The organism is Sphingomonas sp. Ag1, from assembly GCF_000980895.1.
GTDB lineage: Bacteria > Pseudomonadota > Alphaproteobacteria > Sphingomonadales > Sphingomonadaceae > Sphingomonas > Sphingomonas panaciterrae.
Genome location: NZ_LAZX01000092.1, coordinates 55,947 through 111,687, shown reverse-complemented (window position 1 = coordinate 111,687; position 55,741 = coordinate 55,947). Strand labels below are relative to the sequence as shown.

57 protein-coding genes (2 of these 57 only partly in view) are annotated in these 55,741 nt (G+C 67.1%); 22 read left to right on the top strand and 35 right to left on the bottom strand.

The window, feature by feature from the left end; genetic code table 11:
• The 3 genes from XM50_RS11285 to XM50_RS11275 all read left to right on the top strand — a co-directional run.
• Positions 1–1,191, top strand: partial view of an alkaline phosphatase D family protein gene (locus XM50_RS11285; protein WP_046409489.1) — the 3' portion only. Its footprint begins 444 nt before the window's first position; only the last 1,191 of its 1,635 coding nucleotides appear in the window; its start codon lies beyond the left edge, outside the window; its stop codon occupies positions 1,189–1,191.
• A gap of 113 nt (positions 1,192–1,304) precedes the next feature.
• A complete protein-coding gene (gene infC / locus XM50_RS11280; RefSeq protein ID WP_046409487.1) occupies positions 1,305–1,838 on the top strand; it encodes a translation initiation factor IF-3 in 534 nt (177 codons plus the stop codon).
• Between the two features lie 239 nt (positions 1,839–2,077).
• Entirely contained in the window at positions 2,078–4,834 is a 2,757-nt protein-coding gene (locus tag XM50_RS11275) for a TonB-dependent receptor (RefSeq protein WP_046409486.1), read from the top strand.
• A 119-nt stretch (positions 4,835–4,953) separates the two neighbouring features.
• Here XM50_RS11275 and XM50_RS11270 read toward each other — a convergent pair whose 3' ends face one another.
• The 21 genes from XM50_RS11270 to XM50_RS11170 all read right to left on the bottom strand — a co-directional run bounded on the left by XM50_RS11270 (position 4,954) and on the right by XM50_RS11170 (position 25,522).
• A complete protein-coding gene (locus tag XM50_RS11270) occupies positions 4,954–7,701 on the bottom strand; it encodes a [protein-PII] uridylyltransferase (RefSeq protein ID WP_046409484.1) in 2,748 nt (915 codons plus the stop codon).
• A gap of 58 nt (positions 7,702–7,759) precedes the next feature.
• Positions 7,760–8,968 carry an ABC transporter permease gene (locus tag XM50_RS11265; protein ID WP_046409482.1) on the bottom strand — a complete coding sequence of 403 codons (1,209 nt, stop codon included), beginning with the start codon at positions 8,966–8,968 and terminating at the stop codon, positions 7,760–7,762.
• A gap of 36 nt (positions 8,969–9,004) precedes the next feature.
• A complete protein-coding gene (locus tag XM50_RS11260; RefSeq protein WP_046409667.1) occupies positions 9,005–9,718 on the bottom strand; it encodes an ABC transporter ATP-binding protein in 714 nt (237 codons plus the stop codon).
• Between the two features lie 52 nt (positions 9,719–9,770).
• Entirely contained in the window at positions 9,771–11,156 is a 1,386-nt protein-coding gene (locus XM50_RS11255) for an efflux RND transporter periplasmic adaptor subunit (RefSeq protein WP_046409480.1), read from the bottom strand.
• Positions 11,156–12,643 carry an efflux transporter outer membrane subunit gene (locus XM50_RS11250; protein WP_046409665.1) on the bottom strand — a complete coding sequence of 496 codons (1,488 nt, stop codon included), beginning with the start codon at positions 12,641–12,643 and terminating at the stop codon, positions 11,156–11,158. Before XM50_RS11250 ends, XM50_RS11255 begins: the two co-directional genes overlap by 1 nt.
• 102 nt (positions 12,644–12,745) lie before the next feature.
• Positions 12,746–14,707, bottom strand: coding sequence for an acetyl-CoA carboxylase biotin carboxylase subunit (locus XM50_RS11245; protein ID WP_046409478.1), 1,962 nt, complete (start codon positions 14,705–14,707; stop codon positions 12,746–12,748).
• A 19-nt stretch (positions 14,708–14,726) separates the two neighbouring features.
• Positions 14,727–15,761, bottom strand: coding sequence for a biotin synthase BioB (gene bioB, locus XM50_RS11240; protein ID WP_231621950.1), 1,035 nt, complete (start codon positions 15,759–15,761; stop codon positions 14,727–14,729).
• Complete coding sequence (locus XM50_RS11235; protein ID WP_231621949.1) at positions 15,749–16,126, bottom strand: lysozyme inhibitor LprI family protein; 378 nt, start codon at positions 16,124–16,126, stop codon at positions 15,749–15,751. The genes bioB and XM50_RS11235 overlap by 13 nt, the downstream gene beginning before the upstream one ends.
• A gap of 81 nt (positions 16,127–16,207) precedes the next feature.
• The gene (locus XM50_RS11230) at positions 16,208–16,999 is read right to left on the bottom strand and encodes an enoyl-CoA hydratase-related protein (RefSeq protein WP_046409474.1); all 792 of its coding nucleotides are present in this window, start codon (positions 16,997–16,999) and stop codon (positions 16,208–16,210) included.
• A complete protein-coding gene (locus XM50_RS11225; RefSeq protein ID WP_052742550.1) occupies positions 16,992–18,473 on the bottom strand; it encodes a carboxyl transferase domain-containing protein in 1,482 nt (493 codons plus the stop codon). Before XM50_RS11225 ends, XM50_RS11230 begins: the two co-directional genes overlap by 8 nt.
• A gap of 149 nt (positions 18,474–18,622) precedes the next feature.
• Positions 18,623–19,132 (bottom strand): MmcB family DNA repair protein, encoded by a 510-nt coding sequence (locus XM50_RS11220; protein WP_046409472.1) that lies wholly within the window; start codon positions 19,130–19,132, stop codon positions 18,623–18,625.
• A gap of 49 nt (positions 19,133–19,181) precedes the next feature.
• Positions 19,182–19,823, bottom strand: coding sequence for a cell wall hydrolase (locus XM50_RS11215; protein WP_046409470.1), 642 nt, complete (start codon positions 19,821–19,823; stop codon positions 19,182–19,184).
• 166 nt (positions 19,824–19,989) lie between these two features.
• Positions 19,990–20,316: a DUF1491 family protein gene (locus tag XM50_RS11210; protein ID WP_046409468.1), complete on the bottom strand. Its 327-nt coding sequence runs from the start codon at positions 20,314–20,316 to the stop codon at positions 19,990–19,992.
• A 4-nt stretch (positions 20,317–20,320) separates the two neighbouring features.
• Complete coding sequence (locus tag XM50_RS11205) at positions 20,321–20,773, bottom strand: PaaI family thioesterase (RefSeq protein ID WP_046409466.1); 453 nt, start codon at positions 20,771–20,773, stop codon at positions 20,321–20,323.
• Positions 20,763–21,242 (bottom strand): PTS sugar transporter subunit IIA, encoded by a 480-nt coding sequence (locus XM50_RS11200; protein WP_046409464.1) that lies wholly within the window; start codon positions 21,240–21,242, stop codon positions 20,763–20,765. The genes XM50_RS11205 and XM50_RS11200 overlap by 11 nt, the downstream gene beginning before the upstream one ends.
• A gap of 11 nt (positions 21,243–21,253) precedes the next feature.
• Positions 21,254–21,844, bottom strand: a complete 591-nt coding sequence (gene hpf / locus XM50_RS11195) for a ribosome hibernation-promoting factor, HPF/YfiA family (RefSeq protein ID WP_046409660.1) — start codon at positions 21,842–21,844, stop codon at positions 21,254–21,256.
• A gap of 51 nt (positions 21,845–21,895) precedes the next feature.
• Positions 21,896–22,582 carry a DNA polymerase III subunit epsilon gene (gene dnaQ / locus XM50_RS11190; RefSeq protein WP_046409462.1) on the bottom strand — a complete coding sequence of 229 codons (687 nt, stop codon included), beginning with the start codon at positions 22,580–22,582 and terminating at the stop codon, positions 21,896–21,898.
• Between the two features lie 7 nt (positions 22,583–22,589).
• A complete protein-coding gene (gene coaE / locus XM50_RS11185; protein ID WP_046409460.1) occupies positions 22,590–23,183 on the bottom strand; it encodes a dephospho-CoA kinase in 594 nt (197 codons plus the stop codon).
• A 51-nt stretch (positions 23,184–23,234) separates the two neighbouring features.
• On the bottom strand, positions 23,235–24,056 hold the full coding sequence (aroE, locus tag XM50_RS11180; protein WP_046409458.1) for a shikimate dehydrogenase: 822 nt from the start codon (positions 24,054–24,056) through the stop codon (positions 23,235–23,237).
• Positions 24,053–24,643: a Maf family protein gene (locus tag XM50_RS11175; RefSeq protein WP_082103015.1), complete on the bottom strand. Its 591-nt coding sequence runs from the start codon at positions 24,641–24,643 to the stop codon at positions 24,053–24,055. Before XM50_RS11175 ends, aroE begins: the two co-directional genes overlap by 4 nt.
• Positions 24,644–24,688: 45 nt before the next feature.
• On the bottom strand, positions 24,689–25,522 hold the full coding sequence (locus XM50_RS11170) for a pyruvate, water dikinase regulatory protein (RefSeq protein ID WP_046409657.1): 834 nt from the start codon (positions 25,520–25,522) through the stop codon (positions 24,689–24,691).
• A 286-nt stretch (positions 25,523–25,808) separates the two neighbouring features.
• Here XM50_RS11170 and hemE point away from each other — a divergent pair, with 286 nt between their 5' ends.
• From hemE to ribA, 12 genes are all read left to right on the top strand, one after another.
• A complete protein-coding gene (gene hemE / locus XM50_RS11165; protein ID WP_046409456.1) occupies positions 25,809–26,870 on the top strand; it encodes a uroporphyrinogen decarboxylase in 1,062 nt (353 codons plus the stop codon).
• Positions 26,870–27,328, top strand: coding sequence for a CopD family protein (locus XM50_RS11160; protein WP_046409455.1), 459 nt, complete (start codon positions 26,870–26,872; stop codon positions 27,326–27,328). Before hemE ends, XM50_RS11160 begins: the two co-directional genes overlap by 1 nt.
• Before the next feature lie 240 nt (positions 27,329–27,568).
• Entirely contained in the window at positions 27,569–28,825 is a 1,257-nt protein-coding gene (gene rho, locus XM50_RS11155; RefSeq protein ID WP_046409453.1) for a transcription termination factor Rho, read from the top strand.
• Positions 28,826–29,132: 307 nt separating this feature from the next.
• Positions 29,133–30,767: an ATP-binding protein gene (locus XM50_RS11150; protein ID WP_052742549.1), complete on the top strand. Its 1,635-nt coding sequence runs from the start codon at positions 29,133–29,135 to the stop codon at positions 30,765–30,767.
• On the top strand, positions 30,764–31,339 hold the full coding sequence (locus XM50_RS11145) for a response regulator transcription factor (protein ID WP_046409452.1): 576 nt from the start codon (positions 30,764–30,766) through the stop codon (positions 31,337–31,339). The genes XM50_RS11150 and XM50_RS11145 overlap by 4 nt, the downstream gene beginning before the upstream one ends.
• A 35-nt stretch (positions 31,340–31,374) precedes the next feature.
• Entirely contained in the window at positions 31,375–31,722 is a 348-nt protein-coding gene (locus XM50_RS11140; RefSeq protein ID WP_125945326.1) for a hypothetical protein, read from the top strand.
• A 77-nt stretch (positions 31,723–31,799) separates the two neighbouring features.
• Positions 31,800–32,150, top strand: a complete 351-nt coding sequence (locus XM50_RS11135) for a hypothetical protein (RefSeq protein WP_046409449.1) — start codon at positions 31,800–31,802, stop codon at positions 32,148–32,150.
• A 26-nt stretch (positions 32,151–32,176) separates the two neighbouring features.
• Positions 32,177–32,671 carry an RES family NAD+ phosphorylase gene (locus XM50_RS11130; RefSeq protein WP_231621948.1) on the top strand — a complete coding sequence of 165 codons (495 nt, stop codon included), beginning with the start codon at positions 32,177–32,179 and terminating at the stop codon, positions 32,669–32,671.
• A 157-nt stretch (positions 32,672–32,828) separates the two neighbouring features.
• A complete protein-coding gene (locus XM50_RS11125; RefSeq protein WP_417158988.1) occupies positions 32,829–33,560 on the top strand; it encodes a TerC family protein in 732 nt (243 codons plus the stop codon).
• Positions 33,561–33,654: 94 nt separating this feature from the next.
• The gene (locus XM50_RS11120) at positions 33,655–34,263 is read left to right on the top strand and encodes a LolA family protein (protein WP_046409447.1); all 609 of its coding nucleotides are present in this window, start codon (positions 33,655–33,657) and stop codon (positions 34,261–34,263) included.
• Between the two features lie 264 nt (positions 34,264–34,527).
• On the top strand, positions 34,528–35,310 hold the full coding sequence (locus tag XM50_RS11115) for an exodeoxyribonuclease III (RefSeq protein ID WP_046409446.1): 783 nt from the start codon (positions 34,528–34,530) through the stop codon (positions 35,308–35,310).
• Positions 35,307–36,371, top strand: coding sequence for a GTP cyclohydrolase II (gene ribA, locus XM50_RS11110; protein ID WP_046409443.1), 1,065 nt, complete (start codon positions 35,307–35,309; stop codon positions 36,369–36,371). The genes XM50_RS11115 and ribA overlap by 4 nt, the downstream gene beginning before the upstream one ends.
• 36 nt (positions 36,372–36,407) lie before the next feature.
• Here ribA and XM50_RS11105 read toward each other — a convergent pair whose 3' ends face one another.
• The gene (locus tag XM50_RS11105; protein WP_082102992.1) at positions 36,408–37,088 is read right to left on the bottom strand and encodes an HAD family hydrolase; all 681 of its coding nucleotides are present in this window, start codon (positions 37,086–37,088) and stop codon (positions 36,408–36,410) included.
• Entirely contained in the window at positions 37,085–37,762 is a 678-nt protein-coding gene (locus XM50_RS11100) for a YggS family pyridoxal phosphate-dependent enzyme (protein ID WP_046409442.1), read from the bottom strand. The genes XM50_RS11105 and XM50_RS11100 overlap by 4 nt, the downstream gene beginning before the upstream one ends.
• Positions 37,763–37,838: 76 nt before the next feature.
• On the opposite strand from XM50_RS11100, the gene XM50_RS11095 reads away from it, so the two are divergent.
• Complete coding sequence (locus tag XM50_RS11095) at positions 37,839–38,315, top strand: thiamine phosphate synthase (RefSeq protein WP_156167240.1); 477 nt, start codon at positions 37,839–37,841, stop codon at positions 38,313–38,315.
• 39 nt (positions 38,316–38,354) lie between these two features.
• Here the strand turns inward: XM50_RS11095 and XM50_RS11090 are convergent, their stop codons facing one another.
• Positions 38,355–39,062 carry a porin gene (locus tag XM50_RS11090; RefSeq protein ID WP_231621947.1) on the bottom strand — a complete coding sequence of 236 codons (708 nt, stop codon included), beginning with the start codon at positions 39,060–39,062 and terminating at the stop codon, positions 38,355–38,357.
• 204 nt (positions 39,063–39,266) lie between these two features.
• Here XM50_RS11090 and XM50_RS11085 point away from each other — a divergent pair, with 204 nt between their 5' ends.
• From XM50_RS11085 to holA, 4 genes are read left to right on the top strand one after another with little or no spacing between them, the layout of a single operon-like run.
• The gene (locus XM50_RS11085) at positions 39,267–39,701 is read left to right on the top strand and encodes a DUF3576 domain-containing protein (protein ID WP_046409438.1); all 435 of its coding nucleotides are present in this window, start codon (positions 39,267–39,269) and stop codon (positions 39,699–39,701) included.
• Between the two features lie 10 nt (positions 39,702–39,711).
• Entirely contained in the window at positions 39,712–42,234 is a 2,523-nt protein-coding gene (gene leuS, locus XM50_RS11080) for a leucine--tRNA ligase (protein WP_046409436.1), read from the top strand.
• Positions 42,231–42,734, top strand: coding sequence for an LPS assembly lipoprotein LptE (gene lptE / locus XM50_RS11075; RefSeq protein ID WP_046409434.1), 504 nt, complete (start codon positions 42,231–42,233; stop codon positions 42,732–42,734). Before leuS ends, lptE begins: the two co-directional genes overlap by 4 nt.
• Positions 42,731–43,747: a DNA polymerase III subunit delta gene (holA, locus tag XM50_RS11070; protein WP_046409432.1), complete on the top strand. Its 1,017-nt coding sequence runs from the start codon at positions 42,731–42,733 to the stop codon at positions 43,745–43,747. Before lptE ends, holA begins: the two co-directional genes overlap by 4 nt.
• A 49-nt stretch (positions 43,748–43,796) precedes the next feature.
• Here the strand turns inward: holA and XM50_RS11065 are convergent, their stop codons facing one another.
• The 6 genes from XM50_RS11065 to XM50_RS11040 are packed head-to-tail and all read right to left on the bottom strand — an operon-like array spanning position 43,797 to position 49,329.
• Positions 43,797–44,702: a ParB/RepB/Spo0J family partition protein gene (locus XM50_RS11065; RefSeq protein WP_046409430.1), complete on the bottom strand. Its 906-nt coding sequence runs from the start codon at positions 44,700–44,702 to the stop codon at positions 43,797–43,799.
• Positions 44,699–45,481, bottom strand: coding sequence for a ParA family protein (locus tag XM50_RS11060; protein WP_046409428.1), 783 nt, complete (start codon positions 45,479–45,481; stop codon positions 44,699–44,701). The genes XM50_RS11065 and XM50_RS11060 overlap by 4 nt, the downstream gene beginning before the upstream one ends.
• Positions 45,478–46,098, bottom strand: a complete 621-nt coding sequence (rsmG, locus tag XM50_RS11055) for a 16S rRNA (guanine(527)-N(7))-methyltransferase RsmG (protein ID WP_046409426.1) — start codon at positions 46,096–46,098, stop codon at positions 45,478–45,480. Before rsmG ends, XM50_RS11060 begins: the two co-directional genes overlap by 4 nt.
• Positions 46,095–47,807: a tRNA uridine-5-carboxymethylaminomethyl(34) synthesis enzyme MnmG gene (gene mnmG / locus XM50_RS11050; protein ID WP_231621946.1), complete on the bottom strand. Its 1,713-nt coding sequence runs from the start codon at positions 47,805–47,807 to the stop codon at positions 46,095–46,097. Before mnmG ends, rsmG begins: the two co-directional genes overlap by 4 nt.
• 20 nt (positions 47,808–47,827) lie before the next feature.
• The gene (gene mnmE, locus XM50_RS11045; protein WP_443024659.1) at positions 47,828–49,096 is read right to left on the bottom strand and encodes a tRNA uridine-5-carboxymethylaminomethyl(34) synthesis GTPase MnmE; all 1,269 of its coding nucleotides are present in this window, start codon (positions 49,094–49,096) and stop codon (positions 47,828–47,830) included.
• The gene (locus tag XM50_RS11040) at positions 49,093–49,329 is read right to left on the bottom strand and encodes a DUF6489 family protein (RefSeq protein WP_046409420.1); all 237 of its coding nucleotides are present in this window, start codon (positions 49,327–49,329) and stop codon (positions 49,093–49,095) included. Before XM50_RS11040 ends, mnmE begins: the two co-directional genes overlap by 4 nt.
• 122 nt (positions 49,330–49,451) lie before the next feature.
• Here XM50_RS11040 and XM50_RS11035 point away from each other — a divergent pair, with 122 nt between their 5' ends.
• Positions 49,452–50,153 carry a dienelactone hydrolase family protein gene (locus XM50_RS11035; RefSeq protein WP_046409419.1) on the top strand — a complete coding sequence of 234 codons (702 nt, stop codon included), beginning with the start codon at positions 49,452–49,454 and terminating at the stop codon, positions 50,151–50,153.
• A gap of 41 nt (positions 50,154–50,194) precedes the next feature.
• On the opposite strand, the gene XM50_RS11030 is transcribed toward XM50_RS11035, so the two are convergent.
• The 3 genes from XM50_RS11030 to cysD are packed head-to-tail and all read right to left on the bottom strand — an operon-like array spanning position 50,195 to position 53,771.
• Positions 50,195–50,932 (bottom strand): 3'(2'),5'-bisphosphate nucleotidase CysQ, encoded by a 738-nt coding sequence (locus XM50_RS11030; protein ID WP_046409647.1) that lies wholly within the window; start codon positions 50,930–50,932, stop codon positions 50,195–50,197.
• An 8-nt stretch (positions 50,933–50,940) separates the two neighbouring features.
• Positions 50,941–52,863: a sulfate adenylyltransferase subunit CysN gene (gene cysN / locus XM50_RS11025; RefSeq protein ID WP_046409417.1), complete on the bottom strand. Its 1,923-nt coding sequence runs from the start codon at positions 52,861–52,863 to the stop codon at positions 50,941–50,943.
• Positions 52,863–53,771, bottom strand: a complete 909-nt coding sequence (gene cysD, locus XM50_RS11020) for a sulfate adenylyltransferase subunit CysD (protein WP_046409415.1) — start codon at positions 53,769–53,771, stop codon at positions 52,863–52,865. The genes cysN and cysD overlap by 1 nt, the downstream gene beginning before the upstream one ends.
• 88 nt (positions 53,772–53,859) lie before the next feature.
• Between cysD and XM50_RS11015 the strand changes: the two genes are divergently transcribed.
• Entirely contained in the window at positions 53,860–54,852 is a 993-nt protein-coding gene (locus XM50_RS11015; RefSeq protein ID WP_046409413.1) for a hypothetical protein, read from the top strand.
• On the opposite strand, the gene pdeM is transcribed toward XM50_RS11015, so the two are convergent.
• Together pdeM and XM50_RS11005 are read right to left on the bottom strand one after the other, a co-directional pair.
• Positions 54,806–55,468 carry a ligase-associated DNA damage response endonuclease PdeM gene (gene pdeM, locus XM50_RS11010; RefSeq protein WP_046409411.1) on the bottom strand — a complete coding sequence of 221 codons (663 nt, stop codon included), beginning with the start codon at positions 55,466–55,468 and terminating at the stop codon, positions 54,806–54,808. The genes XM50_RS11015 and pdeM overlap by 47 nt on opposite strands.
• A gap of 62 nt (positions 55,469–55,530) precedes the next feature.
• Positions 55,531–55,741, bottom strand: partial view of a MipA/OmpV family protein gene (locus XM50_RS11005; RefSeq protein ID WP_052742548.1) — the final stretch only. 662 nt of this gene lie beyond the right edge of the window; 211 of the gene's 873 nt are visible here — the last part of the coding sequence; the start codon falls outside the window, past its right edge; the stop codon is at positions 55,531–55,533.

Sequence of the window (55,741 nt, the reverse complement as noted above, 5' to 3'; positions counted from 1 at the left end):
TTCGGCTTCTTCAACGCCTACGCCCATGCCGCGGCGCGCGACGACCTCGATCTCGCGCTGCACCTCGGCGATTATTTCTACGAATATGCCAATGGCACCTACCCGGCTCTGGTCGAGGTGATCGCCGATCGCCTGCCCCAGCCGAAGGGCGAGAGCATCCATCTGGCCGATTATCGCCTGCGCTACGCCAGCTACCGCGCCGACCCGGACCTTCAGGCGCTCCATGCGCGCCTGCCGATGATCGCCTCCTGGGATGACCATGAAAGCGCGAACAACAGCTGGGAAGGCGGCGCGCAGAACCATGATCCGGCGAGCGAGGGCGCATGGCACGAACGAAAGGCCGCCGCGATCCAGGCATGGCGCGAATGGATGCCGGTCTCCGACGAGCCGTGGAAGGCCTATGACATCGGCACGCTGGCGACACTGTTCCGCACCGACACGCGGCTCGCCGGCCGCTCGGCCTCGCCCGAACTCTCCACCATGCTGCGCTCGGGCGATCCGGTGCGCGCGATGGCGCAGTACCGCGACAGTGAATGGCATGATCCGGCGCGCACCATGCTTGGGACCCAGCAGGAGGCATGGCTGCACCATGCGCTGGCGCAATCGGTGAAGCGCGGGGCGGCGTGGCAGCTGGTCGGCTTCGGCACGATCATGGGCACGATGCGCGTGCCGCCCGAAACCGCGGGCTGGATCTCGCAGGCACGCCCCGGCGCCGCACCCTATATCCAGGCCGCGGTCGCCGCGGGGCAGGCGGGGCTGCCGACCGACCTCGACAATTGGGGCGGCTATCCCGCGGCGCGCCAGCGGTTCCTCGCCTCCGCGCAGGCAGCGGACGCCAATCTGGTGGTGCTGTGCGGCGACAGCCACAATGCCTGGGCGTTCGATCTGGCGCTGGACGGCGGCAAGGGCGCGCCTGTCGGTGTCGAGTTCGCCGGCCAGTCGGTCACCTCCAGCGGGTTCGAGACGGCGCTGGCGGTCGATCCCGCCACCGTCGCGCGCGCGCTGGTCGCCGCCAGCCCGGAACTGAAATGGTGCGACACCAGCCGGCGCGGCTACATGACGCTGACCGTCGCGCCCGACCGGGTCAGCAACGACTGGCATTTCGTCGACACGGTGCGCACCCGCAGCCCGCGCGCGACGATCGGCCACAGCGCGCAGGTGCTGCGCAACCGCCGCCGGATGACCGTCTGAGGGCTGCGCGCATCTTCTCGCACCGGCCCCGCGATTGATGCCTTTTGATTGGCCGCATCAAGCATTATATATGGGAGATTGAAGCAACAGGAGAATTGACCATACGTCCGCCCATGATGCGCCGGCCAATGCAGGCGCCGCCGATGAACGGCCCCCGATTCAACGAGTGGATCCAGAGCCAGAAGGTCCGCGTGATCGATCACGAGGGCGAGAATCTCGGCGTGATGTACACTCGCGAGGCTATTGCGCAGGCGAAGGAGGTCGGGCTCGACCTGGTGGAGGTGTCGCCGAACGCCGACCCGCCGGTCGCCAAGTTCCTGGACGTGGGCAAGTACAAGTACGAGGCCCAGAAGAAGGCGAATCTCGCCCGCAAGAGCCAGAAGACGCAGGAGATCAAGGAGATCAAGATGCGTCCGAACATCGATGACCACGACTATGACACCAAGATGAAGAAGGTCGTGCAGTTCATCGAGGAAGGCGACAAGGTGAAGGTCACCATGCGCTTCCGCGGCCGCGAGCTGAGCCATGGCCAGCTGGGCATGAACGTGCTGCAGCGCGTTGCCGAGCAGGTGGCCGAGGTCGCCAAGGTGGAGGCTTACCCGCGCATGGAAGGCCGCCAGATGCTGATGGTCCTGGCACCGAAGTAAAATTTTTCGCCACCACCGGCTGAAAAGAGCCGCGCCCCCCACCGGGCGCGGCTTTTTTGCGTGTTGCCGTAGCGTCAACTGTCATTTGTGACAGTACCGTTTCGGACCAATGGTTGCATTTCCGCGACAGCCACATTCAAAAACAAGAGGTTGCGTGAAAATCGCTTAGGCGTGAACCGCACTCCCACTAAACGCTGCGCTCCAAACCCAAAGTTCAAAAACGAAATTCAGGAGAGCTCATGCGCCGCGTTGCTTCGCTTCTATCTACTGCCGCGATCTTCGTTGCCCTGCCCGCGCTCGCGCAGGAACAGCCCAGCGCTGATCCGCTCGCCGCCGGTTCGGTCCAGCAGCCGCAGAGCGCTCCCGCCGCGGATACCGATCTTGACCAGAGCCAGACCGGCGCCGGTGACATCGTCGTCACCGCGACCCGCCGTGCCGAGCGCCTTGCCGACGTGCCGATCGCCGTCTCCGCGGTCAGCCAGGCATCGCTGCAGAATTCGGGCGCGAACGACATCCGCGGCGTGGTGCAGCTCGCCCCGTCGCTGCTGATCTCCTCCACCGGCAGCGAAGCCAACGCCTCTGCCCGTATCCGCGGCATCGGCACCGTGGGTGACAACCCCGGCCTCGAAAGCTCGGTCGCGGTGTTCATCGATGGCGTGTACCGCAGCCGCACCGGCTCGGGCCTCAACGACATCGGCGAAGTTGACCGGATCGAAGTGCTGCGCGGGCCGCAGGGCACGCTGTCGGGCCGCAACGCATCGGCCGGCGCGATCAACGTCTACACCAAGGCGCCGTCGCAGACCTTCGGCGGCTATGTCGAGGGCACCTACGGCAATTACGACAACGTCCGCATCGCCGGTGCGATCACCGGCCCGGTGGTGGAGGACGTGCTGTCGTTCCGCCTCGACGGCGTGTGGAACAAGCGCGACGGTTTCTACCGCGATGTCGTCAACGATACCGATTACAACAACCGCAACCGCTGGTTCGTCCGCGGCCAGCTGCTGTTCGAACCGACCACCGACCTGTCGGTCCGCCTGATCGGCGACTATACGTGGCGTGACGAAAAGTGCTGCGGCGCGGTCTATGTCGACCTGCGCGAGAAGCAGGCCGTGCCGGGCCAGCCGGGCGAGGTCACGATCAACCCCGCCGGCAACCGCATCGTCGACGTGCTGCAGAGCCTGGGCGGCGTGTTCCCGAGCGCGGGCGATCCGTACAACCGCCGCATCGCCTTCTCGCCGGGTCGTGCGTATTCGAACGAGACGAAGGATTACGGCGGGTCGATGCAGATCGACTACAATTTCGGCAACGCCTCGCTGACGTCGATCACCGCCTATCGCGAGTACAAGGCCGGCAACGCCGCCGACATCGATTACGGCAATGTCGACCTGGGCTATCGCGCCGACGACGGCCGCGCCTTCCGCCAGTTCCATACCTTCACGCAGGAAGTCCGCCTGCAGGGTTCGCTGTTCGACGATCGCCTCGACTGGCTCGTCGGCGGCTTCTACTCGAACGAAGACCTGGTGATTGGCGACAACCTCCAGTTCGGTTCGCAATACGGTGCCTTTGCCGCCTGCCGCATCGTCGCCACGGTCAGCCCGGTCGCGGCGCTGCGCAACCCGGCGGCACCGGGCTGCCTCAGCCCCGCCGGCACCGCAACCCTGAGCGGCGCCTTTGGTCCGATCGCCGGCCCGGCACTGCTCAACGGCCTGCGCACGCTGTCGACGCTCAACAACCTGGGCGATCGCAACGCGCGTTATTATCAGGACAGCGAGAATTACGCGTTCTTCACGCACAACATCTTCAAGCTGACCGATACGCTGTCGATCACCGCGGGCCTGCGCTGGACGCATGAGTCGAAGGACTTCCGCGCCAATTTCGACAACAACAATACCGTCTGCCCGCAGCTGCAGCAGGGTCTCGGCCCGCTGCTCGCCAACCCGGCGACCGCGGCGCTCGCCGGCGGCATCATCACGCTGGGCTGCACGGGCAATTCGTCGACCGCACTCAACGGCCTCGACCTGCGCAACAGCTTCGACGAAAGCGAGTTCACCGGCACCGGTGTCATCTCGTGGAAGCCGACGCGCGACCTGATGGTCTATGCCAGCTACTCGCGCGGCTACAAGGCGGGCGGCTACAACCTCGACCGTTCGGAACTGGCACCCAACGCCTTCACTCCGGTGACCAACGCCGGCGCGGCGCGCCTGCGCTTCGATCCGGAACTGGTGAACAGCTACGAAGCGGGCATCAAATACGCCACGCGCCAGTTCACCGCGAACCTGACCGTGTTCCGTTCGGACTTCGAGAACTTCCAGCTGAACACGTTCAACGGCACGAACTTCGTCGTCCAGAACATCGGCTCGTGCTCGGTCAGCCTGAACGGTGCGGATCAGGACAATTCGGCCACCACGGGCGCCTGCTCGGGTGACGTTGGTCCGGGCGTGCGCAGCCAGGGCGTCGAGCTTGAGCTCGGCATCTATCCGGCGCGCAACTTTGCGGTGAACCTCGGGTACACGCTGGCCGACACCAAGTTCCGCCGCAACCTGGTCGGCTCGGCCTCGGGCGAGCCGCTCGATCCGGCGCTGTTCCTGCTCGCCGGTCGCCAGATGTCGAACGCGCCGCGCAACGTGGTGACCTCGTCGGTCAGCTGGACGCCGGAAATCGGTGACTCGGGCCTCAGCGCGCTGTTCTATGTCGATGGCCGTCTGTCGAGCGACTACAACACCGGCTCGGACCTGTTCATCGAGAAGGAGCAGGACGGCTTCTTCGTGATGAACGCCCGCATCGGCCTGCGCGGCCTCGACTCCAACTGGGCGATCGAAGCCTTCGCGCAGAACCTGCTCAACGAAAACTATCAGCAGGTCGCCTTCAACGCGCCGTTCCAGGGTGCAGGCAGCCTGGCGCAGGTGCAGCGCTTCGGCGGCGTCGGGAACCAGATCTTCTCGTCGTTCCTCGCCGAGCCGCGCACCTACGGTCTGACGCTGCGCAAGCGCTTCTGATCGGATCGGGCGCCGCCCGCCGGCGCCCGTCCATTACGGACACCTTCACCCCCGGGTTCGCCCCCGGGGGTTTCTTTTTGTCTGGCAGGAAAAGCGGGCGGCCGACGCGGCGCGGTGAATCAGGCCGCCTCGTCCAGCGGCTTGCCCGCCGCCGCGTCCAGCAAGCGCCGCTCCAGCGTCTTCAGCCGCGGCCCGCTGGCGATCTTGTCGCCCGTCAGGTCGGTCAGATAGAAAGTGTCGACCGCGCGCTCGCCATAGGTCGCGACATGCGCCGAATGGATCGTCACCTTGGACTGGAACAGCGCATGGGCGAGCTGGTTGAGCAGCGCTGGCCGATCGCGCGCGTTGATCTCCACCACGGTGAAGCGGTTGGACGCGCGATTGTCGACCAGCACATTGGGCTCGATGCGAAAGGCGTCGGCGCGCATCCGTGGCAGCGGCTTGGCCTTCAGCCGCTCGACCAATTTGCCGCGATTGGCGAGCGCATCCTCGATCGCGGTGCGCAGCCGGGTCAGCTGCCCCTCGTCGTCGAACGGGCGGCCGACCGGGTCCTGCACCAGGAAATTGTCCAGCGCCATGCCGTCGCGCGTGGTGTGGATCCGCGCGTCGATGATGTTGCCGCCCGCGACATGGATCGCGCCCGCAATGCGATAGAAGATGCCCGGATGGTCCGCGGCATAGACCGTGACCAGGGTCGCCCCACGCTCGGCATAGACCTGCGCGTCGATCGCCAGCTGCGCATCGCCCACCGACGCCACGAAGCGCGCGTTATGCGCCAGCACGTCGTCGGGCTCGGCGATCCAATAGGCCTCGGGAAAGCGGCGGACATAGGCGGCCATCTGCGCCTCGTTCCAGCCCATGGCCGTGGCCAGCGCCTCCTGCTTGGCGGCGATCCGCTCCTCGCGGCCGCGCTGCTTGTGGCCCAGCCGAAGCACTTCCTCCGCCGCCTCGAACAGATCGCCGAGCAACTGGCGCTTCCACCCGTTCCACGTCCCCGGCCCCACCGCGCGAATATCGACGATGGTCAGCACCAGCAGCAGGCGAAGCCGCTCCGGCGACTGGATGGTGGCGGTGAAATCGAGGATCGTCTTGAAATCCGACAGGTCGCGCTTGAACGCGGTCGCCGACATCAGCAGGTGGTAGCGGACCAGCCACGATACGGTTTCGGTCTCCGCGCGCGTCAGGCCGAAACGCGGGCACAGTTTCTGCGCCACCGCGGCGCCCAGGATCGAATGGTCGCCGCCGCGCCCCTTGGCGATATCGTGCAGCAGCACTGCGACATACAATACGCGGCGCGAGACGATCTGCGGCATGATCGCGGTGGCCAGCGGATGCTCCGCCGCCAGATCGCCGCGCTCGATCCGCGCCAGCAGACCGATCGCGCGGATGGTGTGTTCGTCGACGGTATAATGGTGGTACATGTCGAACTGCATCTGCGCGACGACACGGCCGAAATCGGGCACGAAGCGGCCGAACACGCCCGTCTCGTTCATCCAGCGCAGCACGAGCTCCGGGTCGCGCGGGCTGGTCAGCACGTCGAGGAACAGCGCATTGGCGCGCGGATCGGTGCGCACATCGTCGACCAGCTTCGCGTCGCGCGTTGCGGCACGCAGCGCCTGCGGATGGATCTCCAGCTCGTGCAGGTCGGCAAGGTGAAAGATCTCGATCAGGCGCACCGGATCCTCGACGAAGAAATCGTCGCTCGGCAGCGCCAGTCGCCCCCGCTCCAGCACGAAGCCGTTGAGCTTGCGCGGGCGTCGGCGCAGCTGCGGCAGGCCGAACCGGCGGCCGCGCGCCGCAAATTGCTCGTCGATATGCGTCAGGAAGGTGCCGGTCAGCGCGCCGACGGTTTTCACCCGCAGGAAGTAATATTGCATGAACCGCTCGACCGCGGCCTTCCCCGGCCGGTCGGAATAGCGCATCCGTTCGGCAATCTCGCGCTGCATGTCGAAGGTCAGCCGATCCTCCGCGCGCCCCGCCGCCAGGTGCAAATGGCAGCGCACCGCCCACAGGAAATTGTCCGCGCGGTGGAACAATTTATATTCGGCCGGGGTGAACAGGCCGACGTCGACCAGCTGCGCCGCGCGATCGACGTCATAGACATATTTGCCGATCCAGAAGAGCGCGTGGAGGTCGCGCAGGCCCCCCTTCCCCTCCTTCACATTGGGTTCGACGACATAGCGCGTGTCGCCCATCTTCACGTGCCGCGCCTCTCGCTCGGCCAGCTTGTCAGCGATGAACTGACGCTCGGTCCCGTGCGTCACCTCCGCCTTGAAGCGGCCGATCGCCTCCTCGTACAGCGGCACGTCGCCGCAGACGTGGCGCCCCTCGAGCAGGGCGGTGCGGATCGTCACGTCGCCCTTCGCCTGACGCACCATGTCGTCCAGCGAGCGCGACGAATGGCCGACCTTCAGCCCCATGTCCCACAGCGAATAGAGCAGGGTCTCGATCACCTGCTCCGCCCAGGGCGGCTGCTTCCACGGGGTGAGGAAGGCGATGTCCACGTCGGAAAACGGCGCCATCTCGCCGCGGCCATAGCCACCGACCGCCATCAGCGTCAGCCGTTCGGACGCGGTCGGGTTGCTCAGCGGGTACAGCCGCTGAGTCGCCAGATCGTAGAGCAGCCGCAACAGCTGATCGATCAGGAACGCCTGCGCATTCGCCGCCTCCAGCCCGCGCGAGGGCCGGTCGGCGAGCCGCCGCGCGATCTCCGCGCGGCCGGCGTCCAGCGCGTCCTTCAGCTTGCCGATCGCGTCACGGCGCAGCAGCGCCGGATCGTCGGTGGCGATCGCGGCGATTTCCTCGGCGAGCGCACGGCGATCCACGATCGCGCGACGGTTGGGCACATTGTCGAAGCGCGTGTTCATGCCCGACGATGTAGGCGAGCCACGCAGCCACGGCCACCGCCCGATCGGTCAGGCGGCGCTATTCGTGGCGCAGCGCATCGATCGGGTTCAGCGATGCCGCGCGGCGGGCGGGGAAGTAGCCGAAGACCACGCCGATCACTGCGGAGATGGCAAAGGCGATGATGTTGATCTGCGGATCGAACGTCCACGGCACCTGCATCAGCGGCGTCGCGATCAGGATCACCACCTGCGCCAGCGCCAGCCCGATCAGCCCGCCCAGCATCGACAGCACCACCGCCTCGACCAGGAATTGCATCAGCACCTCATTGGCGACCGCACCGATCGCCAGCCGGATGCCGATCTCACGCGTCCGCTCGGTCACCGACACCAGCATGATGTTCATGATGCCAATGCCACCGACAACCAGGCTGATCGCGGCCACCGCCGCGACAATACGGGTCAGCAGCGTCGTCGTGCCGGTCAGCGTGTCGCTGATCTGCTTGGTGTCGAAGATGTTGAAATCGTTCTGCTTGGTCCCGCTGATATGGCGCCGCTCGCGCAACAGGTCGGTGATCGCCGCCTGCACCGCCTCTGTCGAATAGGCCTGGTCGACCCCGACCATCATCAGCCGGACCTTGCGATCGCCGGTGAAGCGGCGCTGCACCGCCTTGATCGGCATCACCACCGTATCGTCCTGATCGCCGCCAAAACCCGCCTGCCCGCGCGTGCTGAGCACGCCGATCACGTCGCAGCTGATCGCGCCGATGCGCATCCGCCGGCCGATCGGATCGCCGCCGCGGAACAGATTCTGCCGCACGGTATTGCCGATGATGCAGACCGACTTGCCCGCCTGCTCCTCCGCCGGCGTCCATGTCCGCCCCAGCGCCAGCGGCCAGGGCTGGACGACGAAAATGTCGTTGGTCGTGCCCTGCACCGTGGTGGACCAGTTCGCCCCTTCGTAGATCGCGGTGGCGCTGGTCGACACCTGCGGCGCAACCGCCGTGACGCCCGCCACCTGCCGCGCGATCGCGGTTACGTCCTCCGGATCGAAGTCGGGCGGGCGCGGGCCGCCGCCGCCGCGACCGAAGCCCTGGCCCGGGCGGATCTGCAGCACATTGGTGCCGAGCGCTGAGATCTGCTCCTGCACCGCGCTGGTCGTCGCCTTGCCCAGCGTCACCATCGCGACAACCGCGGCGACACCGATGACGATGCCGAGGATCGTCAGGAACGAACGCAGCAGGTGCCGCCGGATCGAGCGGATGGCGAGGACGAAGGTCGTGCCGAACATTCGCCTACCTCCGATCCGCAATGGGCGCGCGCGCGCTCATGCCGCGCCGCCGCGCTGGTGATCGTTGGCCTCGATCCGCTCCACCAACCCGTCCTTGAAGTGGATCACGGTGTGCGCGAACGCGGCCATGTCGGGTTCGTGAGTCACCATCAGCACGGTGATCCCGCTTTCCTGGTTCAGGTTGGTGAGCAATTGCATGATCTCGACCGACCGCTCCGAATCGAGGTTGCCGGTCGGCTCGTCCGCCAGCAGCACTTCGGGCTGCGTGACGATCGCACGCGCGATCGCCACGCGCTGCTGCTGCCCGCCGGACAATTCCGCCGGCGTATGGTCCCACCAATCCGCCAGTCCGACCTTTTCCAGTGCCGCCATGCCCAGTTCGCGCCGCGCCTTGCGATCATCGCCGCGGTAGATCAGCGGCAGTTCGACATTCTCCAGCGCGCTCGTCCGGCTCAGCAGGTTGAACCCCTGGAATACGAAGCCGAGGTAGCGCCGTCGCAGCAGCGCGCGCTGGTCGCGGCTCAGCGTTTCGACATGATGGCCGCGAAACAGGAAGGTGCCGCCGCTCGGCACGTCGAGGCAGCCGAGGATGTTCATCGTCGTCGACTTGCCCGATCCCGACGGCCCCATCACCGCGACGAAATCACCCGCCGAGATATCCAGGTTGACGCCCTTCAGCGCCTGAAACGCGGTCGGTCCGGTGCCATATACCTTGGTCACGTTGCGCAGCGAGATGATCGGTTCGGCCATGCCCGGCGCCTGCCCGGCAGCGGCGGGGGCGTGATTCGTCGCGGCGGGGGCGTCAGGCGCCACCGGCGCCTCCCGCACGCTGGCCGCTCCGCTGCCCGGCGCCCTTGGCCGCCGCCCTGCCCTCAGTGCCGGAAAGCTGGCCCGTGACCACTTCCATGCCGGGCTTCAGCCCGCCCGACAGCACCTCGGTCACATTGCCGTTGGTATCGCCGGTGGTCACCTGAACCGGCTGCAACTGGCCGTCGGCACCCTTCACATAGACCGTCTGCTGCGCGCCACGCCCCAGCGTCGCCTCCCGCTCGGGCCGGCTGCCGCGGCGCGGGCGGAAGGTCAGCGACCCGGCGATGCCGCCCTGGTCACCGCCCGCTGCCGCCTGCGTCGGCTTGAACCGGAACGCCGCATTGGGGACCAGCAGGACGTTCTTCTTGTCGCTGGTGATGATGTCCGCCGTCGCGGTCATGCCGGGGCGAAGTTCCATCGTCGGATTCGCCACCGACAGGTCTGCGGCATAGGACACCACCTGCCCCGCCGTGCTGGTCGTTCCCGTCGTGCTGCTCGACGCGCTTGCCGTGCTCGCGGTCAGGTTCGACCCCAGATCGACGCGCGTGATCGCCGCGGGGAAGGTGCGCCCGGGAAAGGCATCGACGGTGAAGGTCGCCGGCTGCCCTTCCTTCACCGATCCGACATCCGCCTCGTCGATCGCGACCTCAAGCTTCATCTTGCTGAGATCCTCGGCGATCACGAACAGCGTCGGCGTGTTGAACGATGCGGCGACGGTCTGGCCGGGGTCGACCTGCCGCGCGAGCACCACGCCGTTGACCGGTGACACGATGATCGCGCGCTGCCGCTGCGTCTGGCTCTGCGCCAGAGTCGCGCGCGCGGCGGCAACATTCGCTTCGGCAACGCGCAGGGCAGCCACCGCGCGCTGCGCGTTGGCCTGCCCGGTCTGAAGCTCGGTCTTGGACGGCACGCGCCCGTTCGACAGCCGGTACACTTCCTGCAAGCGTGCGAGCTGCGCCTGCGCCTCAGCGACGGTGGCGCGCGCCTGATTGACGCCTGCGACCTGCGCCGCGAGCTGCGCCTGCCCGGCGCGGATCTGATCGTCGATCTGCTCGGGATCGATCAGCGCCAGCGCCTGGCCGGCCTTCACCCGATCGTTCACGTCGACGACGACGCGGGTGACCAGCCCCGACAATTGCGAACCCACCGTCACCTGATTGGTCGGCGCCAGCTTGCCGGTGGCCGAGACCGTCACGGTCAGGTCGCCGCGCCGCACCCGGGCGGTGGCATAGCCGGGCGCCTCCGCCTTGCCGAACAGCCGGAACGCCAGCAGCACCAGCAGGATCACGCCGACCGCGATCGCGATCCATTTGACCCAGCGCCGCCACGCCGGCTGCTCCTTGGTCCCAAGAAATTCGTCGAGCTGCTCGGTCGCCATCAGCGGTTCTCGTCCTGGCTAATGCCCCGCGCTTCGGGGGCCGTCGGAATGACATTGGCGTCCCAGCCGCCACCCAGCGCGGAATATAGCTGCACCAGCGAATTGGCATGGTCGGCGCGCGCCTGCGCCGCGCTGTTACGCGCGGACAGCAACGCTGCCTCCTGCTGGCTCAGCGTGGTGAAATCGGTGAGGCCGGTGCGATACTGGCTACGGCTCAGGATCGCGGAATTGTTCGCCGCCTCCAGCGCCACCGCGAACTCGCGCTCGCGCGCCTCGGCGGTGCGTAATGCCACGACAGCGTTCTCGACATCCTCAAGCGCGGTCAGCACGGCCTGCTTATAGGCTGCCAGCGCCGCATCGGTCGCCGCCTGCGCGCTGCGCACCTGGCTGTTCAGCCGGCCGCCGTTGAAGATCGCTTGAGTCAGTCCGGCGAACAGCCCGCCGGTGATCGTGTCGAGCAGCCCGCCGAGATTCCCCGCGCGCGAACTGATGTTGCCGCTGATCGCCAGCGCCGGATACAATTGCGCCTTGGCAACGCCGATCTGCGCGGTCGCCGCCGCCAGGTTGCGCTCGGCGGAACGGACATCGGGGCGCTGGCGCAACACGTCGGCGGGGATGCCGACGCCGGCCGTATCGGGGCCGCGCGGGATCGGCTTCACCGCCGCCAGCATCGGCTTCAGCGCGCCCGGCGCCTGGCCGGTCAGCACGCCCAGCCGCGACACGGCGGCATTATATTGCTGCTCGATCAGCGGCACCGACGCGGCGGTCTGCGCGCGCTGCACCCGCGCCTGTTCCTGGTCGAGGCTGGAGACCAGCCCCGCCTGCACGCGAAATCCCGCGATCTCGAGATTGTCGTCCTGCAGCGCCAGGCTGTCGCGCGCATTGGCCAGCTGCAACTGGTAGAGCCGCGCCAGCACGTAATTGCGGGCAACCTCCGCCTGCACCGACAGCAGCACCGTCGCCTGGTCCAGCCCCGACGCCTCATATTGCGCGCTTGTCGCCTCCACCGTGCGGCGGATCTCGCCGAACAGGCCAAGCTGATATTGCGCGTCGAGCCCCAGCGAGAAGTTCGATCCGCTGCCGCCGCCGATGCTTTGCGTCGTACCGTCGGGGAGCGTGATCACCGTCGTCCCGCCGCGCAGCGTTTCCGACCGGCTGTAGCCCGCCGAACCATTGATCGTCGGCAGCAGGCTGGCGCGGCTCTGCACCAGGGCCTCGCGCGCCTGCCGCAGCCGCGCGGTCGCCTGCACAATGTCGAGATTGGCGTCGGCGGCCCGTTCGACCAGGTCGCCCAGCACGGGATCGTCGAAGCTGCGCCACCAGCGGGTCAGATCCTCCCGCGTCGGCGGCGCGGTGACCGAATAGGCATCGGGCACGCCAAGTTCGGCCGGCGCGCGCGGGCGGTAATCCGGCCCGACGGTGCAGCCGCTCAGCACCAGCGCGCCCAGCGCAACGGCGGCCAGCAGAAACGGTGACCTGGATCGCATCATCATCGTGGCATGACCGCGCCGGCAAAAACGGTCCAGCACTTTAGTGTCGCGAAATGTCGCACGGCAGATTCCCCACACCCGAACGCACCACAACGCGGGTCAGGCGAATTGGATCATCGCCTGATCGGCCGCGATATTCTGGCCCGGCGTCACCATCACCGCGGCAACGATGCCGTCCCGATCGGCGCGCACGACATTCTCCATCTTCATCGCCTCGATAACAGCCAGCGGCTCACCTGCCTGTACGTGCTGTCCCGGACGGGCCGACACCTGCGCGACGATGCCGGGCATCGGTGCGGTCAGGCGGCGCGCAGCGTCATCATCCGCGCCCTGCCCCAGATGATCGGCATAGGCCGCGATCCGCGCCGGCAGCACCCGCATGTCGAGCCGCGCGCCGCCGCTGCGCATCACCATCCCCAGCGGTGTTCGCACCACCCGCGCGATGACCGAAACGCCATCGATCGTGGCGCGGATCGTATCGGTACCCGGCATGGCGGCGTGATCGATCGCCAGCGCCGCGCCATCGATCAGAACGCCCTCATCGGTCATCACTACCGACACCTCGTCCGTGCCGATCCGCACCGACCAGTCGCGCGGTATCCATCCGCCCAGCCGCTCTGCCTCCAGAAGAACGGCCAGCCCGATCAGCCCGCGTCGCCGCGCCGGATCGACCGCCGCACCGGCAAAGCCCTCGGGATATTCCTGCGCGATGAACCCGGTTTCCAGGTCCCCGCGGCGAAACCGCGGATGGCGCATCAGCGCGGCGGCGAAATCCAGGTTGGTCGCCGGTCCCTCAATGTCGAACGAATCCAGCGCACGCGCCTGTGCGTCGATCGCGCCGTCGCGGTCCGGTGCCCAGGTGATCAGCTTGGCGATCATCGGATCGTAGAAACGCATGATCGCGCTACCTTCCGCCACGCCATCGTCGATGCGCACCGTCGCGCCCGCGCCATCCGGGCCGGCGTCAGGCGGCGCATAGCGGGTCAGCCGCCCGATGCTGGGCAGGAAATCGCGATACGGATCCTCGGCATAGATGCGCGTCTCGATCGCCCAGCCGTTCAGCACCACCTGATCCTGTGTGAACGCGAGCCGCTCGCCCGCCGCGACGCGGATCATCTGCTCGACCAGGTCGATGCCGGTGATCGCCTCGGTCACCGGATGCTCCACCTGAAGCCGGGTGTTCATTTCGAGGAAGTAGAAACCGCTGCCGCTCGCATCGGCGCCCGACACGATCAACTCGACGGTGCCGGCGCTATGATAGCCGACCGCGCGTGCGAGGGCGATCGCCTGCTCCCCCATCGCGCGGCGCATCGCGGGGGTGACGAACGGCGACGGCGCCTCCTCCACCACCTTCTGGTGGCGGCGCTGGATCGAACATTCGCGCTCGCCGAGGAATACCATGTTGCCGTGCCGGTCGCCGAGCAGCTGGATCTCGATATGGCGCGGCCGATCGATGAACTTCTCGATCAGCACGCGGTCGTCGCCGAACGCCGCCGCGGCCTCGCGCCGGGTGGCGTCGAAACCGTCGCGCACGCCCGCCGCGTCCCGGGCGAGCCGCATCCCCTTGCCCCCGCCGCCGGCCGACGCCTTGATCATCACCGGATAGCCGATCGCTTCGGCGACGCGCAGCGCCTCGGCCAGGTCGTCGACCGGGCCGGGATGGCCCGGCACCACGTTGACGCCCGCCGCCGCGGCGATCTGCTTCGACCGGATCTTGTCGCCCATCGCCGCGATCGCCTGCGCCGGCGGGCCGATGAAGGTCACGCCCGCGGCCGCGCATTGCTCGGCGAAATCGGCCCGCTCCGACAGGAAGCCATAGCCGGGGTGAATCGCCTCCGCCCCGCTGTTCCGCGCCGCCGCCAGGATCAGGTCGCCGCGCAGATAGCTGTCGGCGGCCGGTGCCGGCCCGATCCGGATCGCCTCGTCCGCCATGGCGACATGCGGCGCGCGCGCGTCCGCGTCGGAATAGACCGCGACGGTGGCGATCCCCATGCGCCGCGCGGTGCGGATCACGCGGCACGCGATCTCGCCCCGGTTGGCGATCAGGATCTTGCCGAACATGCCCGCCGCCGTCGCCTGGTCAGGCAGCCGCTTCGCACACCCGCATCGGCTCCTCCGCCACCATCGGCTGCAGTCCCAGCTTGGCGAACAGCGAGGCGTCGGCGCTGTCGCCGCGATTGCCCGCGGTCAGCAGTTTGTCGCCGGTGAAGATCGAATTGGCGCCGGCCATGAAGCACAGCGCCTGGGTCGCCTCGCTCATCGATTCACGCCCGGCAGACAGGCGCACCATGCTGCGCGGCATGGTGATGCGCGCGACGGCGACAGTACGGACAAATTCGATATCGTCGATCTTCGCCAGCGGCGTATCGGCCAGCATGTCACCCAGCACCGTGCCCTTCACCGGCACCAATGCGTTGACCGGCACGCTTTCCGGATGGCGCGGCAGCGTGGCGAGCGCATGGACGAACCCGACGCGATCGGCGCGCGTCTCCCCCATCCCGACGATCCCGCCGCAGCACACGTTGATCCCGGCGTCGCGCACATGCGCCAGCGTGTCGAGCCGCTCGTCGAAGCTGCGCGTGGTGATCACCTCGCCATAGTGCTCCGGTGCGGTGTCGATATTGTGGTTATAATAATCGAGCCCCGCGTGGCTCAGCCGCTCCGCCTGTTCGGGCGTCAGCATGCCCAGCGTCATGCACGTTTCCATGCCCATCGCGCGAACGCCCTCGATCATCGCGACGATCGCGTCCATGTCGCGGTCCTTGGGATTGCGCCACGCCGCACCCATGCAGAACCGCTGGCTGCCCGCATCGCGTGCCTCGGCCGCGCGTTGCAGCACGGCGCGCACGTCCATCAGCTTGGTCGCCTTCACCCCGCTGTCGGCATGCACGGATTGCGAGCAATAGCCGCAATCCTCCGGGCAGCCGCCGGTCTTGATCGACAGCAGCGTGCACAATTGCACTTGCCCGGCCGCGTGATGCGCGCGGTGGACGCCCTGCGCCTGCCACATCAGCTCGTCGAACGGCAGGTCGAACAGCGCGGCGATTTCCTCGCGGGTCCAGTCGGTGCGGGTCCCGTCGCTGGGGCTCGCGTGCGTCCGGTTCAACGTGTCCACATCATGTTCCTCAATTGCGCCGTCCGCTCCTGGGTGAGCCGGGTCAGGCATTGCGCACGCGTCATCGCCTGCAGCGATCCGCCCGCGAACTCGCCACCCTCGATCACGCATTGCTTGTCGCGGAATTGCAGCCACGCGCGCTGGCTGGCAAGCGTCGCCGCCGCATAGCCGAAACCACCCGCCCCGCCGCGCGCATCGCGCTGCTTCATCTGCGCATAGGTGCGCTTCCACTGGGCGTTGAGCGCCGCATCGGCGCGGCGCAGGTCCTGTGCGGCCTGCGCGTTCATGCTCGCCTGGGTCTGCGCGCCGGCCGGCGCCGCCATCGACAGCGTCGCCGCGGTCGCAAGGGTGAGCATCCTGATCATCATCGTCTCCATAGCGGTTCCGATGCTCAACGCACCGGAACGCCATGGATGTTCACTGGCGGCACGGCGGCCGCCAACGGTTCACCGCCCCTTGAACACGGGCTTGCGCTTTTCGAGGAAGCTCATGCCGCCCTCGCGCGAATCCTCCGATCCGCCCGCCAGCCGCTGGCCCTCGGCCTCGGCGCGCAGCACCTGGTCGAACGTGCCGTCGAGCGCCGTCATGATGTTGCGGCGCATCGCCGACAGCGCGACCGTCGGGCCGGCCGCCAGGCGCGTCGCCAGCGCCAGCGCCTCGTCCATCAGCACGGCATCATCGACCGCCTTGTAGATCAGGCCCCATTGCTCGGCCTGCTCGGCGCTGATCCGCTCGCCCAGCATCATCATCTGAGTCGCGCGCGCCTTGCCGATCGTCTTGGCCAGCAGCCAGGTCGAACCGCCGTCGGGCACGAGGCCGATGTTGACGAACGCCTGCAGGAAATAGGCGCTCTTGCCCGCGAACACGAAGTCACCCGCCAGGCCCATGGAGCAGCCGACGCCGGCCGCCGGACCGTTCACTGCGGTCACCACCGGCACCGACAGGTTCAGGATCTGGCTCATCAGCGGGTTGTAGAAGTTCATCAATGCCCGGTGGCTGGTGTCGCCGCCCTTGATGCGGGTTTCCCCGCCGCCGCGCGCCTGCAGGTCGGCACCCGAACAGAATGCCCGGCCCCCGCCGGTCAGCAGCACGGCGCGCGCCCCCTGAAGATCGTACAGCGCGACCGTCAGATCCTCCGCCAGCTGGATCGACGCCGCGTTCAGCCGCTCGGGACGGTTGAGCGTGATGACCAGGACGTCGCCCTTCTTTTCGGTCAGGATCGTTTCGTAATCAGCCATTTCGGTCTCTCTCCTTCAATGTCCCGCTCCCCTGGGGATCCGGGTGTGGCAGTGATCTGCCGGAACCTTGCGCATCATGGCGCGCCAGCGCCAGTGCGATCGCGCCCCGCGTATCGGCGGGGCGGATCACCGCATCGACGATGCCTGACGCTACGGCATTGACCGGATCAGCGATGCTGGCGGCATAGTCACGCACTTTCTCGCGTGTCGCCGCATCATCACCGTGGCGCAGCAGCAGCCGCGCGGCGCCAGCGGCGTTCATCGCGGCGATCTCCGCGGTCGGCCAGGCGAAGCGCGCGCCGCCCGCGCCGCGCGGCGCCATCATCAGCCACGCCGGCCCGGTTGCCCGCCGCGTGACGACGGTGATCACCGGCACGTCGGCACGCGCAACCGTCGCCAGCAGCGCCGCGCCCGCCGCGACGATCCCGCCCGCCTCCTCCTGCGCGCCCGGCATCAACCCGGGCGAATCAACCAGCGTCACGATCGGCAACCGGCAGGTGGCACATAGCGCCGCCAGCCGCGTCGCCTTGGCGATGCCGGCACGGTCGATCACCCCGCCCGCCACGATCGGCTGGTTCGCCATGATGCCGATGCTGCGGCCACCAATGCGGGCGATCCCGCACAGCATCCCGCCGCCACGATCGGGCTGAAGCTCGAGCCACGCGCGATCATCGCAGATCGCCTGCACCAGTTCGCGCATGTCATAGGGTTCGGCCGGATCCGCCGGCACCAGCGTATCGAGATGCGCCGCGACCCGGGTGGCTGGATCAACCGATGGTGCGACGTCGCGCACCAACAGGCCAATCGCCATCCGCGCGGCGAACAGCAGCTCGATCTCATCGGCAAAGATGCGATCCGCAATCCCGCTGGTGGTTGCGTGGAGCATCGCCCCGCCCAGCGCCTCCGCCGTCGCCAATTCGCCGGTGGCGTCGCGCAGCACGTCGGGCCCCGACACATACAGCCGGCTCGCGCGCTCCAGCATGAAGGTGAGATGCGCCATCGCCGGGGCGAAGGCTGCCGCGCCGATCGCATCGCCGAACACCAGCGCCAGATGCGGCACACGCCGGCGGCCGCCATTCGCCAATGCGTGAAGGATCGTCGCCTGTCCGGCCAGCGCCGCCTGCGCCTCGTCCAGCGCGAGCCCGCCCGAATCATACAGGCCGACGACCGGCGCCTGCGCCGCCTGCGCCCGCGCCAGCAATTCTGCCATGTGCGCGGCCTGATCGGCAGTGGCGATCCCGCCCTGGTCGGTCACGTCCTGCGCAAAGGCCATCACGCGCTGCCCGCCGACCAGCCCGGCGGCGGTGATCACGCCCGCGCCGACCGCGATCGGCATCATCGTGCCCTCATCGAACAGGGTGTCGAGCCGCTCGCACGTGGCCAGCCGGTGCCGCTCATGCTGCGCCGCTGCGGCGGCAAAGCGCGCCCGCAGCGGATCGGGGGGCCGGTGCCCCTCCCCCGCCGCCCCGCTCATGACGCCCCCTCGCTCATCGCAAATGTCCTGCGCCGTCACGGCGGTGGAGGCAAATGACGAATCCGTCAGGGGGCAACAGCAACGCTATGCCGTGTATGGCTACCAGCCGGGCGCCGTGTGCGGCTTACCAGCCTGGAACCGCGGCTGGCCTACCAGCCCTGGATCGCGTCGGGATCGACCTGGGCGATCAGCCGCCGCGCCGCGCGCCGGGCAAAGGCGAGCGTGCATTTCTTGCGCCCATGGGTGCTCATCGCCTCGATCTTGGCCTCGCGCACCACCGCCGCGTCATAACGATCGGCGACGATCAGCCCGGTACGCTCGGGCAGGAAGGCGGGGCCAGCAATCGGCCCGTGATCGAACCCCGCCGGCACCGCCCAGAAGAAGCGGTCGCAATGCGGCAGATATTCCTGCCACTTGTTGTCGCCAAGCAGGTCGGCGCGCGACACCTTGATCTCGATGATCGTGATCTGGCCGCGCACGTCGAGCGCCATCAGGTCGACGCGCCGCCCGCCGTCCAGCGGCACCTCGGGCATGGCGACAAGTTCGTGGCGCAGCAGCAATCGCGTCACCCCGCGCGCCACATCGGCGGCGCACAGCGGCGAATCGGGATCGTCAACGCAAGAAGCGGGCGTGGTCAGCACGCCCGCTTCATAGAACATTGCAGGAACAATGAGAAGGGCTCAGCCCGCAATCGGCATCAACGGCGGCTCAGCGCCAGAAGATGTGGTTGCCGATCGACGCGACCTTCTTCAGCCCCGATGCGGGCGGACGGCCACGGTTGAAATACAGCGCCGGACCGGCCTGATCGTCCCATGCGTCGTTCAGCGCGACCTTCGCCACCGCGACGGCGGTACGATAGGCCTTGCTGTCCTCGTTGATCGACGGGATGCGGCCGCCACGCACGAAGCCGAACTGGCCACGCTGCGTGATCACGTCACAGACGTCCGAGGGGAAACGGCCCGACTTGGCGCGGTTCAGGATGACCTCGGCCACTGCCAGCTGGCCCGACAGCGGCTCACCGCGGGTTTCGAAGTAGATCGCACCGGCCAGGCACTGCAGCGCCTCATCGTCGCCATCATGGGTCGACTGGGCAGCCACGGCGGCGGCAAGCGACGGATATGCAACCGTTTCCTCGTTCGCGAGTTCATCATCGGCGAGGTCGGTAGGATTGGGAACCTGTACCGTCGTCGGCGTCGGCGTGAAAACCGTCGCGGTCATCGGTGCGGTAGCGTTCGGCTGGGGGAGCATGTGCTCAACCTCGGCAGCCAGTCCGGCCGTGCTCTGCGCAGTCAGGCCGAAAAAGGTGATCGTCATGGCTGCGGCAAGCGCGGCCCGCGAAAGAAACGACATCTTCTACATTCAAGTGCGGTGGTTACGCGGACACGACCGGGTTTCCGTGGAAACAGCGAACGACCGGGACCCCCCCGACTGCGTCACCGATGTGGATCGCACCCACCGCGGCACAACGCTTTGAAACTATGCTGGCGGGATTTGCCCCGGCCGCGCGGCGAGTCAATCAAGCCAGGATCGTTTCAGCGGCGAACCGTTGTGAGTCCGCGACGTCCAGAGCCACTACCCATAGATCGGGATCGCGCTGGCGCCGCCGTTTCCAATAATCCTCGATCGACTCGTCCCGCGTCGCGCCGGGCCCGCTCTCGACCAGAATGTCCCCGCCGTCGGGCCCGATCGCACGTTCGACGACGGTGTTTTCGCGCTCCAGGATGATCAGGATCGCGCCGGCATCGGCATCCCCGCGCGCCCGCACGACGGCGATTCCCCCCGCATCGTTGACGCGGCGGATCAGCGCCGCGACCAGCAGATGGGTGGGCAGGCGGCGTGTCATAGGGTCAGGCGCTGCGATAACCGGGCAGGCTGGCCAGCGCGATTCGGCTGCGCATGAAGGTGCCGGTGCCGCGCGCGACCTCCTCGCCATCCGCCGTGATCAGGCGCGCGTCCCCGACGAACACGCGCCGCTGGCCGTTGACCCAGCGTCCTTCGGCGACCACCGGCCCCGCCGACAGCGGGCGGGTCAGCAGCAGGTTGAACTGCGTGGTCAGCAGGAAACGATCGGTGATCAGGCTGTTGCAGGCGTAGAAAGCCGCATCGTCCAGCATCTTGAAATAGGTCGTGCCATGCGCCGCGCCGGCGGCATGGTAATGATCGCGCGTCACCTCGAAACTGATCCGCGCCACGCCGGGCTCGGGAATCGACAGGGTGGACGCGAACAGGCGGTTGATCGGCGCCGCCGCATAAAGCGATTCCAGCGCGCGATGATGCGCCTCGGCGCCTTCAGGCTGCATCCCGGCCCATCCCCGGCTCGTCCGCCGTCAGCAGGGCGTAGATCGCATCGCGCGATCCCGCGCCGCGCAGCTTGGCGACGAAGCCATGGTCGCGGAACCGGCCCGAAACTCGCGCCAGCGCCTTCAGATGATCCGCTCCCGCGCTGGCGGGGGACAGCATCCCGACGACGATGTCGACCGGCATGTCGTCGATCGCGTTGAACTCGATCGGTTGCGCCAGCCGCGCGACGATCGCCACGATGCGCGACAGCCCCGGCAGCCGCGCATGCGGGATCGCCACGCCGCCGCCAAAGCCGGTCGAGCCCAGCTTCTCACGCTCGGCGAGCGCATTGGTTACCATGCTGGGATCCAGCCCCAGCGGCGGGCCGGCAAGCGCGCCCAGCTGCTGGAACAGGATCTTCTTGTTGTTCGCCATCACCCCGACCACGACCAGGTCGGGGTGGAGGAGGTCACTCAAATCGCTCGCCATCGTAGTCGGCGTTACCCCGCTCGTTGCGGCTCGACCCAGCCGATCGTCCCGTCGCCGCGCCGATAGACCATGTTGTACGAGCCCGTCCCGCTGTTCTTGAACAAAAGCGCATTGGTGTTGCGCAGGTCGAGCATCATCACCGCGTCGGACACGGTCGCATCGGGCACGTCGACGCGCGTTTCGGCGATGATCAGCGGGGCGTCCTGTTCCTCGTCCTCGCCGATCCGCTCGGCGAACAGCGTGTACCCGGCATTGTCCAGATTGTCGTAGGCGCCATTCTCCGCCAGCGCCTGCGCCTGCCCGGCGTTGCGGTCCTTCAGCCGGCGCATGTAGCGGCGCAGCTGCTTCTCGATCTTCTCCGCCGCACCGTCAAAGGCGAGGTGCGCGTCCGGCGCGTCATGCCGGCCCTTCAGCACCAGTCCCTGCATGACATGCGCGACGATGTCGCAACTGAACCCGCCATTGGGTCCCTGGCCAAATGTCACCTGCGCCGAAATCGCGCGACTGAAATATTTCTCGGCCATGCCTTGCAGCCGAGTGTCGACATGATCCTTCAGCGCATCACCCGTTTCCACCTGGTGACCAGATACCCGGATTTCCATCGACTCATTCTCCATTGCTGGCCCGGCGTGCTTGCGCCGGTGCGTTGGGCGTCAACCGGACGCCGCGGCCCCCCAGATCGGATTCTTGATCTTTGTCATGAACGCTGAATGGGCGGTAAGTTCCGCATCGCTGGGTGCGAAATGCCGCGGGGCGCGCACCGGGCGCGGCGGAGCGTCGGCGACGGCCACCTCCTCCACCACCAGATCGCTGACCAGCGACAGGCCGATCTGCCGCCCGCCCATCAGCTCGACATAGACCTGCGCCAGCAGTTGCGCGTCGAGCAATGCGCCGTGCAGCACGCGGTGCGACCGGTCGATGCCATAGCGCGAGCACAAGGCGTCCAGCGTCAGCTTCGCGCCGGGATGGCGCTGCTTGGCGATCGCCAGCGTGTCGACCATCCGGCTGGTGCAAATCAGGTCGCGCCCGCACCGCCCCAGTTCGCCATTGAGAAAGCCGAAGTCGAACGAGGCATTGTGCGCGATCAGCGGCGCATCGCCGACAAAGGCGATCAGCTCCTCCGCCACCGCGGGGAACAGCGGCTTGTCGGCGAGAAACGCGTCGGACAGGCCGTGGATCGCGAACGCGCCCGGCGGCATCGTGCGCTCGGGATGGAAATAGGCGTGAAAGGTGCGCCCCGTTTCGCAGCGGTTGATCAGCTCGACACAGCCGATCTCGACCATCCGGTCCTCGCCAAAGGTGAAACCGGTGGTTTCGGTGTCGAAGACGATTTCGCGCATGCGCTGATTATCGGACTTCCACCTCGTTCAGGCAAGCGATCACCCGGCGAACATGGCTACGTGTTTCCTCGATGGGGACGTCAGTCGGGATGACGAAATCGGCCTGCGCGCGCTTGTCGGCGTCGGGCACCTGCCGCGCCAGGATCGCGTCGAGCTTCGCTTCCGACATGCCCGGCCGCTGCAAGGTTCGGGCGCGCTGCACCTCGGGGGCGGCGGAAACGACCACCACCTTGTCCATCGCGCGCTGCCCGCCGGTCTCGAACAACAGCGGCACGTCGAAGATGACCACCGGCGCCTCGGCATTGGCCGCCAGGAACGCTGCCCGCTCCTCTCCCACCGCCGGGTGGACGATCGCCTCCAGCGCCTTCATCGCCGCATCATCGCCAAGCACCGCCTCGGCCAGCGCGGTGCGATTGACCCCCTGCGCGCCGGTCGTGCCGGGAAAGCGCGCCTCGATCGCCGCGACAACGCGGCCGGCCGGCCCCTGCAGCTTGTGCACCTCGGCATCGGCATCGAACACGGGGATGCCTTCGTCGGCAAACATTGCCGCGACGGTGGACTTGCCCATGCCGATCGATCCGGTGAGCCCCACTTTCAGCATTCCCTTTTCTCCCCTCATCGCCCGCCCGTGCGGCGGCGCTTCATCGTGCCGTCAGGCGTCGCCGCCGATCAGCCGCGCGCGCAATTCGGCGTCATGCTCGCGCGGCGCCGGCTGGTCGAAGAACAATTCGAACGCCGCCGCCGCCTGCCCGACCAGCATTTCCAGCCCGTCGATCGTCTCCAGCCCGCGCGCCTCGGCCGCATCGAGCAATGGCGTGTGCAGCGGCGCATAGACGATGTCATAGACCAGCGCGTCGGCGGGGAGCGGCAGCAGGTCGAGGTCGAGCGGCGGCTGCCCCTCCATCCCCAGCGCGCTGGTGTTGACCAGCAGCTTCGCCGCCGGCAGCCGCCCGGTCAGCGGCAGCACCTCGCCCTTCAACCCGAACCGGCTCAGCAACGCCGCTGCCTTCAGCGGCGATCGGTTGAGGATCGTCACCGGTCCGACGTTCATCCGTGACAGCGCGAACAGCACCGCGCGCGCCGCCCCGCCCGCGCCGACGATCGCCACCGGCGCGCCGGTCAGGTCCACGTCGGCGATCGGCGCATAGAAACCCGCGGCATCGGTATTGGTCCCGAACAGCGTGTCCGGCCCCTGCCGCACCACCGTGTTCATCGCACCGATACTGTCGCGCACCCCGCCAGGGTCATCGACCAGGTCGAGCATCGCCACCTTGTGCGGGATGGTCACGTTGCACCCGCGCCACGCCGGATCGGCGCGCCGCTCGGCAATGAAGCGCGGCAGGTCATCGCTGGTGACGCGCGTCGCGCGATACTCGGCGTCGATCCCCAGCTTCTCGAGCCAGAAGCCGTGGATGATCGGCGACTTGGAATGGGCGATCGGATCCCCGATCACTTCGGCATAGGGCCTGGTCATGCCGGCAACACGCTCCGTTCACGCAAGTAAGAGAGGACCGGCAACAGGGGCATGCCCAGCACGGTGAACTGGCTGCCCTCGATCCGGCTGAACAATTGCGCGCCCGGCCCCTCGATCCGGTAGCAGCCGACGCAGCCCGAAATCGCCGGCCATTCGGCGTCGAGATAGGTGTCGATAAAGGCCTCGGACAGCGGCCGCACCATCATCCGCGCACGATCGACATGGCGCCACACCGGCCGGCCGCCCTCGGCAATCACCGCCGCGCTGACGAGATCGTGGCGCTTGCCCGACATCATCGCCAGGTGGCGCGCAGCGTCCTCGCGGCTTTCCGGCTTGGACAGGATCGTGCCATCCTCCAGCACCGCCAGGCTATCCGACCCCAGCACCAGTGCCTGCGGATGGCGCTGCGACACTTTCAGCGCCTTCATCTCGGCCAGCGCATCGGCCAGGTCGCGCGGGGCGATCGCGCCCAGCGCCGCCTTGGCGGCATCCTCGTCCACCATCGCCGGCTCGGCGTGGAACGGCACGCCGGCGGCGGTCAGCATCGCCATGCGCGAGGCGGATTGGGAGGCAAGCACAAGCGTCAGCGCGCTCGAACCGGGGGCAGCAGGCGTCACGGCGTCTTTATTCCTTCAGCGTTCCATCATGCCGGTGCCGCCCGCGCGCTCGTTGAACAAGGAAATGACGGCGGCGGCCGTTTCCTCGATCGAGCGGCGGGTGACGTCGATCACCGGCCAGCCATGGTCGGCGAACATGCGCCGGGCATAGCTCAGCTCGTGGATCACCGCTTCCTGATCGACGTAGGATGTCTCGGGCGCCTGGTTCAGCGACAGCAAGCGGTTGCGCCGCACCTGGATCAGCCGGTCGGGGCTGGTGGTCAGCCCGACGATCAGCGGGTTCTTCAGCGTGAACAGGCTCGCGGGCGGCGGGCTTTCCACCACGATCGGGATATTGGCGACCTTGAACCCGCGATTGGCGAGATAGATCGACGTCGGCGTCTTGGACGATCGCGAGACGCCGGCCAGCACGATGTCGGCGTCCTCCCATTCCTCCCACAGGACGCCATCGTCATGCGCAATGGTGAACTGGATCGCATCGACGCGCGCAAAATAGGCCGCGTCCAGCACGTGCTGGCGCCCCGGCTTGTTCTTGGCCTGCTGCCCGAGCAGCGCGGACAATGCGTCGTTGACCGGATCGAGCGGCGCGACCAGCGGCAGGCCCAGCGACTGGCAGCGCTGCTCCAGCGCGCGGCGCGTCGCCGGATTGACCAGCGTGTAGATCACCAGCCCCGGGTTCTGCGCGATTTCCTGCAGGATGCGGTCGAGATGCGCCTCGGTGCGCACCATCGGCCAGAAATGGCGGACGGTTTCCACGTCGTCATATTGCGAGAGCGCCGCCTTGGCGATGTTCTCCAGCGTCTCGCCGGTGGAATCCGACAAAAGGTGCAGATGCAGCTTAACCGTCATCGGCATGAATCTGTGGATAACATGGGGATAAGCGGTAGCGTAACCGGCGCGTCCGGCCAAGCGGGACACCGGATCGTGGAAAACCGATCATCTATCCACAATCCCGTCCACGCCGGATGGTTTCACCCACAGGCTGTGGATAATGGGGACAGCTGAATCGAATCCCCGGGAGTCCGCGACTCTGCGTGGGTCAACCTGTTGGCAATCAGGGGACGAACGCATAAGCCCCGGCACCAACGCGCCAACATCATCTCACAACCCTGTGAATCTTACTTTGAGTAGAAGCATGGACGCCCAAACCGATTCCAAACCGCTGTTGGATGTCCTGAAAGGGCAGCGCCGCGCGCGGCCACCGATGTGGCTCATGCGCCAGGCGGGCCGCTATTTGCCCGAATATCGCGCGCTCCGGGCCGAAAAGGGCGGATTCCTCGCGCTCGCCACCGATCCGGAGGCAGCCGCCGAGGTGACTCTGCAACCGATCCGCCGCTTCGGTTTCGACGGCGCGATCCTCTTCTCCGACATCCTGATGGTGCCCTGGGCGCTGGGCCAGGACCTGACCTTCGGGCCGGGGGAGGGGCCGCGCCTCACCCCGCGGCTGGTCGATCACGCGCTCGCTTCGCTGCAACCGGTTCCCGAACGGCTCGACCCGGTGTACGCCACCGTGCGCCGTGTCGCCGCCGCGCTGCCGGCCGAAACCACCTTCCTCGGCTTTGCTGGCTCGCCCTGGACGGTCGCGACCTACATGGTCGCCGGGCAGGGCAGCCGCGACCAGGCCGAAACGCGCAGCATGGCCTATCGCGATCCCACCACGTTCGGCGCGATCATCGATGCGATCATCGCCAGCACGGTCGACTATCTCGCGGCGCAGATCGACGCCGGGGTGGAGGCGGTGCAGCTGTTCGACAGCTGGGCCGGCACGCTCTCGCCCGCACAGTTCGAACGCTGGGTCATCGCGCCCAATGCCGCGATCGTCTCGGCGCTTAAGGCGCGCCATCCCGACACGCCGATCATCGGCTTTCCGAAGGGGGCAGGGGGCAAGTTGCCGGCCTATGCCCGCGAGACGGGCGTCGATGCGTTGGGGCTCGATGAAACCGTCGATCCGGCCTGGGCCGACGCCAACCTGCCCGAGATGCTGCCGGTGCAGGGCAATCTCGATCCGCTCGCGCTCATCGCCGGGGGCGCAGCGCTCGATTCAGCGGTCGACCGCATCCTTGCGGCCTTCCCCCGCCGTCCGCATATCTTCAACCTCGGCCACGGCATCGATCAGCACACGCCGATCGCGCATGTCGAGCAGGTGATCGCCAGGGTACGCGGATCAGAGGCAGGCGGGTCGGGAGCGCACGGCTGATGGGTGTAGGATTTCTCGGCGAATACTACCTTTGGGTGAAGGCCGCGCACGTCATCTTCGTCATCTTCTGGATGGCGGGGCTGTTCATCCTGCCGCGCTATCTGGTCCATCATCAGGATGGCCTCGGCGACCCCGTTGAGGAGGACCGCTGGAAGCTGCGCGAAGGCCGCCTGCGCCGCATCATCCTGACGCCTGCAATGATCGCCGTCTGGGTCATCGGCCTCGCGCTGGCGATCAACATCGGCCTGCTGGTGACGATCCAGGGCCTCGCCTGGCTCCATGCCAAGCTGTTCGTCGTCTATCTGCTGACCGGCTATCAGGCGGTCATGGTCGGCTATGCCAAGAAGCTTGCCGTGGGCAAGGCGCCCTGGCCCGGCCGCCGGCTGCGGATGATGAACGAGGTGCCTGCGCTCGCCGTCATCATCATCGTGATTCTGGCGGTGGTGAAGCCGTTCTGATCCCGTTGGCGTGACATTTGGCCGGCAGCGGCCGAAATCAGGCCGTTTGTCGCCCGGATACAGGCCGGGCGCGGTGTGATGAAGGCCGCAGGACGCGCTTGACTATGCCCTGACGCGCTCCTACGTCGCGGCTTACGGTGTGGCCTTTCGGCCCGCTGCCTCCTTGCAGTCTCGTTGCCGCGCGAACGTCTTTTCCGCCGACCGGGCTTTCTCCCCAACCGATTCACATCGGACTCAAACATGCATCTCAAAGATCTCAAGAAGAAAGCCCCGGCAGAGCTGGTCCAGCTGGCCGAGGAGCTTGGCGTCGAGGGCGCCTCCACCCTGCGCAAGCAGGACCTGATGTTCGCGATCCTCAAGGTCCAGGCCGAGGAAGGCGAGCAGATCATGGGCGAGGGCACGATCGAGGTGCTCCCCGACGGCTTCGGCTTCCTGCGCTCGCCAGAGGCGAACTATCTCGCCGGTCCCGACGACATCTACGTCTCGCCTAACCAGGTCCGCAAGCATGGCCTGCGCACCGGCGACACGGTCGAGGGCGAGATCCGCGGGCCCAAGGACGGCGAACGCTATTTCGCGCTGACCAAGCTGGTTCGCGTCAATTTCGATGATCCCGACGCGGTGCGTCACCGCGTGAACTTCGACAATCTCACTCCGCTCTATCCCGAAGAGCGGCTGAAGATGGAGATCGAGGATCCGACGCTGAAGGACAAGACCGGCCGCGTGCTCGATCTTGTCTCGCCGATCGGCAAGGGTCAGCGCTGCCTCATCGTCGCCCCGCCGCGCGTCGGCAAGACGGTGATGATGCAGAACATCGCCCGCGCGATTTCGCTCAACCATCCCGAAGTGTTCCTGATCGTGCTGCTCATCGACGAGCGCCCGGAAGAAGTCACCGACATGCAGCGCACGGTGAACGGCGAGGTCGTGTCCTCGACCTTCGACGAGCCGGCGACGCGCCACGTCGCGGTGGCCGAAATGGTGATCGAAAAGGCCAAGCGCCTGGTCGAGCACAAGAAGGACGTGGTGATCCTGCTCGACAACATCACCCGCCTCGGCCGCGCCTACAACACGGTTGTGCCGTCGTCGGGCAAGGTGCTGACCGGCGGTGTCGACGCGAATGCCCTGCAGCGTCCAAAGCGCTTCTTCGGCGCCGCACGCAACATCGAGGAAGGCGGCAGCCTCACCATCATCTCGACCTCGCTGATCGACACCGGCAGCCGCATGGACGAGGTGATCTTCGAAGAGTTCAAGGGTACCGGCAACGCCGAAATCGTGCTCGACCGCAAGGTTTCTGACAAGCGCATCTTCCCGGCGATCGACGTATCGAAGAGCGGCACGCGCAAGGAAGAGCTGCTGGTCGAGAAGGACAAGCTCAGCAAGATGTGGGTGCTGCGCCGTATCCTGATGCAGATGGGCACCGTCGATGCGATGGAGTTCCTGCTGGGCAAAATGAAGGATTCGAAGACCAACGAAGACTTCTTCGCGAGTATGAACCAGTAAGGGTTCCGTCAGGGCGGGGCGGCAGGCGCCTGTCGGCCGCCCGTCCTGGTTGCGAGATTACAGGTGCCGTGCGCCAGCCTCCGACCGAACATGTCGGTGTGGCGCGGTGCCGCTCCCCCTCGGCACCGCGCCCGCGGATACGCGCCGTCCCCCTGTTGGCGACGCGCCTCCACCACATGAAGCGAGCATGCCGCGCCATTCAGCGCTGATGCGCGTCGGACACCATCCGGGAAAAACCCGGTAAGACGCTCATCTCCGGGAATTTTCCGGGTGGCGAACCGCTCGCTGCCGGCGCAAGGCAAGGGCAATGGCAAGCCGCTTGCTCTCCTTCGCGCCGGGTGACAGGCGCGCCCCGGTGCTGGCAGGCCGGCATCCCACCGCGTCGCGCCTGCGCACCGATGCGCTGCTTCTTGCCCTCTACGCGGCCGGGTTCCTCCTGGCCCATGCCATCGCGGTTCGCTGGGGTGGCGATGGCTATTATTCGCTATGGTTCCCTGCCGCCGGCCTACGCTTCGCCTTGCTCTGGCGGGCAGGGGTGCGTTTCACCCTGCCGGTCGCGGCGGTCGAGCTTGCAGCCAATCTCGCAACGGGCGCGGTCGTTCTTCGCAGTGAGGACTGGGTCTTGGTGGTGCTGAGCGTCGTTCGCCCGGCGCTGGCCTATGGCCTGGCGATCTATGCCGTCCAGTGGCTGACCCGCGGGGCAAAGGCGGATGACGCCTTTTTTGCGCCGCCGATGCCGTTTGCGCTGGCGAGCGTGGCTGCACCGTTCGCGGCCGCGCTTGCTGCCTTGCCGCAGGCGCTGTTGCGGCCTGAGCTGACCGGGGTGGCGGACGTGCGCGGCGTCGTGCTGTCGCTCAGCGCCTTCACCATTGGTGATCTTCTTGGCGTGCTGCTGGTCGCGCCTCCCTTGCTCTGGGTGGCCGACGCCGTGCTCGCGCCGAGCGCGCGTCCGGTGCGACGACCGTCGCCTGCTCTGTTGGTCGAGGCCTTCGGGGTGTTGCTGGCAGGGCTGGGCGTGGCCGGCGGTCTCGCGTGGATCGGCCTTGGTCTGCAGCCGGCGCCGGCGCTGGTGGCGATTGCCTGGGTTGGCCTGCGGTTCGGGCGTGTGGCGGCCTGGGCGGCGCTGCTGTGCGTGGCGGCGATCGTCCTGCCGCTCTCGGCCGGCGCGATGGACACCGGCGATCGGTTGCAACTCCACCTCGGCCTCGCGACGATCGCGGTCGCGGGATATCTCGCCGGCAGCTTCGCCGACGCGCAGATCCAGGCGCGCGAGGATCTCGCCAGGCGTGATCGGCTGCTCTTCCAGGCCGAGCGCCTGAAGACGCTGCGCGCCATGTCGGTCGCGGTGATCCACGAAATCTCGCAGCCGCTGTCGACGCTGTCGATCGAGGCGCGGCATCTGCATGAATCCGCACAGGGCGCCTCCCCGGAGGTCGAGAAAACCGCGGCGCTGATTCATGCCAAGGCGAGGCAATTGTCTGATCTGGTGCGCCGCCTGCGCCGCTACGGCGGCCGTGCCGTCGATCAACCAACCCCGCTGCCGCTCACCGCGCTCTTCGACAGCGTCCTGCCGCTCGCCGGCCCGGAGGTTACCGCCCTGGGCGCGAGGATCACCATTGAGCCGCTGGACGCGGACATCCTGATCGAGGGGCAGGAGGTCGAGCTTGCCCAGGCGCTGGTCAATTTGGTCCGCAACGCCGCCCAGGCCTGCGGCCGGGGCGGGGAGGTGGTGCTGTCCGCGCGCAAGGAGGGCGCGGTGGCCATCATCACCGTCGCCAACCGGCATCGCGCTGACCTGCCGCCGCAGCCCGGCATGGGAGTCGGCACGCTGGTCGCCCGTGCGATCCTCGAGGCACATGGCGGCACGCTGACCCGCGAGACGGGCAGCGATGCGATGGTGCGCGCGACCATCACCTTGCCGCTGATCGGAGTTCCGGAATGAAGGAAACGCCGGTCTATGTCGTCGATGATGACGCTGATCTCGGCGCCAGCGTGGCGCGCCTGCTCGGTCGGCACGGCTTTGCTGCGCAGGCGTTTGTCGATCCCGCCGCGCTGCTGGGCCTCTATGCCGCGGCACCTGCCCAATGCATCGTGACCGACGTGATGATGGGTGATCTCGACGGCTTTGCCTTTGCCGATCGCGTGCGCGCGATTGATCCGGCGACGTCGATCGTCTTCATGACCGCCTGGCCGACCACCGCCAACGCCGTTGATTCCGTGCGCCGCTATGGCGGGCTCGATTATCTGGAAAAGCCGATCGACGAGGATCGCCTGGTCGCGGCCGTGGCCGAGGGGGTGGCGTGGAGCCGCCAGCGCCGCGAGACGCACGCGCGGACCGCACAGCTGACCGCGCGTGAGCGTCAGGTGTTCGACCTGCTGGTGCTGGGCCACCCCAACAAGGTGATCGCCGACCAGCTCGGCCTGTCGCCCAAGACGATCGAGGATCATCGCGCTGCCGTGATGGCCAAGACCGGGGTCAACGGCCTCGCGCAGCTGATCGCGCTGACCCGATGACCGGATCCGTCACGTCATTCGGCGGAGACGCCGCGATGGACGACCAGCTCGTCGAACTCGCCATCCTTGGCATCCTGGCCGAGCGGTCGGAGGTCTATCCGCCGTATCTCGTCAGTGAACTGCGTCGTCGTGCGCCGATGCTGCGCGTGGAACTCGTGGGCCCGGTGCTGGAGCGGCTGTGGCGGGAACGGCGCGTGGCCCGGCTGTGGCACCGCTATCTGCTTCCTGACCGCGTGCCGACGGTGCGCGCACGCTGGCTGTCGATGATCGAGCATAGTCGCACGAGCCGCGCCGCGCGTGAGGCGGCGGGCGCCGCTTATGATGATGGTCAGGCGCTGCTGCAGACATGGGATGGCTGGCGCATCGGCGCGGTGGACGCCTGACCGGCGCCCGCCCGAAATCTCCGGGTTCATTGAACCGAGGCACATAGTGATGCATATATGAGGCAAGGAGTGCACTCATGCTTGCCGCTTTCCTCGACGACATCCGCGACCAGGACCTGATTGCCCCCCGCCGCATGGCGGAGCGGCTGCGCCTGCCGATGTCGCGTCTGGCGAAGCTGGCACATCTGAACCGCAACACCATGGCGGCCCGTCCCGACAGCCCCGCCGTGCAGACGAAGCTGGGCGAGATTGCCCGCATCATCGCGCGCGCCGCGGAACTGGCGGGCGACGAGGGGCGGGCGATCATCTGGTTCAAGCATCAGCCGATCGCCGGCTTCGGCAAGACGGCGGAGGAACTGGTGGAGGCCGGCCGTGCCGATGCGGTCATGTGGACGCTCGAAAGCATGGATCAGGGTAGCTACGCCTGATCTCGCCCGGGCGATCGGACGCTCCCGTGCCGCACCAGCCGCTTCTCCCGCTCACCGGACGCTTCTGGCGCATGCTGGGGGTCCGGTGGCAGCGGCGCCCCTATGACAGTGGATCGCACCTGACCGGTGGCCGCTGGAATCCGGTCGGCACGCCGGCGCTGTATCTGTCGGCGGATTACAACACCGCGATTCAGGAGATGCACCAGGATCTGGTGCGCCCCGGAACGCTCGTCGCCTTTGACGTCGCGGCGGATTCAATCGCTGACCTCGGTGACGCAGATCCGGCCATCACCCTTGCCTTGTGGCGGCAGATCCACATGATCGACCGCAAGACGCCGCCAAGCTGGGCGCTCGCGAGCAAGCTGATCGCCGCAGGGGCGCAAGGCGCGCTGGTTCCCTCGGCGCAGCATCGCGGTGGCCGTAACCTCGTGTTGTGGCGCTGGCACGACGCGGCCGCCGCAGGAGAGGGCGCTCGCCTCAGCCTGCTCGATCCGGAGCGCGCGCTGACCGGGCGTGACTGACGCCAAGCGCGGCTTTGTTCGTTCGAGGCGGGCGGAGTGCCTCCTGATCGGCGGATATCAGCCGACGCTGGCGGACGCTGTTGCGCTGGGATAACGACGTGGCGCAACCGGGGCGGTTCAGGACCGTTCCACCACCAGCCATGCCGGAGCCTTTGCGTTGATCCTCACTCTTCTTGCTCAAGCGGCTGCTGCCATACAGGGGCCCGGCTCGCTGGGTGACATCTGGCAGCATATCCTTGCCGATTTTTCGAACCTCTCCGAGCCTGCGGCGCTGGCCGCCTTCGGTCAGGTGCTGATGATCGATCTGGTGCTGGCCGGCGACAATGCGGTCGTCGTCGGGGCGCTCGCCGCGGGCCTGCCCGCCGAACAGCGCAAGAAGGTCATCCTGATCGGCATTATCGCCGCCCTCGTGCTGCGCATCGCCTTTGCGCTGGTGGTGACATGGCTGATGGGAATCGTCGGCCTGATCTTTGCCGGCGGCCTGCTGCTCTTGTGGGTCAGCTGGAAATTCTGGCGTGAATTACGGGCCGATTCGCACATCAACGCAGGCTCGGAAGAGATCGAGGGCGACGAGCGGTCGGGCCTCGCGCCCGCGCGGTCGTTCGCGTCGGCCGCCTGGGCGGTTGCCATTGCCGACGTGTCGATGAGCCTCGACAACGTTCTCGCCGTCGCGGGTGCCGCGCGCGAGCATCCCGGCATCCTCGTCGTTGGCCTGATCCTGTCGGTCGCGCTGATGGGGTTGGCCGCGAATTTCATCGCCCGCATCATCGGCCGCTATCGTTGGATCGCCTATATCGGCCTCGCCGTGATCGTCTTCGTTGCGTTCAAGATGATCTACGAAGGCTGGGTCGGCACGGGCGAGACGGTCGGCATCATCACCCTGTTCTGAGCCGCGATCGCTTCGGCTGACGGGAACCGGAGGGGGTTCACCACGCGTTCAACCCCTCCGGCCGATACGCCGCGCAGTGACCAACGGGAGAGTCATGGTGAAATTTGTGGTGCCATTTGCTGTTGCGGTCGTCATCGCTGCGCCCGCAGCCGCGCAATCGGGTGATCTGGCGCAGGTCCAGAACCATCTGCGCGCGGTCAACACGATGACGGCGAATTTCACGCAGACCGACCGCGCCGGCAAGACGGTGACCGGCACGCTGTCGCTCAAGAAGCCGGGCAAGATCCGCTTCCAATATGAAAAGAGCGTACCGATCCTGGTCGTCGGCGACGGTAAGGCGCTGACCTTCATCGACTATTCGGTGCGTCAGGTGCAGCGCTGGCCGATCACCAATTCGCCGCTCGGCGTGCTGATCAACCCGGATCGCGATATCAGCCGTTATGCCAAGGTGATCCCGGGCGCGGACCCCCGCGTGCTGTCGGTGGAGGGCTATGACCCCAAACACCCTGAATATGGTCGTATCACCATGGTCTTCGCGCGCGACGCGTCAGCCCCGGGTGGGCTCATGCTGCAGGGCTGGGTGACGCTCGACAGCCAGGGTAATCGCACGACCATCCGGCTCGATAATCAGCGCTTCAACGTGCCGGTGAGCGATGGAACGTTCCGCTGGAACGATCCACGGAGGACCAGCCCGCGCAGCTGATTGATTTAGATAGATTCCGTTCATCTAGGCGACAGGTATGTGATTCTAGAACATGAGGTGCGGATGTGGGGCGATCCGGGATTTTCCCCCTGTTGCCCGGACAATGTTCCACACTCCCCCTGCGTGACGAACGCCAGGTCGGCCCTCGCTCCATGCCCCCGGAGCGAGGGCCTTTCCTTTTCCGCGGGTTCTACTCTCGCGGCGCGCTACGGGGTATCGGCCGATCGGTTGTGAGCGGCGCAGCCTCCCGCTACAGCCACTGGCGTGAAGATCGTCAGCTGGAACATCAATTCGGTTCGCTTCCGCCTCGACATTGTCGAGCAATTCCTTCGGGAGGCGGCGCCCGACATCCTGTGCCTTCAGGAAACCAAGGTCATCGATGCGGATTTCCCCGCCGCCAGCTTCCGCGCGCTGGGCTATGATCATGTCCTGATCCACGGGCAGCGGATGCATCACGGCGTCGCGATCATCAGCCGCGTGCCGCTGGCCGAAGACGATCGTTTCGATTGGCAGGCCAATCGCGAGGCCCGGCATATCGGCGTTCGCTTGCCTAACGGGGTACGGCTGGAAAATGTCTATGTGCCGGCCGGCGGCGACGTACCCGACCGGGAGGTGAACCCGAAGTTCGGGCAGAAGCTCGATTTCGTGCAGCGCATGACCGAATGGTCCGCCTCGCTCAACTGCCCAACTATCCTGACCGGCGATTTCAACATCGCGCCGCTGCCGTCCGACGTGTGGAGCCACAAGGCATTGCTCAAGGTGGTCAGCCATACCCCGGTGGAGGTCGAGGCGCTCGGCCGGCTGCAGCAATCCAACAGCTGGGTCGATCTTGGCCGGCATTTCTACCCCGCCCCGGCGCGGCTCCATACCTGGTGGAGCTATCGCTCGCCCGACTGGACCAAGAATGATCGCGGCCGGCGCCTCGATCACATGTGGGCGACCAGCGACGTGGCTGAGGCGGCACGATCGCATCAGGTGTTCGAGGCGTGCCGCAGCTGGCTCAAGCCTTCCGATCACGTACCGATCATGACGGAGTTCGACTTTTGACCGGCGCGCGCCAGCCCGATTCCAAGGCGGCGGCGCGGGCGATTGACGCCCTCCGACGCGGGTGGCCGATCCGTATCGGTGCGCTTGCGCTTCTGCCGATCGAAACTGCCGACGCGCTGCGGCTGGAGGCCTTCGATCCCACGGCTGACGCGCCCGTGCTGCTCTCCGCTGGCCGTGCGGAGACGCTGAAGCTCGCCAATCAGCGCGAGGCTGCCGTGCCCGACGCGCCGGTGCTGGTCGATCGTGCGCCGTGGATCGATTTTGCCGGCGGGACCGCGCTGGCCGATCCTCAGCTTGATCTCGCGACGCCGCTGAAAGGGCCGTTCCGTGCGATCGAGGTGGTCTCCCCCGACGATGCACGCGCGGCGCTGCGGCTCGCGCGGGTCGCGGGGATGCTGCCGGCCTTCTTCGTCCGCCCGGATGGCCCGGCCGAGGTCACGCTGACCGCAGCAGATATCGATGCGCACGAGGACGCGATACGCCTCGGCATCGCCGCGCGCGCGCGTCTGCCGGTCGCCCATGCCGAGGATGCGGAGATCGTCGCCTTCCGCACACCGGAGGGACCGGGCGAACACGTCGCGCTGCTGATCGGCGCGCCCAACGGTCAGCCGCCGCTGGTGCGGCTGCACAGCGAATGCCTGACTGGCGACGCGCTGGGCAGCCTGAAATGCGATTGCGGGCCACAGCTCGACGCCGCGTTGAAGGTGATCGCCCAGGCCGGCTGGGGCATCCTCTTGTACCTGCGGCAGGAGGGGCGGGGAATCGGCCTCGTCAACAAGCTGCGCGCCTATGCGCTGCAGGATCAGGGCTTCGACACGGTCGACGCCAATACCCGCCTCGGCTTCGCGATTGACGCGCGTGATTTCGGTGTCGCGGCGCGGATGCTCGACCTGCTCGGCCAGCGCGAGATCCGGCTGCTGACCAACAACCCCGGCAAGGTGCAGGGGCTGGAGGCGCATGGCATCAAGGTGGTCGAGCGGGTGCCGCATTTCCTGCCGACCAACCCGCACAACGAACATTACCTCGCCACCAAGCGCGACCGGACTGGCCACCAGCTCTGACCGATACGGCGTAGGCGCGCCGCGGTGCTGGCGGGCTTACGCGCTCGCCGGCAGGCCGAGCACGCGGCGGACGCCCTCGAAATCGTGCGCGATCGTGTGGACGCCAATCTTGCGCAGCCGCTCGTCATGCCCAAGCGCGCAATGGCTGCCGGCGCACAGGCCAATCACATGTGCACCGCTGGCGACCGCGCCGGTCGCGCCAACGGGCGAATCCTCCAGGATCACGCAGCGTTCGATCGGCACGCCCAGCTGCGCCGCGCCATGCAAATACAGGTCGGGCGCCGGCTTGCCGCGGGCGACATGCTCTCCCCCGGAATATAGATGATCGCCGAACACGTCTTCCAGCCCCAGGTGGCGCAGGTGCGTGCTGATCCACCGTGTCGAGCTGGACGAGACAACCGCCTTGGGCAGGTCGGCCGGCAGCGATCGAACAAAGGCAACCGCCCCCACGACCTCTTCGACGCCTTCCAGCAGGACGCGCTCATTCTCGGCCAGACGCGCCTCGTTCCAATTGGCGGGCAGCGGGCCGCCGATGAAATCCTCCACACGGTTGAGGAAGTCCTGGCCGGCCAGCCCCATGAAGCGGGCCATCGATTCCTCCGGCGTGATCGGATGGCCGTTTGCGGTCAGGAAGTCGGCGATATGCTTGTTGCCGAGAAACTCGCTCTCGATCAGCACGCCATCGAAATCGAAAAGCAGCGCGTCAAAATCGATCATGCGGCCGCCTCCGGCTGGGTGCGAGCGCCGAACAGTGCCGACCCGATGCGCACATGTGTGGCGCCGATCATCACCGCCGTCTCGAAATCATCCGACATCCCCATGCTGAGGCCCGTTAGTCCTTCCTCACGCGCCAGCTTCGCCAAGAGCGCGAAATAAGGCGCGGCATCGACCCCGATCGGGGGAATGCACATCAACCCGGCGACCGGCAGGTCCGCCTGCCGCGCCTCGGCAAGCAGCGCGGGCAGGTCGTCGATCGCGCACCCGCCCTTTTGCGGCTCCTCGCCGATATTCACCTGAACGAAGCAGGGCAGACGACGATCCTGCGCATCCATCGCGCGGCCCAGCGCGCCGACCAGTGAGGGCCGATCGACGGCGTGGATCACGTCGGCCAGCGCCACGGCATCGGCCGCCTTGTTCGATTGCAGCTGGCCGATCAGGTGCAGCGTGACGTCGGGAAATTGCTCGCGCAGCGCCGGCCATTTGGCGGCCGCCTCCTGCACCCTGTTCTCACCGAAATGGCGCTGGCCGGCCTCCAGCAGTGGCACGATGGCCTCGGCCCCATGCGTCTTGGAAACGGCGATCAGCGTCACATCGCTCGCCCTGCGGCGGGCGAGCTTGGCGGCGTGCGCGATGCGGGTGGTGATCGCGGCGAGACGGTCGTCGGCGTGCATCGCCCGCGCTATAGGCAGGCGGATGCCGCGCCGCCAGCCTGTCCCGACCACCCGGCCGATTCCCAGCATCTGGTTGATGACGGACGAGCGGATGGGGAAGCGGCTGTGGCACGCCGTCCAACGCCTGCCGCGCGGGGCAGGGATCGTCTTTCGCCATCATCGCACCCCGCTGGCGCAGCGGCGGCGGCTGTTCGCCCGCCTGCTGCGGCTGGCGCGGTCGCGCGGGCTTGTACTGGTGCGCGCCGGCGAGGTGGCATTGCCGGGCGAGATGGGGGTGCATCGCGGCGCGTCCCGGGCGTTCGTCACCTGGCCGGTCCATGATCGGCACGATGCACGCGCCGCGCGCCGCGCTGGCGCTGCAATCGCCTTCGTATCGCCGGTCTTCGCCACGCGCTCCCACCCGGGCGGGCGGGGGTTGGGGATGGCGCGTGCGGCAGCGCTCGCCCGCGCCTTGCCGATGCGGCGGATCGCGCTTGGCGGCATGGACGCGCGCCGTTTCCGACAAAGCGCAAATTTCGATGGCTGGGCGGCGATCGACGCCTGGCTGGACTGATCAGCGAGTCATCGCGACGTAACCCACGCCGCGCGATCGTCAGAAGCGGAAGGCGGTGCCCAGGTAGACGGCCTGGCTGTCGCGGCGATCGTCGTTGAAGCGGGCGAGCCGCTCACGTTCCGACTTGTAGCGCACGCCGGCGGTCAGATCGATGTTGCGGGTCAGCGAATAGGAGCCGCCCACATCCAGCGAGTAGCTCGGCGCTTCCTCGACCATCTGCGTCGCGGTGCCCGGCAGCGGACGATCCGCCGCTGCCTTCACCCGGCCGGTGAAGCGCGGCATCGAATAGCTGACCGACAGATCGGCCGCCTCGCGGCTGCCCGGCTGCCCGGCCAGATCGATCTTCGCCACGTCACCCGTCACGGCGAACCGCTTCCAGCCCACCGATACGCCAAGGTTGTAGGCGACCGGCACCAGGCCGACGGTCGGCGCGGCCGCGGTGGTCCGCGCGGCATCGGCAACCTGCGTCGAGCGGGCACGCACCGCCACGGTCACCGGGCGGTTGCCCTGACGATTCTCGGACGGGGTGAAACGGAACTGGCCATCGGCAAGGCCGCTGCGCGCAAAGGCGGCGGCAAGGCGCGGATCGGCCGCGGCAGGCGTAAAGCCACCCACCGAACGGGTCGCCGACGGACGCTTGGTCGTGGCGCGATCAAGCTCGGACGCACCCATCGCCGGCGCAACGACGAGCGCCGAGGCGACAAGCGCCACGACAGACCCACCAATTAGCGCACGAACAGCGATCACGAATCCCTCCGACCCTTGCAACGCAACTAACACGATTCGTTCGCACGCCGCCATGCTGGCTTGTTGCTTTTGGGACGAGTGTTGCACGCTTTCCACACTATGCGCGACGAATGGACCGGGCGATGCGTCGGTTCCGTGAACTTGCGGGCAATGGGTCGCCTCTGTAGAGGTCGATGTCACCAGTTTTCCATCAGGACGATGCCCATGTTCCGCCCGTTGCGTTCCGCGCTGGTCGTTTGCGCTGCCCTTGCCGTCGTGGGCTGTGGCGGTGGCCGGCAGAAGGTTTCCACCGATCTTGCTGCCAGCCGTGTCACCACGATCGGCGTGAACAGCTATCTGTGGCGCGCCTCGCTCGACACGCTCAGCTTCATGCCGCTGCTGCAGACCGACTCCAACGGCGGCGTCATCGTCACCGACTGGTATGTGAACCCGCAGACGCCCAATGAGCGGATGAAGGTCACGGTCACGATCCTCGACCAGGACCTGCGCGCCGATGCGGTGCGCGTCGCGGCGCTGAAGGAGGTCAACCAGGGTGGACAGTGGGTGGCGGCACCCGTCACCGCGGCTACCACGCAGAAACTGGAAGACATCATCCTGACCCGGGCGCGCGACTTGCGGCGTGCGTCCTCGCTGAACTGATCCAGCCATCATGAGCCAGCGTTTCAACGCGCTTTCCGCCGACGCCCGCTGGCAGCGGGTGTGGGATGAGCGTCGCACTTTTGCCGCCGACGATTCCTCCCCCAAGCCCAAAAGCTATGTTCTTGAGATGTTCCCCTATCCGTCGGGGCGCATCCACATGGGCCATGTGCGCAATTACACGATGGGCGACGTTCTCGCCCGCTTCCGCCGCATGAACGGCATGGAAGTGCTCCACCCGATGGGGTGGGACGCCTTCGGCATGCCGGCGGAAAATGCCGCCATGGAAAAGGGCGTGCATCCGGGCGGCTGGACCCGTGACAATATCGCCACGATGAAGGCGCAGCTGAAGCGGCTCGGCTTCGCGCTCGACTGGACGCGCGAATTCGCCACCTGCGATCCCGAATATTACGGCCACGAACAGGCGATCTTCCTCCGCTTCCTTGAGGCGGGGCTGGTCTATCGCCGTGAAAGCGCGGTGAACTGGGATCCGGTCGACATGACCGTGCTCGCCAATGAGCAGGTGATCGACGGGCGCGGCTGGCGCTCGGGCGCGCTGGTCGAAAAGCGCAAGCTCAACCAGTGGTTCCTGAAGATCACGGCCTTTGCCGAGGATCTGCTCTCCGGTCTCGCTGACCTGAAGGACTGGCCGGAAAAGGTCCGGCTGATGCAGGAAAACTGGATCGGCAAGAGCCAGGGGCTCACCTTCCGCTTCGCGCTGACCGATGCGGCCGGCACAGGCGAGGGCGTCGTGGAGGTCTATACCACCCGCCCGGACACGATCTTCGGCGCCAGCTTCGTCGCGGTGGCGGCGGATCATCCGCTGGCACAGTCCGTCGCCGCTGGCGATCCGGCCGCGCAGGCGTTCATCGAGGAATGTCGCCGCGGCGGCACCACCGCGGCGGAGCTGGAAACGCAGGAGAAGAAGGGCTTCGACACCGGCTACAAGGCCGCGCATCCTTTCGATCCGACGATTCAGCTGCCGGTCTACATCGCGAACTTCGTGCTGATGGATTACGGCGTCGGCGCGGTGTTCGGCGTTCCCGCGCACGACCAGCGCGATTTCGAATTCGCTACCAAGTACAAGCTGCCGATCCGCCGCGTCGTCTCCGAAGGAACGAAGGACTCGCCCGAGTTCCACGAGGCGGAGGCCTATACCGGCCCGGGTACGCTGGTGAATTCGCACTTCCTCGACGGCATGGACATCGAGGATGCGAAGCGTGAGGTGATCGTCCGCGCCGAGGCTGGCGGCTGGGGCGAGGGGACCACGGTCTACCGCCTGCGCGACTGGGGCATCAGCCGCCAGCGTTACTGGGGCACGCCGATCCCGATCATCCATTGCGCCGACTGCGGCGCCGTGCCGGTGCCGCTCGATCAGCTGCCGGTGAAGCTGCCCGAGGATGTCAGCTTCGCGATTCCCGGCAACCCACTTGATCGCCATCCCACGTGGAAGCATGTGGCCTGCCCCTCGTGCGGCAAGGATGCTGTGCGCGAGACCGACACGCTCGACACGTTCGCGGATTCGTCCTGGTATTTCATCCGCTTCGCCAGCCAGCCGGACGACAAGCCGTTCGACAAGGCGGTAGCCGAGCAGTGGCTGCCGGTCGGCCAGTATATCGGCGGCGTGGAACATGCGATCCTCCACCTGCTCTATGCGCGTTTCTGGACGCGCGCCTTGCAGCATGTCGGAATGATTGATCTCGCTGAGCCATTCGCCGGCCTGTTCACCCAGGGCATGGTGACGCACGAGACCTACAAGTCTTCCGACGGTCGCTGGCTGTCGCCGGGCGAGATCGAGGACGGGATCGAAGTATCGACGGGGCAGCCGGTCACGGTCGGCCGCGTCGAGAAGATGTCCAAGTCGAAGAAGAACACCGTCGATCCCGAACCGATCGTCGACCAATATGGCGCAGACGCGGTACGCTGGTTCATGCTGTCGGATTCGCCGCCGGAGCGCGACCTGGAGTGGAGCGAGAACGGCATCGAGGGCGCGTGGCGCTTCGTCCAGCGGCTGTGGCGTCTGGTGGCCTCTGAGGGCACTGGGAGCGCTGCTGAGGGTGGCGAGGACATCGGCCTGCGCAAAACCGCGCATCGCACGGTAAAGGGCGTTGCGGACGCCATCGAGGGCCTTCAGTTCAACAAGGCCGTGGCGCTCATCTACACCCTCGCCAACGCAATCGAGAAGGCGCAGCCGTCGCAGGATCGCACTGCCGCGGTTGCAACGCTGCTGCGCATCGTTTCGCCGATGGTGCCGCATTTGGCCGAAGAGGCGTGGGCGGCGCAGGGCGGCGAGGGGCTGATCGCCGACGTCGCTTGGCCGGTGGTCGATCCCGCGCTGCTGGTGGATGACGAGGTGACCGTGGCGGTTCAGGTCAACGGCAAGCTGCGCGATACGATCCTGCTCCCCAAGGGCATGGCCCGCGAGGAGGCTGAGGCTCAGGCGCTCGCCTCCGAAAAGGTGGCCCGCTTGCTCGAGGGCAAGCCGCCGCGCAAGGTGATCGTGGTGCCCGATCGCCTGGTGAACATCGTCGCATGAAGCGGCTGCTGCCCCTCGCTGCGGCGCTCATGATGCTGGGCGGATGCGGCCTCAAGCCGCTCTACTCCGGCGGCAGCGCCAGCCCGGCCGCACAGGTCCTGGGCGAGATCGAGATCGTGCCGATGGAGGGGCGCGCCGGCTGGCTGCTGGCCAATGCGCTGCGTGAACGGATGAGCGTCGTGCCGGCATCAGCCAGCCCGCGCTACCGGCTGCAGATCGCGCTCGACGACCAGATCACCGGCCTCGCCATCCGCCGCGACGATTCGGTCGCGCGGGAGCGGCGCACGCTGCGTGCGCGCTACCAGCTGGTGGAGGTCGGCAACGACGGCGTGGTGCTCGATGCGACGGCCGGCTCAGACGCAGGCATTGACGTCGTCGGTTCGGACTATGCCACGATTGCCGCGGAGGCCACGGCGCTTGAACGCTTGGCCGATGTGGTCGCGGATCAGATCATCACGCGGATTTCGGTGTCCGTGGGGCAGAACGCCGCCAAGCAATGAAGGCGACCGAAGCCCGCCTCAAGGCGGCCCTGGATCGCCCGCCTGCCGACATCCGGCTCTATCTCCTGTTCGGCCCGGACGAGGCGGGGGCGATCGCGCTCGCCAACCGGCTTCCCCGCGCGCTCGGCCCGGATGCCGAGCGGATCGACCTCGACGGCGCCACGCTGCGCAGCGACCCGGCGCGACTGGTCGACGAAGCCGCCTCGCTGTCGCTGTTCGGCACGCCGCGTCATATTCGGATCAGCGCCGCTGGCGAGGAGAGCCTGGCGGCCGCTACCGCGCTGCTGGAAGCCGATCGCGTCGCCAACCCCGTGGTGATGATCGCCCCCGCGCTGAAGGCCAGTTCGAAGCTCAGCAAGCTCGCGCTCGACTCACCCGCTGCTCTGGCACTCGCCTGCTACGTCCCCGGCGCCGATCAGATGGAGTCGATCGCCAATGACCTCGCGCGTGAGGTCGGGTTACGGCTCGGCGCGGGCGTCGCGCGCCGCCTCGCAGCCGCGGGGGGAGGTGACCGGGCGGTGATCGCGCGCGAGATCGAGAAACTCGCCCTGTACCTCGACGCCGCTCCCGATCGTCCCGCCGCCTGCGAGCAGGACGCGCTCGATGCCGTGGGTGCTGACCTCGGCGATGCCGACATGGGCGACGTGGTCGCGGCGCTCGTCGCCGGGCGACCGGCGGAGCTTGGAGAGGCGCTCCGTCAGCTTGACGAGGCCGGGATATCGTCAATCCCCTGGCTTCGTGCGCTTGCCCGTCGGCTGGCTGCACTCGCCGAAATGAAGGCCGAGGTTGCGGGAGGCGATGACGTCGATAGCGTGATGAAGCGGCACCGCGTGTTCTTCAAGGAAGAGGCGGCCACCAGCGCGGCGTTGCGCCAATGGTCGCCTGCGGCGCTCGCGCGGGCGATGGTGCTGGTACGCGAGGCCGAGCGTGCCGTGATGGCGGGCGGCGGCAGTGCGGGCGACGTGGTCGCCAGCCAGGCGATGCTTACGCTCGCACAGCGCCTTCGGGGCTAGTCACGGGGCAGGGCAGTGCCAGTCCGTCGCTGGCGCCTACCCAACCGGATCAGATCGGCTCCCCGCTCAACCGCTGGCAAATCATGTCGAGTTGATCGAGCGTCGAATAATCGATCGTCAGCGACCCGCCATTGGGACTGTAGGTGATCCGCACGCGCACACCGAGCAGGTCGCCCAATTGCCGCTCCAGCGCGGCCACATCGGCATCACCGCTCGCCGAGGAGCCACCAGCACTCGCCCGGTTGCCGGGCTTGCGCGTCGTCGCTGGCTTGGCCGATTGCGCCAGTTTCTCGGTCTGGCGTACCGACAGCCCCTTGTTCACCACCTGATCGGCCAGCGCCTCGGGGTCAGGCGCGCCGATCAGCGCACGGGCGTGGCCCATGCTCAGCGTACGATCGACCACGCGCGCCTGGACGGTCTTTGGCAGGTCCAGCAGCCGCAGCAGGTTCGCGACATGGCTGCGCGACTTGTGCACCGTCTGCGCCAGCACTTCCTGTGTATGGCCGAATTCGTCGACCAGCCGGCTGTACGCCTCTGCCTCTTCGATGGCATTCAGGTTCTGCCGCTGGATATTCTCCACCAGCGCGATCTGCAGCGTTTCACTGTCGGTATAGTCGCGGACGACCACCGGCACTTCGTGCAGCCGTGCACGCTGCGCCGCGCGCCAGCGCCGCTCACCCGCGACAATCTGATAGGTATGGCCATGTGGCCGCACCACGATCGGCTGGATGATGCCGCGTTCCGCGATCGACGCGGCCAGTTCGTTGAGCGCATCCTCGTCGAAATGTCGCCGCGGCTGCTCCGGGTGGGGGGCGATCGCGCTGACGGGGATCATTCGCACGCCCGCGGGCGGCCCGCCCTCGGTCGCGGTCGGGGAATCATCACGGGCGATATCGCCGAGCAGGGCCCCCAGACCCCGGCCCAGCCCGCCGCGGGCGCGCTTGGTATCGGTCATGCGGCCACCTCGCTGGCATGCGGCAACCGGGCAATCAACTCCCGCGCCAGGGCAATATAGGCTTGCGATCCGCTGCACCGGTGATCGTAGATCAGCGCGGGCAGGCCGTGGCTGGGCGCTTCGGACAGTCGTACGTTGCGCGGGATCACCGTCTCGAACACCACCTTGCCCAGCACGGCGCGCACGTCCGCCGATACCTGCTCGGTCAGCCGATTACGCCGATCATACATCGTCAGCGCGACGCCGATGATCGCCAGTGCCGGATTGAACCTGGCACGGATCCTCTCGACGGTCGTCAACAGCTGGCTGAGACCCTCCAGCGCGAAGAACTCGCACTGCAACGGCACCAGCAGCGAATCCGCCGCCACCATCGCATTGATCGTCAGCAGCCCGAGGGAGGGGGGGCAGTCGATCAACGCAATGTCCCAGCGCGGCGGCGTTGCGTCGAGCGCGCGGTGCAGGCGATGAGTCCGGTTTTCCAGCTCGACCAGTTCGATCTCTGCGCCGGACAGGTCAACCGTCGCCGGCAGCACGTCGAGCCGCGGAACGCCCGTTGCGACGACGGCGCTTTCCACCGGCGCCTGATCCACCAGCACATGATAGCTCGATGCAGCGCGCTGCGCCTGAGTGATCCCCAGCCCCGTCGAGGCGTTACCCTGCGGATCAAGGTCGATCAGCAGGACGCGCTTGCCCGTCGCGGCCAGCGCGGTCGCCAGATTGATCGCCGACGTTGTCTTGCCAACCCCGCCCTTCTGGTTGGCCACTGCGATGCGGATCATCGCCGTTCCTTCACATTTGTCACGACGACGATGCCGGAGGCAGGGTCGGTGATGCTCTGTTCCACGTGGAACAATCCCGCGAAGCGGCGCTGCGCTTCCTTGACCTCTGTGGTGGCCGATTGTCCCTTGGGTAGCAAGTAAAGCGTGCTCATCGACGCCAGATGCGCCGTGGATTGCAACAATTCCGCTAACGAGGCGACCGCCCGCGCAGAAATCACCGCGGCTTTGGGCTCGGCGACGCGCTCGACCTTCGCCTGCTGAACCGTGACGCGCGCTGTGAGACCCTCTTGCTCGATCACGCCCCGCAAGAAGTCTGCCCGCATCCGGCGGGGTTCGATCATGACGACGGGCCGATCACTCGCCAGCGCGACGACCATGCCTGGGAAACCCGCGCCCGTGCCGACGTCAATCCACGTCCCGTCATGCTTATCGGCCAAGGGAAGCAGCTGCGCGGAATCGAGGAAATGCCGGTTCCACAAGGAGTCGAGCGTCGGCCGGGCGACCAGATTCTGTCGCTCGCTCTCCGCGCGGACAATATCGGCAAACCGCTCCAGCCGCGGCATCGCTGCGTCACCAACGATCGCACGGACCGCGGCGCGTGCTTCTTCCTCGTTCATCGCTGCGCCGCCTTCGCATCAAGCCACAAGGCGGTGAGGGCGGCAGGGGTGACCCCGCGCACGCGCGATGCCTCACCCAGCGTACGCGGCCGCGCTGCCCGGAGCCGCTCGCGCATCTCGTTCGACAGGCCGGCAATCCGGTCCAGCGCCACATCGCTGGCGATCACGATCTTCTCGTCCTTCTTCATCCGCGCAATCTCCGCCGCCTGCCGTTCGAGATAGGGGGCGTAGCGAACGTCCTCCTCATGCTCGCGGATCAGGTCAGCGTCGATCGCGCCGTCTGCGTCTACCTCGCCACTGCGGAGCTGAGCGCGCTGCGCCATGCGTGTCGCGACATGACGCTGCCGCCGTGGGGACAGCAGCCCCAGCCGCTCCGCTTCCCCGCTCAGCCGCGCCTCGGCATTGTCGGCGCGCAGTGCAAGACGATATTCGGCCCGCGCCGTCAGCATGCGATAGGGTTCGCTGATGCCTTGCAGGACCAGATCGTCGATCATGACGCCGATATAGCTGGCGGTCCGATCCGGCTGGAAAGGCGTTAGATCAAGCGCAGCAGCGGCCGCATTGGCCCCCGCCACCAGTCCCTGTGCGGCGGCCTCTTCATAGCCGGTGGTGCCATTGATCTGGCCAGCCATGAACAGGCCCTTCAGCTGCGGCAGCGCTAACGTGGCGTCGAGCGCGCGTGGGTCGATGTGATCATATTCGACCGCATAGCCGTGCATGGTGATCCGCACGTCTTCAAGCCCCGGCACACTCCGAATGAACGCGTCCTGCACATCGGTCGGGAGCGAGGTGGAGATGCCGTTGGGATAAACGGTGGCATCATCGAGTCCCTCGGGCTCAAGGAAGATCTGATGCCCGTCGCGATCGCCAAAGCGCCGGATCTTGTCCTCGATCGACGGGCAATAGCGTGGACCCAGGCCCTCGATCGCACCGGTCTGCAGCGGTGAGCGATGCAGATTGTCACCGATGATCGCATGCGTTTCACCGGTGGTACGGGTGATGGCGCAGGCAAGCTGCGGAAGGCGGCGGCCGTGCGTCATGGGCGACATCGTCCAGGGATCGACATCCGATGGCTGTGGTTCGAGCCGCGCCCAGTCGATCGTGCGGCCGTCAAGGCGGGGAGGGGTGCCGGTCTTCAGCCGCCCCATCGGCAGCCCCAATTCGCGAAGCTGCGTAGCCAGCGGCAGTGCTGCCGCCTCCCCGACGCGACCACCGGTTTCCTGCACCTCGCCACGAAAGATCCGCCCACCAAGGAACGTGCCGGTCGCCAGGACGACCGCGCCGGCTGAAATGGTCGTGCCGTCGGCAAGCGTAACGCCGGTCACGCGGTCACCCTCCAGGCGAAGCGCGACCGCGTCGCCACCAACGATCGTTACGCCGGCCTGGTCCGCCAACATCGTCCGGATGGCGGCGGAGTAGAGCTTACGATCGGCCTGAATTCGCGGTCCCTGAACCGCCAGTCCCTTGCTGCGGTTGAGCATCCGATGGTGGATGGCCGCAGCATCGGCCGCTCGTCCCATCAGGCCGTCAAAGGCGTCTACCTCGCGAACAAGATGACCCTTGCCCAACCCGCCGATCGACGGGTTGCACGACATGGCGCCGATTTTGCCAGGATCATGGCTGACCAGCGCGACCCGGGCGCCGCGTCGGGCAGCCGCGGCCGCGGCTTCTGTCCCGGCGTGTCCACCCCCGATGACGATAACATCCATGGATTGTTCCACGTGAAACATCACTTCCCAACACAGAAGCGCGCGAACAGTGCATCGAGCATGGTCTCGGTGGCGTCGACCCCAAGCAGACCGGCGAGCGCGCGCGTTGCCGTTCGTACCTCTTCTGCGCGCAACAGCAAGTCGTCGCTGTTTAGTGAAGCGACAAGCGCGCGGTGCGCGGCGTCAATCGCGCGGCGCTGTTCCACGTGGAACGTCGCCTCCGCTCCACCGCCCAACACAGCATCCCCGCGGCGCTCGATTTCACCCCACAGACCGTCAATGGTCGCCGGATCATAGACCGACGTGGGTATGGCGCCCGTGGGCGTGCCGCCCTGGCGGTCGGCCTGAGCGAAGACACGGATCGCACGTTCGCTGTCCTCAGTCCCCGCGAGGTCCAGGATGATGTCCGCCGAAGCCAGCGCGGCGCGTGCGCGCTCGATCCCGATCCGCTCGATCGGATCATCCGTCTCCTCCCGCAACCCGGCCGTATCGATCAGCGTATAGGCCCGCCCACGACGAACGACCTGCGCCTCAACCCGGTCGCGCGTCGTCCCGGCAATCGGCGAGACGATCGCCGCCTCACGCCCGATCAGCGCGTTGAGCAGCGATGATTTGCCCGCATTTGGCGGGCCGACCAGAACGATGCGAATACCATCGCGATATCGCTCGACCGATGGACGGGCGAGAACCCCCGCCAGCTTATCCGCCAGCGCTCTGGTTTCCGCATCAATCCGAACGGTATCGACCGCCTCGACATCATCCTCATCGTCGAAGTCGATCGTCGCCTCGATCAGCGCGCCGATACGCGCAAGCTCGGCCATCCACTGCGCGACCAATCGGCTGACCACACCATCGGCGCTGTCCATCGCCAGCCGCCGCTGCTGCTCGGTTTCCGCTTCGAGAAGATCGGCAATCCCCTGCGCCTGGATCAGGTCGATCCGACCATTGGCCAGCGCCCGCCGCGTGAACTCGCCAGCCTCCGCCGGCCGCAGTCCCGGTTGCTCACTGAGCGCGCGCTCTACCGCTGCAACGACCGCTCGCCCGCCATGCAGGTGCAGCTCGACCAGATCCTCCCCAGTGGCGGTCCGTGGTCCCGGAAACACCAGGACCAGCGCTTGATCCAGCACCAACCCTTCATGGCGCAGCGTGCGCAATCCCGCGGTCCGAGGGGCGGGCAGGGGGCCCGCAAGCGGCGTTGCTGCCGCTATGGCGCTCGGCCCGCTGACCCGCAGCACGGCGATGGCGGCCGGCGGGCGGCCGCTCGATACGGCAAAGATCGTGTCCATCAGCCGCCGGGCTTGGAGCCCGCCTCGAACATGCTGCGCCAGAAATTGGCCCCCGTCTCACCCATGGGCGCCCAGCTGCGCATCAATCCCTCCAGCACCTCCGGCGCCACGGCCTTCTGCTCCAGCGATTGCTGCAACAACGCTACGTAGCGATCGTGCAGCGGCGACAGGTCCGGCAGCCCCATGGCGCGGCGCGCTTCCTCTGGAGAACAATCCACCTCAATGCTGATCTTCATGGCCGCCTCCGCTTGAGCCGTGCTGCGGGGAGCGATAGCGTCACCCGTGCACCATCTATGCCCGCTCTGCCGCTGCCGTCGCAACTGCGGGAGCGGGCTGCATCACAAGGAGAAGGATTTTCATGGATCAGACGATCGACATCACCGCGCTGAACAATGAGGGCAGCTTCAAGGCATATCGCGCCGATCCCAGCGGCACGCCGACGGCCGCCATCATCGTCATCCAGGAAGTGTTCGGCGTGAACCCCGGCATCCGGCAAAAGTGCGATCGCCTGGCAGAGCAGGGCTATCTCGCCATCGCGCCCGATCTGTTCTGGCGCATCGCGCCGGGCGTCGAGCTGAACCCGGACATTCCCGAAGAGTTGCAGCGCGGACTCGACCTGTTCGGCCAGTTCGATCAGGACGCTGGCATCCGTGACATCGAAGCGACCATCCACGCAACCCGGTCGCTGCTCGGCGGCACGGGCAAGATCGGCGCGGTCGGTTACTGCCTCGGCGGGCGCCTGGCGTTCATGACCGCCTGCCGCACCGATATCGATGCGAGCGTCGGCTATTATGGCGTCGGCATCGACGGCCTGCTGGGTGAGAAGCACGCCATCGCCAACCCGGTTCTTCTCCACATCGCGGGAGAGGACGGCTTCGTCGACAAGGCGACCCAGCAGAAGATGCATGAGGGGCTGGACGATCACCCCAAGGTCACGCTGTACGATTATCCGGGTGAAGACCACGGCTTCGCGACCGAAATGGGCGACCGCCGCTCGCCGGCTGCTGCTGATCTCGCGGATCAGCGCACGGCCGATTTCTTCGCCGAACATCTGAAGTAAGCGCCCGCGCCTCTCCCGCCCGCCGCGGGGGAGGCGCCGGCTCAGGCGGCCTTCGTCGCCCGGACGAGCGCCAGCACCTCGCCCGCCAGTTCCTTGGCGCAGATCAGCAGATCGGGCAGGTACACATCCTCCTGATTGTACCGCAGCGGGCTGCCGTCGATGCGCGAACAATGCAGGCCATAAGCGGCCGCCACAGCCACCGGGGCGGCCGAATCCCACTCAAATTGTCCGCCCGAATGCAGGTATATATCCGCTTCCCCCTGCACCACGGCCATCGCCTTCGCCCCGGCTGACCCCATCGGCACCAGCGTCGCGCCAAGCCGCTCGGCCACCGCCACCGCCTCGGGCGCGGGCCGGGTGCGGCTCACCAGCATCCGTAGCGGGGACGCCGGGGGAGGGACCGCCGCCGGCTGATCCGATCGCAGAACCAGCCCGGCGTCGGGCAGCGCCACCGCCCCGATCGCGGCGACACCATCGATCGCCAACGCGACATGCACCGCCCAGTCGTGCCGCGCCTCGCCATATTCGCGCGTCCCGTCGACCGGATCGACGATCCAGGTGCGGCGCTTGGTCAGCCGCTCGCCATCACAGCTCATCTCTTCCGACAGCAGGCCATCGTCGGGTCGCGCATGGCGGATCGCCTGGACAAGGAACTGATTGGCGGTCTGGTCGCCTGCCTTGCCCAGCGCCTGCGGGCTGAACACCGTGGCACCGCGCACCGCCAGCAGGATCTGCCCGGCCGTCTCGGCAAGGTGGGCGGCGAGCGCGGCGTCGGTCATGGCGTTGGTCACGGGATGATCCTGGCAATGATGAGGTCCGCTGCTTCTTCGGGCGTCATCGCCGTCGTGTCGATGCGGATCTCGGGATCCTCCGGCGGCTCATAGGGGCTGTCGATGCCGGTGAAGTTCGCCAGCTGCCCGGCGCGCGCCTTGGCATACAGGCCCTTCACATCGCGTCGTTCCGCTTCCGCGAGCGGGGTGTCGATATGCACTTCGATGAACTCGCCCGGCTGCATCATCTGGCGCACCATTTCCCGCTCGGCGCGGAAGGGGGAGATGAAGGCGGTGACGACGATCAGCCCGGCATCGGTCATCAACCGCGCGACTTCACCCACCCGGCGGATATTCTCCACCCGGTCGGCGTCGGTGAAGCCCAGGTCCTTGTTCAACCCGTGGCGTACATTGTCGCCATCGAGCAGGAAGGTGTGACGGTTCATCCGCACCAGCTTCTTCTCGACCACATTGGCGATGGTCGATTTGCCCGCTCCGGAAAGACCGGTGAACCACAGCACCACCGGCTTCTGGTTCTTCAGCGCGGCCAGCGTCTCGCGGCTGACGTCGGTCGGCTGCCAATGGATGTTCTGCGATCGACGGAGGCTGAAGTGCAGCATGCCCGCCGCCACCGTGGCATTGCTCAGCTTGTCGATCAGGATGAACCCGCCCAGCGTCCGGCTGTCGGCGTAGGGCTCGAACACCAATGGCTTGTCGGTGGAAAGATTCGCGACCCCGATCGCATTCAGGTCAAGCGTCTTGGCCGCCAGCTGCTCTAGCGTGTTGACGTTGACCTGATATTTGGGCGCCTGCACCGTCGCGCTGACCGTCTGCGTGCCCAGCTTCAGCCAATAGGCGCGGCCGGGCAGCATGTCCTCCTCCGCCATCCAGACGATCGTCGCTTCGAACTGATCGGCAACTTGCGGCGGATCACCCGCGGCGGCGATCACGTCGCCGCGCGAACAATCCACCTCGTCGGCCAACGTCACCGTGACCGATTGGCCGGCGACCGCTTCGCCCAGATCACCGTCCAGCGTCACGATCCGCGCAATCGTCGTCGTCTTGCCTGACGGAAGAATGCGTACCGGATCACCCGGTCGCACAACGCCCGAGGCGATCTGCCCGGCGAACCCCCGGAAATCGAGATTGGGCCGGTTGACCCATTGCACCGGCAGGCGGAGCGGCCGCGCCTGGTCCGCCTCAGCATCGATCGGCACCGCCTCCAGATGCGTGATCAGCGGCGGCCCGCTGTACCAAGGCGTCTGGTCGGATGCGGCGGTGATATTGTCGCCACGAAAGCCCGAGATTGGAATGGCAGTAAACCCATCGATGCCGATGGTCGTCGCGAACGCCTGATAATCCGCAACGATCGCGTCGAACACCGACTGGTCATAGTCGACCAGGTCCATCTTGTTCACCGCCAGCACCAGGTGCCGGATGCCGATCAGATGCGCGAGATAGGAATGCCGCTTGGTCTGCGTCAGCACGCCCTTGCGCGCATCGACCAGGATCACCGCCAGATCGGCGGTGGAGGCACCTGTCACCATGTTGCGGGTATATTGTTCATGCCCCGGCGTGTCGGCGACGATGAACTTGCGCTTCTCGGTCGCGAAGAAACGGTAAGCGACGTCGATCGTGATGCCTTGTTCGCGCTCTGCCGCCAGCCCATCGACCAGCAACGCGAAATCGATTGCGTCGCCCTGCGTCCCGACGGTGCGTGAATCCTGTTCCAGTGCGGCCAGCTGATCCTCGAAGATCATCTTCGAATCGTACAGCAGCCGCCCGATCAGCGTCGACTTGCCATCGTCGACCGACCCGCAGGTGATGAAGCGCAGCAGCGACTTGTTCTGATGCTGCGCCAGATAGGCATGAATGTCGTCGGCGATCAGCCGATCCGCCTGATAGGAAGGCGCCGCCGGCGCCACTGACTGCGACGCCATCAGAAATACCCCTCCTGCTTCTTCTTCTCCATACTGGCCGCGCCGCCATCCTTGTCGATCGCGCGGCCCTGCCGTTCGCTGGTGGTGGTCAGCAGCATCTCTTGGATTACATCTTCCAGTGTCGCCGCCTCGCTCTCCACCGCGCCCGTCAGCGGATAGCAGCCCAGGGTGCGGAAGCGGATCGATCGTTCGACCGGCACTTCGCCGTCGCGCAGCGGAAAGCGATCATCATCGACCATCAGCAGCATGCCGTCGCGCTCGACGGTCGGCCGCCGCTCGGCGAAATAGAGCGGCACGATCGGAATGTCGTTCAGCTGGATGTACTGCCAGATATCGAGTTCGGTCCAATTGGAGATCGGAAAGACCCGGATCGATTCACCACGTGCCTTGCGGGTGTTGTAGAGGTTCCAGAGCTCGGGGCGCTGGTTCTTCGGGTCCCAGCGATGGTTGGCCGAGCGGAAGGAAAAGACCCGCTCCTTGGCCCGACTCTTTTCCTCATCCCGCCGCGCGCCGCCAAAGGCGACGTCGAAGCCATATTGATCCAGCGCCTGCTTCAACCCTTCCGTCTTCCACATGTCGGTGTGCAGCGGGCCGTGATCGAACGGATTGATCCCGCGTGCTTCCGCCTCGGGATTGCGGTGGACCAGCAACTCCATGCCGCTCTCGCGCGCCATGCGATCGCGCAGCGCGTACATCGCCTTGAACTTCCACGTCGTGTCGACATGCAGCAGCGGGAACGGCGGCGGGGCAGGGTGGAACGCCTTGCGCGCGAGATGCAGCATGACCGCCGAATCCTTGCCGACCGAATAGAGCATCACCGGCCGCTCACTCTCCGCCACCACCTCGCGCATGATGTGGATCGATTCGGCCTCCAGCCGCTCGAGGTGGGTCAGTGTCCGCGCCGTCATCGAAAAATCCCCGCAACGCCAATCCGGCTGATCTGCAACATGGCCGCGCCGGGGTGACACGGCACCTCCCATATGGGAGTGGGGCTATATGGCGATCACCCGTCCCGACGAGACCGACCTGTTGTTGCCGCTGCACGACGGCGCGCATGAGCAGGCACCGTTCGCGCTCTTCCTCCAGCGACTGAAGCGCCGCGTACGCGCCGATCAGGCCGTGCTGGCGGTGCGTGCGGGGCAGGGGGAATGGCGCTGGCTCGACTCTAGAATCGCCCCGCCGCCTGATCAGGATCATCTCACCGCCTTGCGGGCGCACCGCGTCTATGCGGAGGAGGAAGGCGGCTACGCGCGGCTGATCCGCGTCGATGAACCCGGCGGTGCCGCCGCGGTGCTCGTGATTCGCCGTGCGCAGTCCGATTTCAGTGCGGCCGACGGCGCCCTTCTTGCCCGCCTCGCACCGCATCTCGCGATCGCGCTGCGCACGCGTGCGGCACTCGATCATGCCGCCACCACCGCGTCGGTGGTCGAGCGGGCGGTCTCCGCCGGCCGGATCGCCTGGGCGTCGTTCGGCGCCGATGGACGCCCGCTTGCGCGCTCGGAGGTCTTTGCGGCGCGCGGCGGTTCCTTCTGGCCAATAGCGGCCGACGTTGCCGCCTGCGTGGCCGAACGCAGGCCAATGGTCGTGAGTTTGCGGCCAAAGGAGGCCGCGGCGATGCTGCTCATTCCGCTCGATCTGCCCCGGACGCCGCTCGCCACCGCCCCCGTGGCGCTTGGCCTAATGGCGCTCAACGCAGGACCTGGGGATGATGCCCAACCGGCGCTGCTCGCGGCATTGTTCGGCCTCACCGGCAGCGAGGCGCGCCTGGCGGCCGCAATCGCCGCCGGCGCCACCCTGTCCGACGCCGCGACGCAGCTAGACCTGACGATCGAAACGACGCGTAACTATTCCAAGCGCCTGTTCGCCAAGACGCGCACGCGCGGCCAGGTCGATCTGGTCCGCTTGATCGGCGCCAGCCCGGCGCGCTTCGCGCTGGGCCCGTTTACGCCGCCAGCGGAAAGCGAAGAAGGCGGTTCTCGACCGGAATAAGCGCCTGTGCCGAACGCCCTACCGCCCGCACGATCTCCGGATGGTCGACGTCCAGCCCCCCGGTCAGTGCGCCGAAGGCCGGCAGGATCAGCTTGTGGCTCGCCGCAACGAAGCAGCGTCGCGACACCAATTTGCCACGGACCCGGATCCGCAGCTTGGGGTGAAAGTGGCCCGACAGCTCGGGTCGCGTCTCGCTCAGCGTCGCCTCGTGCCGCAGCACCAGCCCGTCCACCACCGCCTCGTCCATCACCTCGCCGCCGCAGCGATCAACGCCGTGCGGATCGTGATTGCCGGTGATCCACGTCCATTGCGTCGCGCTGGTCAGCGACCGCAGCATGTCCTGCGCCCGCTGCGGCAATCGCGCGCATCCTTCCGGATCGTGGAAGCTGTCGCCCAGGCACCAGACCTCCCGCGCGCCGGTCTCTTCCACCAGCGCGGTCAGATCCGCCAGTGTGACGAAACTGTCGTACGGCGGCAGCATCTGCCCGGCGCGCGCGAACCAGCTCGCCTTTTCCAGATGCAGATCGGCGACCAGCAGGGCGCGCCGCGCGGGCCAGAATATCGCACCTTGGGGCAGGGGCGTCAGGTCATGCCCGCCGAACGAAAGGTGAACCATTGCCACCCTATGCGCCACCGGCAGCGGCGGATCAACGGGTGGCGCGGCGGCTCAGGCAAGTTTTAGAACGTGTAGGCCAGTCCCAGCACGCCCAGCCATTGATTGCGCGAACCCGCGATGCTGACGATCGGACTGTCACCCACATCGTTGATCAGCTTGCGATAGGTCACGCCGCCTACCACCTTGAATCCGCTCAGCAAGTCGCCGGTGATGGAATGGGTGCCGACCGCGCCGACGGTCCAGCTCTTCCAGCCGCCGCGACCACGGAAGGCG

What these genes read in the sequence shown, in the direction of transcription:
- infC (WP_046409487.1), top strand. Translation starts at nt 1,305, where the DNA reads ATGATGCGCCGGCCAATGCAGGCGCCGCCGATGAACGGCCCCCGATTC.
- XM50_RS11260 (WP_046409667.1), bottom strand. Translation starts at nt 9,718, where the DNA reads ATGGCCGAACCGATCATCTCGCTGCGCAACGTGACCAAGGTATATGGC.
- holA (WP_046409432.1), top strand. Translation starts at nt 42,731, where the DNA reads ATGAAGGCGACCGAAGCCCGCCTCAAGGCGGCCCTGGATCGCCCGCCT.
- coaE (WP_046409460.1), bottom strand. Translation starts at nt 23,183, where the DNA reads ATGCTGAAAGTGGGGCTCACCGGATCGATCGGCATGGGCAAGTCCACC.
- XM50_RS11120 (WP_046409447.1), top strand. Translation starts at nt 33,655, where the DNA reads ATGGTGAAATTTGTGGTGCCATTTGCTGTTGCGGTCGTCATCGCTGCG.
- cysN (WP_046409417.1), bottom strand. Translation starts at nt 52,863, where the DNA reads ATGGCGTCGCAGTCAGTGGCGCCGGCGGCGCCTTCCTATCAGGCGGAT.
- mnmG (WP_231621946.1), bottom strand. Translation starts at nt 47,807, where the DNA reads ATGGATGTTATCGTCATCGGGGGTGGACACGCCGGGACAGAAGCCGCG.
- pdeM (WP_046409411.1), bottom strand. Translation starts at nt 55,468, where the DNA reads ATGGTTCACCTTTCGTTCGGCGGGCATGACCTGACGCCCCTGCCCCAA.
- hpf (WP_046409660.1), bottom strand. Translation starts at nt 21,844, where the DNA reads ATGGAAATCCGGGTATCTGGTCACCAGGTGGAAACGGGTGATGCGCTG.
- aroE (WP_046409458.1), bottom strand. Translation starts at nt 24,056, where the DNA reads ATGACCAGGCCCTATGCCGAAGTGATCGGGGATCCGATCGCCCATTCC.
- XM50_RS11245 (WP_046409478.1), bottom strand. Translation starts at nt 14,707, where the DNA reads ATGTTCGGCAAGATCCTGATCGCCAACCGGGGCGAGATCGCGTGCCGC.
- XM50_RS11100 (WP_046409442.1), bottom strand. Translation starts at nt 37,762, where the DNA reads ATGCACGCCGACGACCGTCTCGCCGCGATCACCACCCGCATCGCGCAC.
- XM50_RS11140 (WP_125945326.1), top strand. Translation starts at nt 31,375, where the DNA reads ATGGACGACCAGCTCGTCGAACTCGCCATCCTTGGCATCCTGGCCGAG.
- XM50_RS11085 (WP_046409438.1), top strand. Translation starts at nt 39,267, where the DNA reads ATGTTCCGCCCGTTGCGTTCCGCGCTGGTCGTTTGCGCTGCCCTTGCC.
- XM50_RS11170 (WP_046409657.1), bottom strand. Translation starts at nt 25,522, where the DNA reads ATGACGGTTAAGCTGCATCTGCACCTTTTGTCGGATTCCACCGGCGAG.
- XM50_RS11030 (WP_046409647.1), bottom strand. Translation starts at nt 50,932, where the DNA reads ATGACCGACGCCGCGCTCGCCGCCCACCTTGCCGAGACGGCCGGGCAG.
- XM50_RS11250 (WP_046409665.1), bottom strand. Translation starts at nt 12,643, where the DNA reads ATGCGATCCAGGTCACCGTTTCTGCTGGCCGCCGTTGCGCTGGGCGCG.
- XM50_RS11135 (WP_046409449.1), top strand. Translation starts at nt 31,800, where the DNA reads ATGCTTGCCGCTTTCCTCGACGACATCCGCGACCAGGACCTGATTGCC.
- cysD (WP_046409415.1), bottom strand. Translation starts at nt 53,771, where the DNA reads ATGACGGCGCGGACACTGACCCACCTCGAGCGGCTGGAGGCCGAATCG.
- XM50_RS11205 (WP_046409466.1), bottom strand. Translation starts at nt 20,773, where the DNA reads ATGCAGCCTGAAGGCGCCGAGGCGCATCATCGCGCGCTGGAATCGCTT.
- XM50_RS11275 (WP_046409486.1), top strand. Translation starts at nt 2,078, where the DNA reads ATGCGCCGCGTTGCTTCGCTTCTATCTACTGCCGCGATCTTCGTTGCC.
- dnaQ (WP_046409462.1), bottom strand. Translation starts at nt 22,582, where the DNA reads ATGCGCGAAATCGTCTTCGACACCGAAACCACCGGTTTCACCTTTGGC.
- XM50_RS11015 (WP_046409413.1), top strand. Translation starts at nt 53,860, where the DNA reads ATGGCGATCACCCGTCCCGACGAGACCGACCTGTTGTTGCCGCTGCAC.
- XM50_RS11210 (WP_046409468.1), bottom strand. Translation starts at nt 20,316, where the DNA reads ATGACACGCCGCCTGCCCACCCATCTGCTGGTCGCGGCGCTGATCCGC.
- XM50_RS11150 (WP_052742549.1), top strand. Translation starts at nt 29,133, where the DNA reads ATGGCAAGCCGCTTGCTCTCCTTCGCGCCGGGTGACAGGCGCGCCCCG.
- lptE (WP_046409434.1), top strand. Translation starts at nt 42,231, where the DNA reads ATGAAGCGGCTGCTGCCCCTCGCTGCGGCGCTCATGATGCTGGGCGGA.
- XM50_RS11255 (WP_046409480.1), bottom strand. Translation starts at nt 11,156, where the DNA reads ATGGCGACCGAGCAGCTCGACGAATTTCTTGGGACCAAGGAGCAGCCG.
- XM50_RS11235 (WP_231621949.1), bottom strand. Translation starts at nt 16,126, where the DNA reads ATGATCAGGATGCTCACCCTTGCGACCGCGGCGACGCTGTCGATGGCG.
- XM50_RS11040 (WP_046409420.1), bottom strand. Translation starts at nt 49,329, where the DNA reads ATGAAGATCAGCATTGAGGTGGATTGTTCTCCAGAGGAAGCGCGCCGC.
- XM50_RS11145 (WP_046409452.1), top strand. Translation starts at nt 30,764, where the DNA reads ATGAAGGAAACGCCGGTCTATGTCGTCGATGATGACGCTGATCTCGGC.
- XM50_RS11225 (WP_052742550.1), bottom strand. Translation starts at nt 18,473, where the DNA reads ATGAGCGGGGCGGCGGGGGAGGGGCACCGGCCCCCCGATCCGCTGCGG.
- XM50_RS11265 (WP_046409482.1), bottom strand. Translation starts at nt 8,968, where the DNA reads ATGTTCGGCACGACCTTCGTCCTCGCCATCCGCTCGATCCGGCGGCAC.
- XM50_RS11160 (WP_046409455.1), top strand. Translation starts at nt 26,870, where the DNA reads ATGGGTGTAGGATTTCTCGGCGAATACTACCTTTGGGTGAAGGCCGCG.
- XM50_RS11095 (WP_156167240.1), top strand. Translation starts at nt 37,839, where the DNA reads ATGACGGACGAGCGGATGGGGAAGCGGCTGTGGCACGCCGTCCAACGC.
- rho (WP_046409453.1), top strand. Translation starts at nt 27,569, where the DNA reads ATGCATCTCAAAGATCTCAAGAAGAAAGCCCCGGCAGAGCTGGTCCAG.
- XM50_RS11105 (WP_082102992.1), bottom strand. Translation starts at nt 37,088, where the DNA reads ATGATCGATTTTGACGCGCTGCTTTTCGATTTCGATGGCGTGCTGATC.
- XM50_RS11200 (WP_046409464.1), bottom strand. Translation starts at nt 21,242, where the DNA reads ATGGCGAGCGATTTGAGTGACCTCCTCCACCCCGACCTGGTCGTGGTC.
- hemE (WP_046409456.1), top strand. Translation starts at nt 25,809, where the DNA reads ATGGACGCCCAAACCGATTCCAAACCGCTGTTGGATGTCCTGAAAGGG.
- rsmG (WP_046409426.1), bottom strand. Translation starts at nt 46,098, where the DNA reads ATGAACGAGGAAGAAGCACGCGCCGCGGTCCGTGCGATCGTTGGTGAC.
- leuS (WP_046409436.1), top strand. Translation starts at nt 39,712, where the DNA reads ATGAGCCAGCGTTTCAACGCGCTTTCCGCCGACGCCCGCTGGCAGCGG.
- XM50_RS11220 (WP_046409472.1), bottom strand. Translation starts at nt 19,132, where the DNA reads ATGTTCTATGAAGCGGGCGTGCTGACCACGCCCGCTTCTTGCGTTGAC.
- XM50_RS11065 (WP_046409430.1), bottom strand. Translation starts at nt 44,702, where the DNA reads ATGACCGATACCAAGCGCGCCCGCGGCGGGCTGGGCCGGGGTCTGGGG.
- XM50_RS11035 (WP_046409419.1), top strand. Translation starts at nt 49,452, where the DNA reads ATGGATCAGACGATCGACATCACCGCGCTGAACAATGAGGGCAGCTTC.
- XM50_RS11215 (WP_046409470.1), bottom strand. Translation starts at nt 19,823, where the DNA reads ATGTCGTTTCTTTCGCGGGCCGCGCTTGCCGCAGCCATGACGATCACC.
- XM50_RS11270 (WP_046409484.1), bottom strand. Translation starts at nt 7,701, where the DNA reads ATGAACACGCGCTTCGACAATGTGCCCAACCGTCGCGCGATCGTGGAT.
- XM50_RS11060 (WP_046409428.1), bottom strand. Translation starts at nt 45,481, where the DNA reads ATGATCCGCATCGCAGTGGCCAACCAGAAGGGCGGGGTTGGCAAGACA.
- XM50_RS11230 (WP_046409474.1), bottom strand. Translation starts at nt 16,999, where the DNA reads ATGGCTGATTACGAAACGATCCTGACCGAAAAGAAGGGCGACGTCCTG.